This window comes from Mesorhizobium sp. 113-3-3 (assembly GCF_016756495.1).
GTDB lineage: Bacteria > Pseudomonadota > Alphaproteobacteria > Rhizobiales > Rhizobiaceae > Mesorhizobium.
In genome coordinates, this window is record NZ_AP023243.1 from 2,027,627 (window position 1) to 2,085,297 (window position 57,671).

Below are 57,671 nucleotides of genomic sequence, written 5' to 3' on the forward strand. Positions count from 1 at the left end.
AGCGTACGTATCGCCGGCGACTGCAGCTGCGCGGCCAATTCGTCCTGCAGGCTCGACTGGAACTCCGGATAGTTCTGGAAGCCGAGCCGGGCCACGAAACGCAGGATCGTCGGCGAGGAGACGCCGGCGGCGGTCGAGAATTCGGCGACCGTCTTCAGGCCGATCATAGGATAGCTGGCGATCAGCGTCTGGGCCGCGCGCCGTTCGCCGGCCGGCATCGTGCCGATGCGGTCGGCGATCAGTTCGGCAATGCTGGAAATCATCTTTTCCCCACCCCTTGGCCTGGCCCATGAGATCGCATTTGACAAAGCCGGGTAAACTGTATGAAATCATCCATAGGGACGCAATGAGGTAAAATACGTAACATACGATACAGCGCTCCCCGGGGACCGCAGACTATGGAGAAAGCACGGCCCGCCAGCCTTGCATCGTCCGATACCGTAGGGGTGATCAACCCGGGCGGATCGAGCCCTTTCGTGCTGACCTGCGACCACGCCTCCAATTTCCTGCCCGCCGAATTCGGCACGCTCGGTCTTGCCGCCGAAGACCTGTCCCGGCACATCGCCTGGGATCCCGGCGCTCTGCCGGTGGCAACGCGCATGGCGCAAGCACTCGATGCGACGCTGATCGAAACCCGCATTTCGCGTCTGGTCATCGATTGCAACCGGCCGCTCGACGCGCCGGACCTCGTGCCGCCGGTCAGCGAGACGACAGCCATACCGGGCAATGCCGGCCTGTCGGAAAAACAGCGCGCGGCGCGGGTCGCCCTGTCATGGCAGCCGTTCCACAACACCATCGAACGCATCGTCGAGGAACGGCTGGCGCGCGGCCAGGAGACCCGGCTGGTGTCGGTGCATTCCTTCACGCCCGTCTACAAGGGCCACGACCGGCCTTGGCATATCGGCATCATCCATGACGACGATCGCCGGCTGGCGTCGCCGCTGATATCGGCGCTCAAGCGGCTCGCCGGCATCACCGTCGGCGTCAACGAACCCTATTCGCCTGCCGATCGCGTCTATTTTACGCTGGAACGGCATGCGCGCTCGCGCGGGCTGCCCTGCGCGATGATCGAAATCCGCAACGATGAAATCTCCGGTGACACCGGGCAGCGGAAATGGGCGGATCTGCTCACAGGCATTTTTTCGGATCTGGAACCAGAGGAGGCCACGCGGCCCAGATCGCATTCAGTCAGAAAGTCAGTCCAATCGGCCAGCTGAGAAACAAACAGGGGACTTCCAATGGCAGCACCGGGTTATACAGACGTTGACAAGGCGGAGGACGTAAAGCACCTCCACAGCATGGGCTACGCCCAGGAACTGGAGCGGCGTCTCAGCCGCTTTTCGAATTTCGCGGTTTCCTTCTCCATCATCTGCATCCTGTCGGGCGGCATCAATTCGCTGGCGCAAGGCACATCCGGAGCCGGTGGCATCGGCATCGGCGTCGGCTGGCTGGTCGGCTGCTTCGTCTCGCTGACCTTCGCGGTCGCCATGTCGCAGATCAGCTCGGCCTATCCGACGGCCGGCGGCCTCTATCACTGGGGGTCGATCCTCGGCAATCGCGGCACCGGCTGGGTCACGGCCTGGCTCAACCTGCTCGGCCTGATCACCGTTCTCGGCGCCATCAATGTCGGCACCTGGACGTTCTTCATCGGCGCGTTCGGGCCGGCGCTCGGCATCGAGGGCACGCTGACCAACCAGATGATCTTCCTGGTCGTCATCACCGGTCTTCAGGCGCTGATCAACCATCTCGGCATCAAGCTGACTGCGAAGCTGACCGATTTCTCGGGTTATCTGATCTTCTTCGGGGCTATCCTCATCGCGGTGGTCTGCCTGATTTTCGCCGAGCATTGGGACGTCAGCCGTCTCTTCACCTTCCACAATTATTCCGGTGACGCCGGCGGCGGTGTCTGGCCGTCGGTTTCGAATGCCTGGGTGTTCGCGCTCGGCCTGTTGCTGCCGATCTATACGATCACCGGCTACGACGCTTCCGCGCACACCTCGGAAGAAACCATCAAGGCGGCCTCTTCCGTGCCGCGCGCCATGGTGATGTCGGTCGTCTGGTCGGCTCTCTTCGGCTATCTGTTCCTCGCGGCTTTCGTGCTGATGATCCCGAACATGGACGACGCCGCCAAGCAGGGTTGGAACGTGTTCTTCTGGGCCTTCGACCAGCGCGTTCCCTCCGGCCTCAAGGAGTTCGTCTACCTCGTCGTGTTCGTCTCGCAGTTGCTGTGCGGCCTGGCCACGGTGACCTCCGCCTCGCGCATGATCTTTGCCTTCTCGCGTGATGGCGGCCTGCCCGGCTCGGCGGCACTCGCCAAGGTCAGCCCGACCTACCGCACGCCGGTGGCGGCGATCTGGACGGCATCGATCCTGTCGGTGCTGTTCGTCTGGGGTTCGACGCTGGTTTCGGTCGCCGGTACTTCGGCCTACACCATCGTGGTGTCCTGCACCGTCATCTTCCTGTTCCTGTCCTTCACCGTGCCGATCGTGCTCGGCATGCTGGCCTGGGGCACGCCGAAGTGGGACAAGATGGGTCCGTGGAACATGGGGCGCGGCGTGTTCATGCTGTTTGCCTTCCTGTCGATCGTGTCGATGATCCTGATCTTCATCATCGGCATCCAGCCGCCGAACGACTGGGCCCTCTACATCACCGTCGGCTTCTTCATCCTGACGGCGATCGTGTGGTTCGCCTTCGAGCGCAACCGCTTCCAGGGCCCGCCGCTCGGCGACATCATCGCGGCGCGTCAGGCCGCGATCAAGGCAGCGGAACAGGCGGTCGGCGAAACCGGCCACTGACATCTCCCATCAAGGCCATGGCCGGGATCGTGCCGGCCATGGTTTCGTCTATCCCTTTCAAACGCCAAGCGCTGGAGTGCCACAGGAATGGCCGGAAATTTCTCGTTCGATCAGTTGAAGAAAGCGGTCTCCAGCGGTGAGATCGACACGGTGCTGGCCTGCATCGTCGACATGCAGGGGCGGCTGGCGGGAAAGCGTTTCCTGGCACAGTACTTCGTCGATTCCGCGCATGACGAAACGCATGGCTGCAACTATCTGCTGGCCGCCGACATCGATATGGAGCCGGTGCCCGGCTACAAGGCGGCAAGCTGGTCGAAGGGCTATGGCGATTTCGTCATGAAGCCGGACTTGGCCACGCTGCGGCGCATTCCATGGCTGGAAAAGACAGCGCTCGTGATCTGCGACGTGCTCGACCATCACACCCATGACGACCTGCCGCATTCGCCGCGTGCCATCCTGAAGAAACAGGTCAAGCGGCTCTCCGAGCGCGGCTATATCGGCTATTTTGCCTCCGAACTCGAATTCTATCTGTTCAACGAGACCTATGATTCCGCCCGCAAGAAGCATTGGCAGGGCCTCGATACCGCTTCGCCCTATATCGGCGACTACCAGATCGGCATCACCACCAAGGAAGAAGGCGTCATGCGCCGGCTTCGCAACGAGATGGAAGCGGCCGGCATCCCGATCGAGAATTCCAAGGGTGAGTGGGGCCCGGGCCAGGAAGAAATCAATGTGCGTTACGCCGAGGCGCTCGACATGGCCGACCGCCACGTCATCCTGAAGAACGGCGCCAAGGAGATCGCCGAGTCCGAGGGCAAGGCAATCTCCTTCATGTCCAAGTACAATTACGGCCTCGCGGGCAATTCCAGCCACATCCACAATTCGCTGTGGAGCGCCGACGGCAAGACTCCTCTGTTCTACGACAAGAAAGCCGACTGGACGCTGTCGACGCTCGGCCAGCAATGGGCCGCGGGGCAGTTGAAATATGCCAAGGAATTCACCTGGTTCCTGGCGCCCTACATCAATTCCTACAAGCGCTTCCAGGCCGGCACCTTCGCGCCGACCAAGATCATGTGGAGCGAGGACAACCGCACCGCCGGCTTCCGCCTGTGCGGTGAGGGCACCAAGGGCATCCGCATGGAATGCCGCATCGGCGGCGCCGACCTCAACCCCTATCTCGCCTTCGCGGCGCTGATCGCGGCCGGCCTCGCCGGCATAGACGAGAAGCTCGAACTGCAGAAACCCTTCGTTGGCGATGCCTACCAGGCGTCGCGCCTGCCGGAGATCCCTAAGACGCTGCGCGACGCCACCGAGACGCTGGCCAAGTCGAAGATGCTGAAGCAGGCGCTCGGCGAGGACGTGCTCGAACATTATGTCCACACCGCTAAGTGGGAACAGTTCGAATACGACCGCCGCATTACGGATTGGGAACTGCACAGGGGGTTCGAGCGGTATTGAATATGGACTGGAACAAGCGCCATCGCGGCTACGACATGTCGGCGGCGGAATGGGTTGCGCGTGTTCCAAACGAACTGGATGTCGATGCGGTCGGTCTGTGGCAGATTATTCCTGTCGGGCGGCATGAATTCGGTCTCGACGGCCAGGACTTGGAAACGTTCACCAGGGCGGTTCTGAAGGGCCTCCTGGCAAAGGGAGCGATCCCGATTACCGGTCGGGGCGAGACCTGGGTCGCGGAACACAAGTATGGGTCAGGACCGGAAGAGATAATCGAGACTGTCGTGAAAGTTTGGCTGTCGAAAAATATGCGCGAACCAGACGTTGAAGACGTCTGGTTCGGCACGTCAACCGTGTTGGAAGAATGAAGTTCAGGAGCGTTTAATTGGAAACCGTAAAACTCAAATCCCCCATCGATGGCTCGATCTATGCCGAGCGGCCGGTGGCAACGGACCAGGCGATCAACGCCGCTGTCGAGCGCGCCAAGGCGGCGCAGGAGAAGTGGGCTGAGACGCCGATCGTCGAGCGCGGCAAGTACATGCTGGCGATGCTCGAAGCGCTGGTGGCGATGACCGACGAGATCGTGCCGGAGATCGCCTGGCAGATGGGGCGTCCGGTGCGCTATGGCGGCGAGTTCGGCGGCGTCAAGGAACGCACCAACTACATGGTCGAGATCGCAGAAGCCGCGCTCAGATCCGTACCGGCTTCCAATCCCAAGGACGGCTTCCGCCGTTACGTGAAAAAAGATCCGCTGGGCGTGGTCATGGTGATCGCGCCGTGGAACTATCCGTATCTGACCGCCGTCAACACCATCGTGCCGGCGCTGATGGCCGGCAACGCCGTCATCCTCAAGCACGCGGCACAGACGCTGCTGGTCGGCGAGCGGTTTCAACAGGCTTTCGACAAGGCCGGCCTGCCCAAGGGCATGTTCCAGAACATCGTGCTCAACCATGCGCAGACCGAGAAGCTGCTCGGCTCCGGCAAGATCGATCATGTCAATTTCACCGGTTCGGTCGGTGGCGGCCGTGCCATCGAAAAGGCGGCGGCCGGCACCTTCATGACACTTGGCCTGGAGCTTGGCGGCAAGGATCCGGCCTATGTGCTGCCCGACGCCAAGATGGACCATGCGGTCGCCAATCTGGTCGACGGCGCCTTCTACAATTCCGGCCAGTGCTGCTGCGGCATCGAGCGCGTCTATGTGCATGAGAAGGTCTATGACGAATTCGTCGAGGGCTTCATCGCCGAGACGAAAAACTATGTCGTCGGCAATCCGCTGGAACAGGCGACGACGATGGGGCCGATGGCGCAGGCGCGTTTCGCCGACCTGATCCGCGAGCAGAAAGCCGAAGCGCTGCGCAAGGGCGCCAAGGCGCACATCAACATGAAGGTGGCTGACGACAAGGCCGGCTCGCCCTATCTGGCGCCGGAAGTGCTGACCGAGGTCGACCATCAGATGAGCGTCATGCGCGAGGAAAGCTTTGGCCCGATCGTCGGCATCATGAAGGTGCGCAACGACGAAGAGGCGATCGCGCTGATGAACGACAGCGCCTACGGGCTGACGGCCTCGATCTGGACCCGCGACACCGAGCATGCGGTGGCGATCGGCAATCGCATCGAAACCGGCACGGTGTTCATGAACCGCTGCGACTATCTCGATCCGGCGCTGGTCTGGACCGGCGTCAAGGACACCGGCAAGGGCGCGGGACTGTCGGCCATCGGCTACGACAATCTGACCCGCCCGAAATCCTTCCACCTGCGCGAAGCCATCTGATTTTTCGAAAGACAAAAAATGTCCAAGCTGATCTCCAAATGGAACTACCCCACCACCGTCCGCTTCGGCGCCGGGCGCATCAAGGAACTGCCTGAGGTGCTTGAAGCCACCGGCATCAAGCGGCCGCTCTTCGTCACCGATCCGGGCCTGGCCAAACTGCCGGTCGTCGCTTCGACGCTGAAGATCCTCGACGACGCCAAGGTGCCTTACGGCGTGTTTTCCGAGGTGAAGCCGAACCCTGTCGATTCCAACCTCACCGCTGGCATTGCCGTGTTCAAGAAGGGCAAGCATGACGGCGTCATCGCCTTCGGCGGCGGCTCGGCGCTCGATCTCGGCAAGCTGATCGCCTTCCAGGCCGGTCAGACGCGGCCGGTGTGGGATTTCGAGGATGTCGGAGACTGGTGGACGCGCGCCAATTCGGACGCCATCGCCCCGATCATCGCCGTGCCGACCACCGCCGGCACCGGCTCGGAAGTCGGCCGCGCCGGTGTCATCACCAATGAAGAAACGCACACCAAGAAGGTCATCTTCCATCCGAAGCTTTTGCCGGCAATCGTCATTGCCGATCCGGAGCTTTCGGTCGGCATGCCGGCTTTCATCACCGCCGGCACCGGCATGGATGCGCTCGCCCACTGCCTCGAAGCCTATTGCGCACCGGGCTATCACCCGATGGCCGACGGTATTGCGGTGGAAGGTATCCGGCTGGTGTTCGAGAACCTGCCGAAGGCCTATGCCAACGGCAAGGACCTCGTCGCGCGCGCCCATATGATGAGTGCGGCGGCCATGGGCGCTGCCGCCTTCCAGAAGGGACTGGGCGCCATCCATTCGCTGTCGCACCCGGTCGGCGCGCTCTACGACACCCATCACGGCATGACCAACGCGGTGTTCATGCCCTATGTGCTCGCCTTCAACCGTGACTCCATCGAGGAGCGTATCGCCCGGCTTGGGGCCTATTGCGGCATCAAGGGCGGCTTCGACGGCTTCGCCAAGGCGATCATCAAGCTGCGCAAGGAGCTGAAGGTGCCGCACGCGCTGCCTGGCCTGATCAAGGGGCTCGATATGGACAAGAAGCGCAAGGCGCTGATCGCCGACATGGCGGTGGTCGATCCTACCGCCGGCGGCAACCCGGTCAAGCTAACCAAGAAGGCGGCGCTGACGCTGCTGGAAAACGCCATTGCCGGTACGATCTGAGACGTTTTCGGCATAGGAAATTGATCTGAAAAAGGGGTACAAAAACAAGGGGAGGGGATGAAGGGCAAGGCACAAACTAATTAGCCGGAAAAAGAATTGCGAGGCGATTGCTACAACCGGTTAAAAAGAGTTTACTTTTCGCACTGCGAGCAGCCGGTTTCATAAAGCTTTCATCTGGCTGTCACATGAAAACGATACCGCATCGCAGGCGTCCAACGGCGTCAGTTCAACGGAGAGAACACATGTTCAAATTCACGGGGAAGGTGCTTTCCCTTTCGGCCGCGACCCTTATGGTGTCGTCGGTGATTTCGTCCGCGGCTTCGCTGGACGATCTCGTCAAGGCCGCGAAGGCCGAGGGCCAGCTCACCACCATCGCCCTGCCGCACGACTGGTGCGGTTACGGCGACGTCATCGCCGGCTTCAAGGCGAAGTATCCCGAAATCACCATCAACGAACTCAACCCCGATGCCGGTTCCGGCGACGAGGTCGAGGCGATCAAGGCCAACAAGGACAACAAGGGCCCGCAGGCGCCCGACGTTATCGACGTCGGCCTGTCCTTCGGTCCGTCCGCCAAGAAGGACGGTCTGATCCAGGCCTACAAGGTATCGACCTGGGACTCGATCCCCGACAGCGCCAAGGATGCAGACGGCTTCTGGACGGGCGACTACTACGGCGTGCTTTCCTTCCAGGTGAACAAGGACCTGGTGAAGACGTCGCCGACGGACTGGGCAGATCTCCTGAAGCCGGAATTCGCCAACTCGGTTGCTCTTGCCGGTGATCCGCGCGCCTCGAACCAGGCCATCCAGGCGGTGTATGCCGCTGGCTTGTCGACGGGTGCGGCTGCTGGTGAAGCCGCCGGCACCGCTGGCCTCGACTTCTTCAAGAAGCTCAACGCCGCCGGCAATTTCGTGCCGGTCATCGGTAAGGCCGCGACGCTGGCCCAGGGCCAGACCCCGATCCTGGTCACCTGGGACTACAACGCGCTCGCCGGCCGCGACACGCTGAAGGGCAACCCGCCCGTCGACGTCGTCGTGCCGAAGACCGGTGTCGTCGCCGGTGTCTACGTGCAGGCGATCAGTGCCTACGCACCGCATCCCAATGCGGCCAAGCTCTGGCTGGAATACCTTTATTCCGACGAAGGCCAGATCGCCTGGCTGAAGGGCTATTGCCACCCGATCCGTTTCAACGATCTCGCCAAGAACGGCAAGATCCCTGCGGACGTGCTGGCCAAGCTGCCGCCGGCTGAGTCCTATGCGGCCGCGGTGTTCCCGACGCTTGACGAGCAGGGCAAGGCCAAGGAAGCCATCACCAAGAACTGGGACGCCGTTGTCGGCGCCAACGTCAAGTAACAGTTGAGATCCACCGGGCGGCTTCACGGCCGCCCGGTTCTTTCTCTCGAAGACGGTAGCCGGCGCATGACCGATATCTCAATGTCCGACCACGCTGTTTCCGGGAAGACCGCGCCTCCCGCCGAGGCGCGCAGCATGAGGCTGCCGACCCAGTGGCTCGGTGTCGCGCCCTTCTTCATCTTCGCCATAATGTTCCTGATCCTGCCCACGCTCTATCTGATGCTGGGCGCATTCCAGAACGATGCTGGTGAATTCACACTCGAAAACATAGTTGCATTGGCGCAGCCGTCGATCGTTGCCGCCTACTTGATTTCGATCAAGGTCAGCCTTGCTTCATCGCTGATTGGCGCCTTTGCGGGTCTGGCGATTGCCATTGCCATCGTGCGTGGCGGCCTGCCAGACTGGATACGCTCGGCGACCCTGACGTTTTCCGGCGTCGCCTCGAATTTTGCCGGCGTGCCGCTGGCCTTCGCCTTCCTTGCCACACTCGGCCGGCTCGGCCTTGCGACAGTGATTCTGAACACGCTGTTCGGTCTCAACATCTACGCGCATGGCTTCAACATCCTGTCGTTCTGGGGACTGACGCTGACCTATGTCTACTTCCAGATTCCGCTGATGGTGGTCATCATCGTGCCGGCCATCGACGGGCTGAAGAAGGAGTGGGGCGAGGCCGCCGCAACGCTGGGTGCGACCATGTCCCAGTATTGGCGCATGGTGGTCATCCCGGTGATTTGGCCGAGCTTCCTCGGCACCGTGATCCTGTTGTTCGCCAATGCCTTCGGCGCCATCGCCACCGCCTATGCGCTGACCGGCTCGTCGCTCAACATCGTGCCGATCCTGCTCTATGCCCAGATCCGTGGCGACGTGCTGCACAATGCCCATCTCGGCTATGCCATAGCCTTCGGCATGATCGTCATCACCGGTCTTGCCAATGTCTTCTACATCTGGTTCCGCACCCGTTCTGAGAGGTGGCTCAAATGAAGGCTGGCAGGTTCTGGGCCTGGGTCGTCTTCGCGCTGGGCGCGGCCTATTTCTTCATTCCGCTGATCGCGACGGTGGAGTTCTCCATGCGCATGCGGCGCGGTGTCTACTCCTTTGACGCCTATAAGGTCGTGCTGGGCGACGCACGCTTCCAGGCGACCTTCGGCTATTCGGTGCTTGCCGCCGTTTTCACCATCATTCTCGGCGTGCTGATCGTGGTGCCCGCAGCCTACTGGATCCGGCTGCGGCTGCCGCAGCTGCGCCCCATCGTCGAGTTCATCACCTTGCTGCCGCTGGTCATCCCGGCCATCGTCATCGTCTTCGGATACATCAGAATGTATGGCTCGAATTCGCCGTTGCCGTTCCTGGCGACCGACACGGGCACCAATGCCTTGTTGGTTATCGGCTATGCCACACTGTCGTTGCCCTATATGTACCGCGCGGTGGATACAGGACTTCGCACCATCGACGTGCGCACGCTGACGGAAGCGGCGCAGATTCTCGGCGCCGGCTGGGGGACGATCGTCACCCGTGTTATCCTGCCCAACGTGTTGATCGCGGTGTTGTCGGGTGCGTTCCTGACCTTCGCGATTGTCATCGGTGAATTCACTATGGCAAGCCTGCTCAACCGGCCGGCCTTCGGCCCGTATCTGCAGAACATCGGCGCCAACCGCGCCTATGAACCGGCAGCGCTTGCAATCATTGCCTTCGCCATAACCTGGGGTTGCATGTCGCTGATCCAGATCCTGTCTCGCTTCGCGCCGAAATCGGCGAACCGCCCGAACTGATCGAAAGAACAACACCATGGCCGACCCGTTCCTCTCCATCCAGCACGTTCGAAAATCCTTCGGCGCCACCACGGTGGTGGAGGATTTCAACCTCGACGTTGAACGTGGTGAATTCGTCTCTTTCCTCGGACCGTCCGGCTGCGGCAAGACAACGGTGCTGCGCATGGTCGCGGGCTTCGAGGAGCCGAGCGCCGGCAAGATCGTCGTTGGCGGCAAGGACATTACGAGGCTGAAGCCCAATCAGCGCAATGTCGGGATGGTGTTCCAGGCGTATGCGCTGTTTCCGAACCTGACCGTGGCGCAGAACATCGGTTTCGGCCTGAAGGTCGCCGGCATGCCCCGGGCGGATATCGATGCCCGTGTCGCCGAGATGCTGGGCATCATCAAGCTGCCGCAGATGGCGGATCGCTATCCCTACCAGCTTTCCGGCGGCCAGCAGCAGCGTATCGCGCTGGCGCGCGCCATCGCGCCGAAGCCGAAGCTGCTTCTGCTCGACGAGCCGCTCTCGGCGCTGGATGCCAAGGTGCGTGTCTCGCTGCGTGAAGAAATCCGGTCCATTCAGAAGAAGCTCGGCATCACCACCATCTTCGTCACCCACGACCAGGAAGAGGCGCTGTCGATCTCCGACCGTATCGCCGTCATGTATGGCGGCAAGGCCGAGCAGGTCGGCACGCCGTTCGAGATCTACAACCGGCCGGCGACCAAATTCGTCGCCAACTTCGTCGGCACATTGAATGTGCTGGAAGGCACCGTCACCGACGCGGCGGCTGGCACGGTGCGGGTCAATTCCGAACAGGTCTCGCTGAAGGGCAAGCTCAACGGATCCAAGTCCGGCGACACGCTGTCGCTGGCGCTGCGGCCGGAAGCCATTTCGCTCGGCCGTCAGCCCGGTCGCGATTCCAGCCTGTCCGGGGAGATCTCCGAAGTGCATTTCCTCGGCTCGGTGATCCGCGTTCGCGTCGGCATCGGCGGCAACACGGTGTCGCTCGACACGTTCAACAGCCCGGCCACGCCGCCGCCCGCCGTCGGCGAGAAGGCCGAGATTTCGTTCTCATCGGACGATATGCTGGTCCTGCACTAGGCTGTGCCGATATTCAGGTGATACCGGCCTGCGGCCCGACCTGAATCTCAGCACACCCCGGAGCTTGTCCCAAAAAAGTGGGTACCTCAAGCCGGTGCGATGAACGGCTGTGAAATCTCCTGGAAGACCGCCAGGGCCTCCATTCGCTCGGCGTGCGAGCCGAGCGCCGGGAAGTCAGCCAGCGAAACGAGGCCAGGATGCGCCTCGCCAATGAAACGCAGCACGGCGGCAACCGCGATGTCGGCATGACCGATGCGCTCGCCGAACCAGTAAGGTGTCGACCGGCCGGCCCGTTCGGTTTCCAGCGCGGCGAGCACGGTCTCGATCTGCGTGCGGCAGCGGCTGGCCCAGGCATCGGAGACCTTCTCATGCAGCCGTTTCTCGTAAAACAGGCTGACCGCCTTGTCGCCGAGCCCGGTGGCCAAGGCCGACACTTTCAGCGCCTGATGGCGGGCCGGTTCGCTCACCGGGAACATCCTGTGATCAGCCGGAACAAGACCGTCCAGATAATCGAGCATCAAATGGCTTTCGATAAGCACCTCGCCGTTGTCCAGCACCAATGTCGGCACCCGCGTCAGCGGATTGTAGGGCCGAATCTCATCGGCATCGCCGAAGGCGGACCACGGACGGTGCTCGAAGGATATGCCATATAAGGTCAGTGCGATGCCGACGCGGCGCACGAAAGGCGAGTCGTATTGGCCAATGAGGATCATGCCGGTCTTGTACGGCAAGAGACTGTTGGTCGCCTACGGCCAGAGGGCTTGAGTTTGATGGCCAATCCACCGCATCCTGCATGCATATCCCCGCCTTACTGAAGTAACCGCCCATGGCCCTTTTTGAACTCACCCTTGTCCTGCTTTTGACGGCTGTCGCGCTGACCGCGCTGTCGCGGCGGCTGGAGATACCCTATCCGTCCCTGCTGGCCCTGGCCGGGGTCGGCATCGCCTTCGTGCCTGGCGCGCCGATGATCGAGATCGATCCGGAACTGGCGCTTGCGCTGTTCATCGCGCCGGTGCTTCTCGATGCCGCCTATGACACGTCGCTGCGCGACCTGAAACGCTACCGGCTGTCGCTGTTGCTGCTGGCACTTGGCGCCGTTGTCTTCACCACTGTCGTCGTCGCCTTCGTCGGCTGGAAGATGGCCGGCCTGCCCATCGCAGCGGCAATCGCGCTCGGCGCCATCGTCGCGCCGCCGGATGCGGTGGCGGCGTCCGCCGTTCTGGGGCAGTTCAAGGTACCGCACCGCATCACCGCCATCCTGCAGGGCGAAAGCCTGCTCAACGATGCCACCGCGCTGTTGATCTACCGGCTGGCGGTCTCGGCGGCAGTCGGCTCGATCATGCTGAGCAACGCCATTCCGACGATCCTGCTGTCGACGATCGGCAGCCTGATCGCCGGCTATGTGCTTGGCCGCTTCTCGCTCTTGACGCTCACCCGTATCGAGGATGCGGCAAGCAGCACCGTGGTGCAGTTCGCCGGCACGTTCGGCGTGTGGATCCTGGCCGACAAGCTCGGCCTTTCCGCCATCATCACCATCGTCGTCTACGCCATCACCATTGCGCGCAGGGCGCCGCGCCGGATGTCGGCCAGACGCCGCGTCAGCACCTATTCGGTCTGGGAATCGGCGGTGTTCGTTCTCAACGTGCTCGCCTTCGTGCTGATGGGCCTGCAGGCACGGTCGATCGTCGGCCGGCTTTCCGGCGAAGGGCAGGGCGAAGCCTTTCTCTTTGCCGCAACGGTGCTGGTTGTCGTCATCGTGGCACGCCTTGTCTGGGTGGCGAGCTATGTCGCGATCATCCGGTGGTTTGCCCGTTTCGGCAGCAAAGACAGAAAGCGGGACTTGCCGACATTTGGCGGCGCCGTGCTGGTCGGCTGGTGCGGCATGCGCGGGCTGGTGACGCTGGTGGTGGCCATTGCCCTGCCGGCCGGCTTTCCCGGGCGTGACCCGATCGTGCTTGCCGCCTTCGCGGTGGTTCTGGGCACGCTGGTGCTGCAGGGAATGACGCTGAAGCCTCTGCTGCGGATACTCGACTTCGATCCGGACAGAACGGTCGACAATGAGGTGGCCCAGGCGCGCGTCGCCGTCATGCAGGCGGCACTCGACGTGCTGAGCCGCAAGACCTCGGCCGCGGCGGCTGTCGTGCGCGAGCAGTACGAGGCGCAGCGCGTGATTGCGGAAAATCCGGAGGACGCACAGGCGGCAACCGAATACGACCGGCTGCGCCTCTACGCCATCAACCGCCAACGCGATACGCTGGAGGAATTGCGCAGCAACGGCACGATCGGCGATGAAGCCTATCACCGGCTGGAGGAAGAGATCGACTGGGCGGAACTGGCGGCGTCGCCGGCGGGCCGGTTCCAGCCATTGACGACGGATTAGAAGGTCGTGCAGGGGGAGGCTTCTGGCACAAGCCGCTGCCGTTCCCCTGCACATTGCACTCAATCACTCGAGCCGCTACTGCCATCACCGAAGGTGAGCCGGATAAGCAATGAAGCTGGTCAGCTACAACATCCAGTACGGGTTCGGCAGCGACGGCCGTTACGATCTTTCGCGCGTGGTGCGCATCGTTGACGGCGCCGACATCATTGCCTTGCAGGAGGTGGAGCGGCACTGGCAGCGCAGCCATTTCGACGACCAGCCGGAACTGCTGTCGCGCCTGCTGCCCGGGTATCACTGGGTCTACGGCCCGGCCTTCGACATGGATGCCAGCGAGCTGCGGGACGGCCGCCTGATCAGCCGGCGCCGGCAGTTCGGTACCATGGTTCTGTCGAAGCTGCCGATCGTTTGGTCGCGGCTCCATGCACTGCCGATGCGCCGCACGCTCAGGCCGCTCAACACGCGCAACGCCGCCCTCGAATGCATGATCCGCACGCAGGCCGGCCCGGTGCGGGTGCTGTCGCTGCATCTTGCCCATATCGCCGCCGAGGAGCGGCTGGAGCAGATCGACTATCTGCTGGCCGAACACCGCCGGGCGCCGTCCGAAGGCGGGCCATGGAGCGGCATCGACGACGAGCCCTCGCGCAACTGGACCAGCGGCGAGACCGAGCCGGAAAACCCGCTTGCGGCGATCTGGATGGGCGATTTCAACATGGAGCCGGGCAGCGCCGAATACCGCCGCATCGTCGGCAGCACACCCTATCATCGGGGTGCCGCCTATCTCGACGGCTTCGTCGATGCCGCCGCCGTGGCGATCGAACCGGCCGACGACTTCCACACGCATGAGAAGATCATCGACGGCAGGCTGGCAAAGCGCCGGCTCGACCACTGTTTCGTCGGCGGGATGTTCGCGGGGCGGGTGCGCTCGGTCGCATCAGATATAGGCGAAGTGGCGTCCGACCATTTCCCGGTCCGGATCGACATCGATCTCGAGACGCCGCTCGGCTAGGGAGGTCGATAGACCCGCAATGACGCTTTTCGTCTTCTTCGCGGTGCTTGCCGCGGCCGCCATGCACGCGATCTGGAACGCGTTGGTCAAAATCCATCTCGACCGCTTCCTGTCGATCACGCTGATGACATTGGGCATGGGCGCCGCCGCGCTCGTGGTGCTGCCTTTCGTCGAGGTCCCGAAGGCCGAGGTCTGGCCCTACATCATCGCCTCCGTCATTTTCCATATGGGCTACCGCACCTTCCTGATCGGCGCCTACCAGGCCGGCGATTTTGCCCAGACCTATCCGCTGGCGCGCGGCACCGCACCCTTGCTGGCGGCGATTGGCGGCATGTTCGTCGTCGCCGAAGTGCCGGCGCCGCTTGCCATAGTCGGCATCCTGCTTTTGTCGGCCGGCACGCTGGTGATGTCGTTTCGCGGCGGCGCGCATCTGGAGAAGCTCAACCTGCGCGCCGTTGGCTTTGCCTTCGGCACATCTGTCTTCATCGCCAGCTATACGCTGTCCGACGGCAGCGGCGCACGGCTGGCGGCAACGGCGCAGAGCTATGCCGCATGGCTGTTCATCTGCGATGCCTTTGGCGCGCTGGTGCTGTGCCTCGCCGTCCGCGGGCCCAAGGCGCTTCCCGTGCTGGCGCGCGACTGGAAGACCGGGCTGTTCACCGGCGTGCTCAGCGGGGCGGCCTACTGGATCGTGATGTGGGCGATGACCAAGGCGCCGATCGCCTCGGTGGCGTCGCTGCGCGAGACCTCGATCCTGTTCGCCATGCTGATCTCGGTCTACGCGCTCGGCGAGAAGATGACGGGCTGGCGCGGCGCCGCCGCGCTCAGCATCGTCGCCGGGGTCATCGCGCTCCGGCTGGGTTAGGCTGCGCTCAGCCCAGAACGGTCATCACCTGGCCGCGCCGTTCCGGACTGAAGCGGATGACGACGATGATGCAGACGGCGACCACGCCGGCGAAGAGCGCCAGCGCGTAGCCGTAGCTGCCTCCGGCGCTTTCGGCGATTCCGGCCTGATACGGACCGCCATAGGACGCCGCGAGATTGCCGGCCTGATAGATGAAGCCGGGTAAGGTTGCCCGCACCGAGCCGGGCGAGAGTTCATTCAGGTGCACAGGGATGACGCCCCAGGCGCCCTGGACCGCGACCTGCATGACGAAGGCGCCGATGGCCAGCATGAAGGGCGTGGTCGAGTAGGCCCAGAGCGGGATCGACGGCAACGCGATCAGGCAGGCGAGGGTGATGGCGTTGACGCGGCCGATCTTCTCCGACAGCGCGCCGAAGGCCAGGCCGCCGACGATGGCGCCGAGATTGGCGACGATGGTGATCCAGCTCACCGTGTGTGGATCGAAGCCGTGCTGCTTCTTCAGGAAGGTCGGGTAGAGATCCTGCGTGCCGTGGCTGAAGAAGTTGAAGAACATCATCAGCACGACGGCATAGAGCGCCACGCCCCAGTGCTTCTGCAGCGTTTCCAGGAGCCCCGGCTTGACGGACTTCTGCGCCTCGACGAAGGCCGGCGATTCCGGCACATGCGAGCGGATGAACAGCACGATCAGCGCCGGCACGAAGGAGAGCAGGAACATGGCGCGCCAGCCGATCGTGTAGCCGCCGATCGTCTGCTGGTAGAGCAGGCCATAGACCACCGCCGCCAAGAGGTAACCGGCCGGATAACCGCATTGCAGGATGCCGGAGACGAAGCCGCGGGCGCTCGGTGGAACGGATTCCATGGCGAGCGAACTGCCAAGGCCCCATTCGCCGCCCATGGCGATGCCGAACAGCGCGCGCAAGGCGAGGAAAATGCCGAGATTGGGCGAGAAGGCGGCGAGCGCGCCGATCACCGAATAGCTGACGATGTTGAGCATCAGAATGGGCTTGCGCCCATATTTGTCGGCGAGCATGCCAAAGAAAAACGCGCCGATGAAGCGCGTCGCCAAGGTCAGGAACAGTGCCTTCGAGACCGCCGGGACATCAGTGTGGAATTCACTCGCAATATCGGTGAGCAGGAACGTCAGAAGGAAGAAATCAAAAGCATCGAGCGTCCAGCCCAGGAATGAGGCCAGAACGGTTTTCTTCTGCTCGGCAGTGAGATTCAAGGCGTCCTCCTTTGGTGCCCCCAAAGGAACGATATGTCGCCCTGCTCGCAAAAGAGAACAGCGATCAGCCGGCTTTCGAAGAACCGCCGGTCACTTTTTCGTAAGGTCGAGATCGAAGACTATCAGTCCATCCGTGCCGCCTTCGAGCGCGGCGACCAGGCGGGCGCCGGCTCGCTGATGGGCTTCATGGACCAGATAGGCGTCGCGCGCGGCGGCATCGCGGAAATCGATGGTGAAGCCATGGCCAAAGCCGCGCGCGAAGGGTTCCGGGCTGACATTGGCGCTGAAGTGGACGGCATCCATGCCGTCGATCACCTGCCGCAGCGCTTCGAGGTCGGCATGGATCGCCGCGCGCTCGCTGTCGGGGGCGTCGCTACGAAACCTGACGAAGACACAGTGCCTGATCATTTTCTTTCCCTTCAAGCGGCTCGGTTGCCGGAAAACACCGCCGGCGGCAGCGGCTCGCGGCCGAGGATCAGGTCGGCACCCTTTTCGCCGACCATGATGGTCGGTGCATTGGTGTTGGAGGAGGGCACGCGCGGCATTACCGAGGCGTCGCAGACGCGCAGGCCTTCGATGCCGCGCAACCGCAAATCCGGCGTCACCACGGCCATGTCGTCATGGCCCATGCGACAGGTGCCGACAGGATGATGGTCGGTCTTTGAGCTGCGGCAGGCGTAGTCGAACAACTCGTCATCGCTGGCGAGGGTCGGGCCGGGCAGCACCTCGCGCAGCACGTAGGGGGCAAGCGCCTTCTGCCGCATGATCTCACGCGCCAGCCGCAATCCCTTGATCGACATGGCGCGGTCATAGGGATCGGACCAGTAGTTGGGATCGATCAGCGGGTGGTCGGCCGGGTCGGCGCTCTTCAGCCGCACCGTGCCGCGCGAGCGCGGCCGCAGGAAGGCCGAATTCAAGGTGACGCCGGGGTTTTTCAGCTTCTCGACGCCGGCCTCGATGCCGGATCCCAGGCCAAGATGGAACTGGATGTCGGGCGAGGCGGCGGTCGGGTCGGCGTACCAGAAGCCGCCGGTCTCGAACAGGCTGGAGGCCACCGGCCCTTTCTTCAGCAGCAGGTATTGCAGGCCGGCCCAGGCCGTGCGGTGCAGCTTGGCATAATTGTCGTAGGTGTGGTCGCCGGTGCATTCGGCGATGACGAACAGGTCGAGATGGTCCTGCATGTTGGAGCCGACGCCGGGCAGGTCGTGAATGGGTGTGACCCCCACCGACTTCAGATGATCGGCCGGGCCGATGCCCGACTGCATCAACAGCTTCGGCGAGCCGATGGCGCCGGACGAGACGATCACCTCGCGCTCGGCACGCAGGATTTTCTTTTCGCCGCCCGGCCGGTCGACGATTTCAACGCCGACAGCGCGGCCCTTCTCGACGACGATGCGGGTCACCAGCACGTCGGTCTTGACCGTCAGGTTCTTGCGGGCGCGGATCGGCTTGAGATAGGCAACCGAGGCGGAGGAGCGCCGGGCGTCCTTCTGCGTCAGCTGGTAGTAGCCGACACCTTCCTGGGCAGCGCCGTTGAAGTCCGGATTGAAGGGAATGCCCATCTCCTGTCCGGCGCGGAAATAGGCCTCGCAGATCGGCAGCGGCGAGATCGGGTTCGACACGCCGAGCGGACCCTGGTCGCCGTGAAAATCGTTGGCGTAGCGCTGGTTGTTCTCGGCGCGTTTGAAATAGGGCAGCACGTCGCGGTAGCCCCAGCCGGTCAGCCCCTCTTCCTTCTCCCAGGCGTCGTAGTCGCGCGCATTGCCGCGCGTGTAGATCTGGGCGTTGATGGAGGAGCCGCCGCCGACGACCTTGGCCTGCGTGTACCAGAAGACGCGGTCCTTCATGTTTTTCTGCGGGACGGTCGACCAGCCCCAGGACGCAATACCCCTAGTCATCTTGGCGAAGCCCGCCGGCATATGGATGTAGGGGTGCCAGTCCTTGCCGCCGGCTTCGAGCAGTAGCACGGAATTCGAGGGATCCTCGCTCAGCCGGTTGGCCAGAACGCAGCCGGCCGGACCGGCGCCCACGATGATGTAGTCGGTCATTGTCTCATCCACTTACAGCCGCGGCACGGAAAGCGCGCCGTCGACATTGATGATAGAGCCGGTCGAAAAGCCGAGCTTGCCGGCGGCAAGCGTCGCCACGACCGCACCGATGTCCGAGGCTTCGCCCCAGCGTTTGGCCGGCACCAGGCCGCCATCGATCAAGGCATCGTATTTGGCGGTCACGCCTGCCGTCATGTCGGTGCGGATGATGCCCGGCCGGACCTCGAAGACGCCGATGTTTTCGGAGGCGAGCCTGAGCGCCAGGTTCTTCACCCACATGGAAAGCCCGGCCTTGGAGATGCAGTAGTCGGAGCGTTCCGGTGAGGCCATCTCGGCGCTGATCGAGGTAATGGTGATGATCGATCTTGCGTGGCCGCCGGGTGTGGCCAGCATTGCCTTGGCGACGGCCTGGCTGAGGAACACGGTGCCGCGCAGGTTGATATCAAGCGTGCGGTCGAAATTCTCCGGCTTCAGCTCCAGAAGATCACCACGCACCACCGCGCCGACGCCGGCATTGTTGACGAGGCAGTCGATGCGGCCGAAGGCGCGCATGGCGGCATCGACAAGTGGGGCGTGGTTGGCGAGATCGGCGATGTCGCATCGGGCGTAGGCAAACTTCGCGCCGCGTGCGGCAATATTGGAGGCGACGCTATCGTCGTGCTTCTCCGCGAGGTCGGCGACCAGAATGTCGAAGCCGGCATCGGCCAGCGCCTCGGCGCAGGCCAGCCCGATGCCGCGCGCGGCGCCGGTGACGATGGCCGCGGGGCGGGTCATGCGGCAAGCTCCACCTTGCGGATGTGGTCCGCCACCCGCAACGCCTGAGCGGCGATAGACAGGGCCGGGTTGACCGCAGCCGAGTTCGGCAAAAAACTGGCATCGACGACGAACAGGTTCTGGTGGTCGAAGGCGCGGCAGAAGGGATCGAGCGGGGAGGTTGCCGGATCGTCGCCCATTTTCACCGTGCCGCACTGGTGCGAGGGCGTGCGCTTGTCGAAGGGACGAGACAGCACGATGGGATAACCGCAGGCGCGGAAGTTTTCGCGCATCACCTTGGTCAGCCCGTCCAGCGATTGCATGTTGGAGCGCCGCCACTGCATGACGATGTCCTTGCCGTCGACCATGATGCGGCTTTCGGGATCGGGCAGGTCCTCGCACATCAGGTACCAGTCGACGGCATGTCCGGCCATGTAATCCAGCGCGAATTTCGGCATCGTCTTCACATTGGCCTTGAGCATGTTGCCGTCGATCTTGCCGAGCAGCTGGACATTGCCGAGCGGCTTGCCGCCCTTGCCGTCCGTGAGATAATAGTCGTTCAACATCAGCGTCTTCTGGTAGACGGCATCGTTCCTGCGGCGCGGGTCGATGGCCAGCATGGCGCTGGAATTGTGGTTCATGAAATTGCGCCCGACCTGGTCGGAGCGGTTGGCGAGGCCCTTGCCATCGGACGAAGGCGAGCGCAGCAGGATGACGGCGGAATTGACCGCGCCGGCGGACAGGATGACCAGTTTTGGCGACACTTTCTTCGCCTCGCCATTCTGCCGGTAGTGGATCGCGGCGATGTTTTTGCCGTCGGGCGCCGCCTCGAGATACTCGACGTGGCAGCCGGTCTCGAGGCGGATGTTGCCATCCTTGAGCGCCGCCGCCAGCGGCGCTGTCTGGGCGTCCATCTTGCCCTGGCCGGTGTTGGGAAAGGCGTCCCAGCCGGTCCGGCCTTCCCTGAGCCAGGTGTCGATGTCGACGCCGAGCGGCAGCGAGGCCGGGTGCAGGCCGAGGCCTTTGAGCTCAGCGCGGGCGCGGGCGATCGGCGCTTCGTCGGGTACAGGCTTGAAGGCGTAAGGGATCGAGTGGAACGGTTCGGTCGGGTCCTCGCCCAGCGCGCCGCGCACGCGAAACAGCTGCTCGGCTTGGGAATACCAGGGCTCGAACTCTTCATAGGAAAACGGCCAGGCCGGCGAGACGCCGCCAAAGTGCTCCATCGCGGAGAAATCTTCCTTGCGGTAGCGGATCAGCACCGCGCCGTAGAATTTGGAATTGCCACCGTCGTGTGTCGCGGGCATGCGGGGTTGCCGGCAAAGGCTCGCCGCGCTCCAGCATCAGGATCGAGGCGCCGCTGCCGGCCAGACCGGAGGCGATCGTGGCGCCGCCAATGCCGGAGCCGATGATGACGATGTCCGGATTTGTCATGGCCTAAATCGCGTCCTGACGCGCTTCAGGTTTTTGTTTTGATGCATGTCGTTGCCCCAAAACCGAGTCCACTTTTGGGCGACATACATCAGCGGATGCGGTTTTCGGTCGCCGGATCGAAGAACACCGCCTTGGTCAGGTTGAAGGCGAGCGGCGTGCTGGTGCCCGGCTGGATGTTGGCGTCGGCGCGCAGCCGCGCCACCACGCCCTTGCCGCCGAGATTGGTCACCGCAAAGGTGTCCGAGCCCGCCGGCTCGACGACTTCGATGTGCAGGTCGGCGGTGGCGATGTTGGAGGCATTGCGCTCGGCGCCCTCCGGATCGGTCAGCGCTTCCGGCCGCACGCCGAAGATGATCTGTTTGCCCTGGAATGCCGAGAGACCCGCCGGCGCATTGGCCATCGGCAGCGTGATCGGTTCGCGCGCCTCGCGTTGCAGCACGACGGACAGCGCATTGCCCGAGGTGGCGATGGTCGCCGGGATCAGGTTCATGGCCGGCGAGCCCATGAAGTCGGCGACGAACAAATTGGTGGGGTTGTTGTAGATCTCGGCCGGGGTACCGAACTGCTGCACCTCGCCGTCGCGCATGACCGCGATCTTGGTCGCCAGCGTCATCGCCTCGATCTGGTCGTGGGTGACGTAGACAATGGTGGTGCCTGTGGTGGCGTGCAGGCGCTTGATCTCGATGCGCATGTCGACGCGCAGCTTGGCGTCGAGGTTGGAGAGCGGCTCGTCGAACAGGAACAGCTTGGGGTCGCGCACCAGCGCCCGGCCCATGGCGACGCGCTGGCGTTGGCCGCCGGAGAGCTGGCTCGGCTTGCGTTGCAGGAGATGACCGATCTGGAGGACCTTCGCCACCTTGTCGATCGCCTTCTGGCGCTCGTCGGCCGGGACGCCGCGCATCTCCATGCCAAACGAGATGTTCCCGGCCACCGTCATGTTCGGATAGAGCGCATAGCTCTGGAACACCATGGCGATGTCGCGCTTGGACGGATGCAGATCGTTGATGGCGCGGCCGTCGACGCGGATCTCGCCCTCGGTGATCTGCTCCAGGCCGGCGATGGTGTTGAGCAGTGTGGACTTGCCGCAGCCGGACGGGCCGACCAGCACCAGGAAGCCGCCTTTTTCGAGCTCGACATCGATGCCCTTCAGGATCTCAACATTCCCGAAGCGCTTCTTCAGCCCATCAATTTCCAGAAAAGCCATGGTCGTTCCTTCTGAATTGGTCAGCCTTTGACCGCGCCCGCCATCAGCCCGCGCACGAAATAGCGGCCGGCGACGACATAGACGATCAGGGTGGGCAGAGCCGCGATCATCGCGGCCGCCATGTTGACGTTGTATTCGACGACGCCGGTCGAGGTGTTGACGACGTTGTTGAGCGCCACCGTCATCGGCATGGCGTCGCCGGTGCCGGCATAGGCGGACGCGAACAGGAAGTCGTTCCAGATGTTGGTGAACTGGTAGATCACGGTGACGACGAAGATCGGCATCGAGTTCGGCAGCATGATGCGGCGGAAGATCTGGAAGAAGGAGGCGCCATCGACCTGCGCGGCCTTGATCAGCTCGTTCGGGAACGCCTCGTAATAGTTGCGGAAGAACAAGGTGGTGAAGCCGATGCCGTAGACGACGTGGACGAAGACCAGATTGACCGTCGGGTTGCCGAGACCGAAGCTGGTGCCGACCGAGTTCTGCAGCGACACGCCGAAACGTCCGAGACTGCCGAGAATCGTCGCCATCGGCAAAAGCACCGACTGGAACGGAATGAAGCAAGCAAACAGCATCAGGCCGAAGACCAGCGTCGCGCCGCGGAAACGCCATTTGGTCAGCACGTAGCCGTTGAGCGCGCCGAGCATTGTCGAGATCAGCACGGCGGGAACCACCATCTTGATCGAGTTCCAGAAATAGCCCTTGATGCCGGCGCAGGTGAGGCCGACGCAGGTCTCGCCCCAGGCCTTCAGCCACGGGTCGAAGGTCGGCGCCTTGGGCAGCGCCAGCATGTTGCCGTTCTGGATCTCGTCCATGGTCTTGAACGAGGTGACCAGCATGACGAAGAGCGGCATCAGGTAGAACAGCGCGAACAGCGCCAGGAGCCCATAGATGACGATGCGGTTGACGATCTTGGTGTTGATGCCGCCTGTGGCCTGGCGGGCAGGGGTGGCGACGGCGCTCATCGCGGCTTCTCCCTGAGTTCCGAATAGAGATAGGGCACGATGATGGCGACGATGGTCATCAGCATGATCACCGCACTGGCCGAACCGACGGCCATCTCGTTGCGCTTGAAGGTGTATTCGTACATGAAGTTGGACGGCAGCCAGGCCGAGCCGCCGGGGCCGCCTGAGGTCAGCGCCACAACCAGATCGTACGACTTGATGGCGAGGTGCGCGAGCACAATGAAGGCCGACAGGAAGATTGGCCGCAGCAGCGGGATGACGATGCGGCGGTAGAGCTGGAAGGTGGTGGCGCCGTCGATCTGCGCCGCCTTCATGATCTCGCCGTCAATGCCGCGCAGGCCGGCCAGGAACATCGCCATGATGAAGCCGGAGGCCTGCCAGACGCCGGCGATGACCACCGTGTAGATGACGAAATCCTTGTTCTTGATCCAGTCGAAATGGAAGCTCGTCCAGCCCCATTGATGCAGCGTCTGCTCGAGGCCGAGACCGGGATCGAGGAACCATTTCCAGGCGACGCCGGTGACGATGAAGGACAGCGCCATCGGGTAGAGATAGATCGGCCTCAGCACGCCTTCGCCGCGGATCTTCTGGTCGAGCAGGATGGCCAGGAACAGGCCGAGCGCCAGGCAGATCAGGATGTAGAGAAAGCCGAAAATGCCCATATTGGTGATCGACGTGTACCAGCTCGATGGCGGGTCGGTGTCGAAGGTCCAGCCCCACAGCCGCTGATAGGCGCGCGAACCGGTGATGACATAGGACGGGAAGGTCTTGGAATTAGTGAAGGACAGATAGATGGTCCACAGGATGAAGCCGTAGACGAAGACGATGGTGATGGCGAAGCTCGGCGCCAGCACGATCTTCGGCAAGGCGTCCTGCAGGCGCGAGCGCACAGAGGGGCGCGACCGCTCCGGCGTCAGCTTGATCTGGCTTGTTGCTACCGTGCTCATGAGCTCCTCCCGTTTCGGGTCGTCCGTGCTCTGCCGTCAGGCGGCAAGGCGGCCCGTGCATACGGGTCTTCGGTCGGCATGGTGTCGAGCCGGCCAATCGTTGAGATGAAACCTTCCCCGCCGAAGCGGGGAAGGCGTCTTCAGGTGTTGCGCTTACTTGGCGTCGTCGATCGCCTTGACCAGTTCGGTCACGGCCTCGTCCGAGGTCTTGATCTGACCATGGACGAACTTCGAGACGACGTCCTTGTAGGCATTGGCGACCGCCGGAGGCGCGCCATAGCCCTGGGCCAGCGAGCCGAACAGCGTGCCGCCTTCATTGGCCGCCTTCAGGTCGGCGATGCCCTTCTTGCCGCAAGCGTCGAAGTCGGTGTCCGGAACGTCGGTACGGGCCGGAACCGAGCCCTTGACGACGTTGAAGGCCGACTGGAAGCTCTTCGACAGAGTGGCGGTGGCCAGCGCGACCTGGGCGGCCTTGCGGTCGTCCGGAACGTTGAACATGCCGAACATGTCGGAGTTGTAGATCACGGAGCCGTCGGTGCCCGGGAAGCGATAGCACAGGAAGTCCGTGCCCGGGGTCTTCTTGGCGGCGTGGAACTCGCCCTTGGCCCAGTCGCCCATGACCTGCACCAGGGCGTCGCCCTTGATGACCATGGCGGTGGCAAGGTTCCAGTCGCGGCCCGAGAAGTTCGGGTCGACATAGGTGACGAGCTTGGCCAAATTGTCGAACGACTTCTTCATCGTGTCCGACTTGAGCGAAGCGTCGTCGAGGTCGTTGAAGGCCTTCTTGTAGAACTCAGGTCCACCGGTCGACAGCACGACCGAATCGAACATGGTGGCTTCCTGCCAGTTCTGGCCGCCGAGAGCGAGCGGGATCACGCCTGCCGCCTTGGCCTTGTCGAGCAGGGCGACGAAGTCGTCGAAGGTCTTCGGCTCGGTGCCGCCGATCTTGTCCATGACGGCCTTGTTGATCCACAGCCAGTTGACCGAGTGGACGTTGACCGGAGCCGCGACCCACTTGCCTTCATAGACCGAGAACTTCTGCAGGGCCGCCGGAACCGACTTGTCCCAGCCTTCCTTCTTCGCCGTCTCGGTCAGGTCGCCCATCACGCCGGCAGCGGCATAGTCGAGCACGGTGTAGCCGAGCATCTGCGAGGCGGTCGGGTAATTGCCGGCCGCGACCATCGCCTTCAGCGCGGTCATGGCTGCGTCACCGCCGCCGCCGGCCACCGGCACGTCCTTCCAGGCATAGCCTTCCTTGGCCAGATCACCCTTCAGCACGTTGAGGGCAGCCGCTTCACCGCCCGACGTCCACCAATGCAGCATCTGCACTTCCTTGACGTCCGCGGCATGCGCCGAGAAGGCAAAGCTCGTCGCAAGAGCCGTTCCGATAAGCAGTTTGCGCAACATGTACTTCCTCCCTTGTTGCATTACACGACCGGTGGAAGCCCACCGGGTTCTTCCCAACTCAGCCGACCCACCATCCGGTGCGCTGGCCGCGATGAAACTGGATTGTCTTTTCCTCGGTATAGTCCTCTACCGCGCGTTTCCCGAGTTCGCGTCCGAGACCGGACTGCTTGTAGCCTCCGAAAGGCAGCTCGGGATAACCTTCCATGAATGTGTTCACCCAAACCGTCCCCGAACGCACCCCACGCGCCACCGACATGCACGTGTCGATGCTGGCGCTCCACACGCCCGCAGACAGACCATAGGGCGTGTTGTTGGCGATGTGCAACGCCTTTTCAATCGATTCAAAAGTCAGCACGGAGAGCACCGGTCCGAAGACTTCCTCGCGTGCGATGGCCATGTCCTCGGTGACGCCACGCATGATGGTGGGGTCGAGATATTGGCCGGCGTTGGAGGCCAATTGCTTGCCGCCGCTGAAGACATTGCTGCCTTCGCCCGCCGCTGCCGCCACGTAACCCGTCACCTTGGCCAGATGGTCCGATGAGATCATCGCGCCGACCTTGGTTTGATCGTCGAGCGGGTCGCCGACCTTCACTTTGGCGGTGAGTGCCTTGACGGCGCCGAGAAAATCGTCGGCGATCGCCTCGTGCACGATCAGCCGGCTGCCGGCATTGCAGCATTCGCCGGCGTTGAAGAAGCCGCCGAACACCGCCGCGTCGGCGGCGGCTTCGAGGTCGGCATCGGGGAAGACAATCTGGCCGTTCTTGCCGCCGAGTTCCATCGAGACTTTCTTCAGCGACTGCGCGGCGGAGGCCATGGTCATCTTGCCGACGCGCGTGGAGCCGGTGAAGGATACCATCTCGACCAGGGGATGGCTGACCATAGGCGCGCCGACATCGGCTCCCAGACCGGCGAGGATGTTGACGACGCCGGCAGGAAGGCCGGCCTCCATCAAGATGTCGCCGAGAACGAAGGTCGAGGCCGAGGTCATTTCGCTCGGCTTGACCACCGCCGTGCAGCCGGCGGCGAGCGCGAAAGGCAGTTTCTGGCTGACGATCAGGAACGGGAAATTCCATGGCGTGATGATCGAGACGACGCCGATCGGCTCGCGAACGACCACGCCCAGCATGGCATCGCCGAGATTGGCATAGCTCTCGCCATGCAGCGTGCGGGCGAGCGAGGCGGCATAGCGCCAGATATCGACGGCGCCGCCGATCTCGCCGCGTGCCTGGGCGATCGGCTTGCCGGATTCCAGCGCGTCGAGCCGGGCAATGTCTTCCAGCCGCGTCTCGATCAGGGCGGCCGCCCTGAAGAGGATCGCGGCGCGTTCCGAGGCTTTCATGCGCGGCCATGGCCCGGTCTCGAACGCTTTGTGCGCAGCCTGCACGGCCGCTTCCACTTCAGCTTGGCCGGCCTGCGCATAAAGCGAAACGGTGAAGCCGTGGCCGGGGCTCTTGCGCTCTAATGTGTGGCCGTCGCGGGCATCGACATGCTTGCCGTCGATCAGCAGCCGATAGGTCTTTGGCGCGGCTGACGCTTCGGCGGGCATGGCGATGTTGAGAGGTGCGTTCATCAGGATTGTTTTCTCTAGCTTCTTGAAAATGCCGGCTTCTGCCTGGTCTTGAAGGCATCGACGCCAGCCTTGAGGTCGCCGGTGAGTGCGATGAAGCCGCTGGCCAGTGCTTCGGTGGCGGCGGCACTTTCCTCGCCTTCGGCGACCGCGATCATCAGCTTGGCCGCTTCCGTCGCCAGCGGACCGCGCTCGGCGATTTTTTCGGCCCAGGCCTTGGCCTCGCCGAACGCCCTGTCGGTGTCGACGACGCGGTCGACGATTCCCAAAGCCAGCGCATCGGCCGCCAGGAAAACCTCGCCGCCCAGCGCCATGCGCCGCACGGTCTGCGCGCCGAAGCGGCGCACGGCGCGCTGCGTGCCGGACCAGCCGGGCACGACGCCGATCGAGGTTTCGGGGAAGCCCAGTTTCACATGCGCCTCGGCGACGCGGAAATCACAGGCGACCGCCAGCTCCAGCCCGCCGCCCAGCGCATGGCCGGACAGCACGGCGATGGTCGGTTGCCGGAGTCTGGCCAGCCGGTCAAAGACGCGGTGGCCGTAGCGCACCCATTGCACCTGGAAATCGGCGGCGCTCATCTGCGCCCAGGCTTCAACGTCGCCACCAGCGCAAAAGCCCTTGCCTTCGCCGCGCAAGAGCACGATGCGGACGCCCTCGGCCATTTCCGCCTCGTCAAGCGCGGCTTCCAGCGTACGCAGCATCGGAATGTCCAGGGCGTTGAACTTTTCCGGGCGGCGGAGCGTGACGACGCCGATAGCGCCATCCCTTTCGAAGGTGACGAGGCGCTCAGCCATGCGCGCCTCCGAGCGTGGCGCCGCCATTAAGCGACAGGCCGATCGGCCGGTCCTGATAGAGCGCTTCCGGCGTCACCTTGAGGTCGTTGGCGACGCCGAGCGGCATCTCGGCCTGCGCCAAGACATCGCGCTCGAGGTCGATGCCCGGCGCCAACTCGGTGACCATCAGCCCATCCGGCGTCAGCTTCATCACGCAGCGTTCGGTGACATAGGTGATGTCCTGCCCCTGCGCGACCGCGCGCTTGCCGGAGAAGGAGATGTGTTCGACCTCGCTGACCACCTTCTTGACCTTGCCCTCCTGGTCGATGCGGATGCCGCCATCGGCCAGCGAAAGCTTGGCGCCGGCATTGAAGAAGCCGGAGAAGACGATCTTCTTTGCCCGCGCGGTGATGTCGACGAATCCGCCGGCGCCGGCGGTGACATGCGGCCGCGCCGACAGTTTCGACACGTTGACCGAGCCGTGGCGGTCGATCTGCAGGAAAGACAGCAGCGAGGCGTCGAAGCCGCCGGCCTGGAAATAGATGAACTGGTGCGGCGAGGGCATGATCGCCTCGGCGTTGGACGCACAGCCGAATTTGAAGTCGAGCAGCGGCACGCCGCCGACCGCACCCTGCTCGATCACCCAGGTGACCTTGCCGTGCTGGCCCTCTTCCAGAAGGATGCGCGGAACGTTGGCCGAGATGCCGAAGCCGATATTGACGGCCATGCCGTCACGAAGCTCCATGGCGACGCGCCGGGCGATCACCTTCTGGACGTTCATCTCGGCATTGCGGAAGGTCGACAGCGGCCGGAAGATCTCGCCCGAAATCGCCGGGTCGTAAGGCGTCAGCGTCGTCTGCAACTGGTCGGGCGCGACAACGATATGGTCGACCAGCACGCCGGGCACGCGCACATCATGCGGCTTCAGCGTGCCGTTCTCGACGATGCGCTTGACCTGCGCGATGACGATGCCGCCATTGTTGCGGGCGGCGAGCGCCTGTTCGAGGCCGCCGAGATAGGCGCCTTCATGCTCATAGGTAAGGTTGCCGCGCTCGTCGGCCGTGGTGGCGCGGATGATCGAAATGTTGGGCACGATCGAGCGGAAATAGAGCCATTCCTCGCCGTCGAACTGCTGCACCGACACGATCGGCTCGCTGGCCGCCGCGTTCATGGCGCAGCCCTGGTGGCGCGGGTCGGCGAAGGTGTCGAGGCCGACCTTGGTCAGCACGCCCGGTCGTTTGGCTGCGGCCTCGCGATGCATGTCGAACAGGATGCCAGACGGCACATTGTAGGCGGCAACCGAATTGTCGCCGATCATCTTCCAGATCTGCGGCGGCTCTGACGAGGAGGGGCCGGACGGATAGGAGCCGCACAAAGTACGCTTCAAGAGGCCGGGCTTGGCCAGATGATCGATGCCCTTGATGCCGTACATGTCGCCGGCGGCAATCGGATGCAGCGTGGTGATGTTTTTTGGATTGCCCTCGGCATCGAAGCGCTCGCCGATGGCGGCAAGCACGGTGTCCGGACAGCCGAGGCCGCTCGACGACGACACGGATACCGTCATGCCGTCCTTGATCAGGCTGGCTGCCTGTCCCGCTGAAACGACCTTGCTCACTTCATGCTCCCGAGTTTCGGGTCGATCTTGATGGCCTTGCCGGAGCTTGCCGATTGCAATGCCGCCTCGGCTGATGCCAGCGACCAGATGCCGTCCTCGCCGGTGGCGGCAGGCTGGCCGTTGCCCAGGATCGCGGCGTGGAACTGGCGCACGGACCTGACGTAGAGATTCTCGCGGTCGAAGCTCAATTGCTCATCGCCCTTGTCCGTGCGCAACAGCACCGAGCCGTCCGGCTTCTGGGTCATCACATTGCTGGCGATCAGCGAGCCTTCCGAGCCATGCACCTCGAAGCCGGTGCCAGCGAACTTGGTGGTGAAGCCTTCATGCGACTGGGCGATGAGGCCCGACTTGAAACGCCAGATGCACATGGCGCCGTCTTCCAGACCGCGGCCGGCCATGCCGGCGGCTTGCGTGAAGGCCGAGACCTCGACCGGATCGTCGCCAAGCACAAAGCGCAGCGTGTCGGCGTCGTGCACGGTGATATCGAGCACCACACCACCGCCCGCTTCCGGCCGGGTAATGCGCCAGCCCTGCAGATTCTCCGGCAGATAGACGGAATGGAAAACGCGCGCGGCGATCGGCTTGCCGATGCGCCCGGTCGCGATGGCGTCACGCATGGCGCGATGCGCGCCGGCATTGCGCAGATGGTGGTTGGTGCCGAGCGCGATGCCGGCCGCCCTGGCGGCCGCGACCATCTTGCGCGCATCGGCGCTGGTCAGCGCCAGCGGCTTCTCGCACAGCACATGCTTTCCCGCCGCGATGGCGGCCAGCGCCTGTTCGAGATGCAGTTCGTTGGTGGTGGAGATGTAGACCGCGTCTATGTCGGACGTCAGCAAGACATCCAGGGCCGACACGGCGAGCGGAATGCCGTTTTCCCTGGCATAGGCCGTGGCGCGTTCCGGGTTGGAACTCATCACCGCCGCGACCTCGCCATCCTCTTGCGCGCGGATGGCATCGATCATGAATTGCCCGGCGATCGTGCTGGCGCCGATCAGCCCCCATTTGACACTCACGGGGCGCCTCCCGTTCCCACAGGCCTGTTTCGCGTACGGAGATCTGGACCGCAGCTTTCCCTGACCACGAGATTGACCGCGCCGATATGGTCTTCGGCGCGCGTGGTGCGCGACTGGATCAGCTTGAGCATGACGTGGGCGGCGCGCTCGCCGAGGCCGGCTGTGTCCACCGCGACGCTGGTGAGCGCCGGCATGTAGTGTTCGGCCTCGACCACGTCGTCGAAGCCGACGACGGCGAAATCCGGTCCCGGCTCAAGCCGACGCTTGCGCAATGCCAGCATCACGCCGAAGGCGACGGCATCGTTGAAGCAGAGGGCCGCGGTCGGCGGCTCAGCCATTGTAAGGGCGGTTTCCAGGCAGGCGAGGCCGCCTCTGCGGTTGGTTTCGCCCTCGACGACCAGCACGTCGCGGGCAGCGATGCCCAGCGTCTCGCAAGCTTCGCGAAAACCGCCCAGCCGTTCCTGATAGACCACCAGATCCGAAGTGCCGCCGAAGAAGGCGAGCCGGCGATGCCCTTTTGCGATCAGGTGAGCGGCAGCAAGATAGGCGCCACGATGATTGTCAGGCGCGATCACCGGGATGCGGCTTTCAGGCAGCCGGCGCATGGCGAAGACCACCGGTACGCCCGCCAACTCCAGCCGCCGGAACGCCCCTGGCGTGGTGCCGCGCGCCGGGGACACGATGAGACCGGCGACGCCCTGTTCCATCAGCGACTTCAGCACCTCTTCCTGGCGCACCGGATTCTCCGCCGTGTTGGCGATGAAGGGCACGATGCCGGCCGACTGGAAGACGCGTTCCATGCCGACCGCCAGTTCGGCGAAGAACGGATTGGTGAGGTCGTTGATGACCATGCCGATGACGTTTGAGTGGGCCTTGCGCAGGTTGGCGGCGCCGCGGTTGTAGACATAGCCGACATCCTCGATCGCCTTGCGCACCTTGATCGCGGTTTCAGGCCGGATCAGCCCGCTGCCCTGGAGCACGAGCGATACCGTCGATTTGGACACGCCCGCCTCGCGGGCAATGTCGAATATCGTGGCCTTGGCCCGGCTGGCCATCTCGATGCGTCCTCCCCGTTTTCTCAATCGAATTTATTGGAACGTTCTAATCACTGGTTCAATCTCGAGTCAACCGCGATTTTTTTGCAGCCAGAAAAACCGATTGTGTGTACTCACATGTCCTAATCGGCAAGGCCTTCCGTGTTGCAACGCAACATTTGCGCTCATGTTCGCTTCGAATCTTAAAGGTTCTTGATTTATTGGAACGTTCCATTTAATAGGCGCTGCGAAGGGAGAGGTCGATGGATATTGTCTTGCCTGGTGAAGGTGGCCGCAGCGCCCGTTACGCGCTTGTCGGGCAGCCGGTGCAGCCGGCGGCCGGCGCACGGTTTTCGCGCATCGCCTATGCCGCCGCGCATGTCGTTGCCGATCCCCTCGAAATGACCGATCCATGGTCGCGACCTGCGATCGACTGGGACAGGACGATGGCGTTTCGCCATCATTTGTGGCGGCTCGGCTTCCGCATTGCCGAGGCGATGGACACGTCGCAGCGCGGCATGGGTTTCGACTGGGCCAGCGCGAGGGAATTGATCCGCCGGTCGATCGCCGAGGCCCGTACTTTCGAAGGCGCCGATCTTGCCTCGGGCGCCGGCACTGACCATCTGGCGCCGGCCGCCGCCAGGACGCTCGACGATGTGATCGCGGCCTATGACGAGCAGTTCGCTTTCATCGAAGGGCAGGGCGGCAAGGCGATCATGATGGCCAGCCGCGCATTGGCGGCTGTCGCCAAAGGGCCGGACGATTATGCGCGCGTCTACGACCGCATCCTGAGCCAGGCCTCCGGCAAGGTCGTCCTGCACTGGCTGGGGGACATGTTCGATCCGGCCTTGAAGGGCTATTGGGGCAGCGGTGATTTCGAGACCGCGCTCGATACGGTGGTCGCCATCATCGAACGCCACGCGGACAAGGTCGAAGGCATAAAGATATCGCTGCTCGATGCCGGCAAGGAGGTCGCGCTGCGCAACCGGCTGCCGGAGGGCGTCGTGATGTTCACCGGCGACGACTTCAATTACCCCGAATTGATCGCCGGCGACGGCAACAGGCATTCGCACGCGCTGCTCGGCATTTTCGACGCCATCGCGCCGGTCGCCAACGCCGCCCTGGCAAGGCTCGCCGAGGGCGACCGCGCCGGCTATGACGCGCTGATGGCGCCGACAGTGCCGCTATCGCGAAAAATCTTCGAGGCGCCGACTGAATATTACAAGGCCGGCATCGTCTTCATGGCCTGGCTGAACGGCCACCAGGACCATTTCACCATGGTCGGCGGCATGCAGTCGGCGCGCGGCATCCGCCACTATGCCGAAATCTTTCGCCTTGCCGATCAGGCATGCCTGCTGGCCGATCCTGATCTGGCCATCTCGCGGATGAAGAGCCTGTGCGCCGTCGCAGGCGTTTGAGCACGGTTTTGCGCCTTCGCGATGCGGATCGCCGCAAAGGACTCCTGTGTGTATCATTTTAATACAATCCTCAATTGGTGGACTCGCGCCACATACCGGCAGTTAATTCCTCGGTCAGGCTAAGGGAGGAAAGGCCGCAGACCGGGAGGAAACGATGTCTGTGCAAAAAGAGGATTATCGAACGAACAAAGCCGACTATGTGATTGCTGCGACGTATGGCCGAACGACTGCGGATGATGGCGACCGCGATGAGCTCCTGGAAAAAGGAAAGTTCTTGAGGCTGAAAGATCGGCGATTCGCCAAATTGGCGGCAAACCCGGCGGAAAGCTCGACAGGGCCGAAAGTTAGACCGCGCCGTTAGCGCCGGCCATTCATTTCAGCGAGTTGAACGCATGGAAAGCCCCGCCGACCGGGAGTCAAGCGGGGCTTTCTGGACAGGCTTTTGGGATGTCCAGCGATCCGCGAGGATCGGTTTCAATGTGGAGTCCTCTTCGATCCAGCACATCGATCGAATAGATGACGGCTGACCGATTGTTTCGTGACGGACGTTCGCCCGAAACAACGACATTGGTTGCTCGAACCGGTCACTATCGGCGTACAGCCGACGCGACCGGCAAAAAGGCTCGGCACAGCTATCGCCTATGTCTTTGAAAGGATGGTGGGCGTGACAGGGATTGAACCTGTGACCCCTGCAATGTCAATGCAGTGCTCTCCCGCTGAGCTACACGCCCATCCGAAGCCGCGCATACACCATTTTTGGTCCGGCGCGTCAATAGCGAGAAAAAGGAAAGAAGGCGTCGTCTCGCCGCACCGGCGATGCCTCTGCGGAAGGCGGCTCAGGCCGCCTGCAGCATCTTCTCGACCTCGTTGACGAGATCGCGCAGATGGAAGGGCTTCGACAGCACCTTGGCGTCTTTCGGCGCCTTGGAATCCGGGTTCAGCGCAACGGCGGCGAAACCGGTGATGAACATGACCTTGAGGTCGGGATCGATCTCGGTGGCACGTCGCGCCAGTTCGATGCCGTCCATCTCCGGCATGACGATATCGGTCAACAGCAGCGAGAACGGCTCCTCGCGCAGCCGCTCATAGGCGCTGGCGCCATTGTCGAAATCGCTGACCTGGTAGCCGGCGCGTTCCAGCGCCTTGACGAGGAACCGACGCATATCGTCGTCGTCTTCCGCCAGAAGAATGCGTGCCATGATATCCCGTCCGAATCACCCGCCCGAGACTGCCGCCCAGGCAGCCCGTTAACCATCCTGTATATGAGGAGGTGACGGTAAACATCAAGTGAACGCGGCGAAGCATTATCCGCATTCGGCAAGGCGAGGCGCGTGGCGAAATGCTGGACATGCGGCCAGCAAGGTGGCACTTTCATGCGATGATGCATCGGTGTTTTCGGGTTCGTGCAAATTGAAGACGGCAGCCGAGGATTTTTCGGTCGTTCAACCCTTCGAAATCCGATCGGGCGTCGAACAGCGCGTCCCCTTCCTGTTCAATTCACCGCATAGCGGCCGCTACTATCCCGAACGCTTCCTCGCCATGGCGCGGCTCGACCGCAACGCTATCCGCCGCTCGGAGGATTGCTACGTCGACGAGCTGTTCGGCGGCGCGGTGGCGCTCGGCGCGCCGATGCTGGCGGCGAATTTCCCGCGCGCCTATCTCGACGTCAATCGCGAGCCATGGGAACTCGACCCGCGCATGTTCGCCGAGCCGGTGCCGTCCTTCTGCAACATCCGCTCGGCGCGGGTGGCCGGCGGACTTGGCACCGTGCCGAAGCTGGTCGGCGAGGGGCTCGACATCTATTCCGGCCGCCTGCCGCTCGCCGAAGCCGTCGCCCGCATCGAGGCCGTCTACAAGCCCTATCATGAAACGCTGAAGCGGCTTTTGACCAGGACGCACGCCCGTTTCGGCTTTGCCGTGCTGATCGACTGCCATTCGATGCCGGCAAGCATCCGCGTCGGCGACAGCGGCCTGCGGCCGGACTTCATCATCGGCGACCGTTTCGGCATCTCGGCCACCGCTGCCTTGACCGAGACCGCGATCGGCCTGCTGACCGCAATGGGCTATACCGTCGCCCACAACAAGCCCTATGCCGGCGGCTTCATCACCGAACATTATGGCCGTCCGGCACGCCATCTGCATGCGCTGCAGATCGAGGTCAATCGCGGGCTCTACATGAATGAGCGGACGTTCGAGAAGACTGCCGGTTTCGACGCGCTGGCCGACGATCTGACGCGATTTTCGGCGGATCTGATGTCGATGCCCGACCATCACTTCATCGACCTGCCGCTGGCCGCGGAGTGAAATAGCCGGCCCGGGGCGCAGGGGGTAAAAAAAGACCGCATCGTTTGCACGATACGGTCGAAGTCTAGGGAGGAAACGCCCAAGGAGGGCATGGACAGGAAACCCTGTCCGAGGTCGAGGGTATTGTGCGGTGCACAAATGTCAAGCGACGTTCAGGCTTTTTTAATTCAGAGTGATGTGGAAATTGCGTTTCGATGACGCAGATGTGACATTTGGGCAACAAGTGTCGCTGCGAATAAATCGATAAACAGGCTTGTTTTGGCGGGAAAGTGTCGGCAGAGCCCGGTTGGGCACTCGGCAACGCGGGAGAATCAGTTGGACATCAGCATCGATTTCATGCGCCGCATCGCGCAGGCGGCAGCGGCCGAGACCTTGCCGCGCTTTCGTGCCCAGGGTGCCGTCGCCAACAAGGAAAAGGGCAGTTTCGACCCGGTCACGGAAGCCGACCGTGAGACCGAACGCGCCATCCGGGCGCTGATATCGGGTGAGTATCCCGACCATGGCATTCTCGGCGAGGAGCATGGCAGCGAAAACATCTCCAGCCGGCATGTCTGGGTGATCGATCCGATCGACGGTACGCGCGCCTTCATCTCCGGCCTGCCGGTGTGGGGGACGCTGGTCGGGCTGACGGTCGACGGCGACGCGGTTGCCGGCATGATGGCGCAGCCTTTCACCGGCGAGCTGTTCTACGCCAATGCCTCGGGCTCGCACTATGAGGGGCCGGGCGGACCGCGCAAGCTTTCTACCCGCAAGACAACCAGCCTTGCTGACGCAACGCTGTTCACCACCACGCCGGCGCTGTACAAGGGCGAGGCGCGCACGCGCTATGATGCGTTCGAGAAACAAGTGCAGCTCGCCCGCTACGGCGCCGATTGCTATGCCTTCGCCATGATCGCCTCGGGAAGCGTCGACATCGTCGCCGATCCCGGCCTGAAACCTTACGACATCGTCGCGCTGATCCCGATCATCGAGAAGGCGGGCGGCGTCGTCACCACCTTCGATGGCGGACCGGCCGAGAAGGGCGGCGACGTGTTGGCGGCGGCGACGCCGGAGCTTCACGCCGCCGCCATGGCTGCCCTGCGCGGCTGATATTTTCGCAGGCTCCTCGAAGCCGTTGCTTCAGCGCGATCGGATCGAGCGCTGGAACTCTGCTGGCGTGCGGCCGTAGGCCTGTCTGAAAGACGCGCTGAAATGGCTGTGGCTGGAAAAGCCCAGATCCATGCCCAAAGTCGTCAGATTGTCGTAGCGGCCAAGCAGGTCGAGCGCGCGCGCCAGCCGCAGGCGAAGGTGATAGCGATAGAGCGGCATGGCCTCGACCTGCTGGAACATCTGCGTCAAGTAGACCGGCGAGACGCCGACCTCGGCGGCGATCTCGGCCAGCGTCCAGCGCCGCGACAGGTCCGACGCAAGCACCAGCTTGGCGCGGTCGACCAGCTTTTGCCGCCCGGGGCTGGCGCCCGCGACATGCGAAGTGCGCTCGCCGAGCGAGCGCCGTACCAAGGTTAGCGCCAGCGTCTCGGCCTCCAGCGTTTCGGCGACGCCGCGGCTCAGGCTGTGGCGCAGCAGCGCCACCAGCGCCTGCGCACGGGGATCGATGCGCCGGCGCTGGCGACGAAACCCCAGGAGGCCACCGGCGCGCAACTGCTCTTTCGGCGCCAGCTCGCGCAACTGGCCTTCCTCAATGACGAGGTCGAGGCAGGCGTCGCCACCCTCGATGGGATGGCTGACCTGGTAAGGCTCGGCCTCGTTGAAGAACAGCAGCTGGTTGGCTTCAGCGACCGCGTCATTGCGGCCGACATGACGCACGAAGACGCCGCGGTAGGGAAACACCAGATGCGTCGCCGACGTGCATTCCTCATCGCTCCTGTGCCGACATTCGCCGCTGCAGACCACATCCCGCACCTTGACGATGCCGGTGTCCAGAAGGAGCTGAACCTTGAATTGCGACATGGCCATTGTGCTCATCCCTCAAACCGGAAAATGATCCCGGCATTGCGATGGGCATTTTACGCACGCAGCCTGTCCAATCCTGTCAGGAGACTTTCTCCGTGAGCTGCTCAGTCCCACGAACGGCGCCTGAATTCCGAATAGGCCTGGCCGCGCGACAGACCGATGTCCTTGAGCTGTTCATCTGTCATTTCCTGCAAGGCAAGCCGGCTTCGGCGCTTCTCCATCTGGCGGGCGATCCATCTCGCTGCCGCGATACACCGGGCGTGCAAGGCCCGCAGGCTCGTTTCGGTGCGGGCTGGCGGCGCCGGGGCCTGGCCAGCCAGGCGTTGTGCCGCTGCGTGATCGGTGCGCATGGCTCAACCCTCGCTCACGCTGGCCGCCGAGGCCCCGGCCTCGTTCAGCGCGGTCGCGCATTCCTCGCAGCAGACTTCGACGGACTTGCCGCCGACCTTGACGCGGATCGGGTTGGCATCGAGCTGGCAATCGCAGGCGGCGCAGGTTTTCTCGGTCATGATCTCATCTCCATGGCGTTCAATTCGACGCATTGAGATGAGCATTTCGGAGCCGGCACGGGCTGTCAGAATCTTTAGCGGTTTGCGTGCCGCGAGGAGCGGCCGGTCGATCATCCTGACAACGGTGTGTCAGCTATGCCGATCCGTGAAGGAGCCGCGGCGCCGGTCAGGCCGTCGGGTCGTCCGAGCCGGGGATGAAGGCATCGAAGGCAGCGAGGAATTGTTCGCGGTAAAGGTCGACCTCCTGCAGGATTTCGTGCTTGGAGCCGTCGATCATCAGCAGCGAACCGAGCCTCAGGCTTCTGGCGTAGGCCTCGACCGCCCTGGTCGAGACGACCTTGTCGGCGCCGGCGGCGAAGATCAGCACAGGCACCTGGATCCTTGCCATGAAGTCTGGGTCGCTGACCACTTCCGACGCCTTCGCAGCCGCCTGCAGCCAGCGGATCGTCGGACCGCCGAGCGCCATTCGCGGATACTCTTCGTAGATGCGGGTGTTGCGGCGATAGCGCTGCGGATCCGACGTCACCTTGTTGGCTTCGAAAGGCAGCGTGTGTCTGGGCCGAGGACCCCAGGCGGCATAGAGCCGGCCCAGCCCCAAAGCGCAGAGAACCGAACAGACACGGCGGACGGTTCGGATCGAGACCGGCAGGTCAGGCAACGTCAGGAAAGGCGCGATCAGCACCATGCGCCGCACGCGGTTCACCATGGATGGCGCGGCAAGCAGCGCGATCACGGCTCCGGCTGAATGGGCGAGTATGTAATAAGGCCCGCGGCAATCGGGCAGCACGATCTCCTCGAAAAACTGCTCCAGATCGGCCGTGTAGTCGCGGAAGGAGCGGACATAGCCGCGCTGGCGATCGCGGATCAGCCGGTCGGAATCACCCTGGCCGCGCCAGTCGAGCGTGGCGACGCCAAAGCCCCGGGCCGCAAGGTCGCGGATGGTCTCGAAATATTTTTCGATGCACTCGTTGCGGCCGGACAGCAGTACCACGGTGCCCCGCAGCGGACGTGTCGCCGCCGCGAACAGGCCATAGCGGATCTTCTTGCGGTCGCGCGTGATGAAAAAGCCGCCGGTGGAGTTTTCCGGTCGCGGATTGCCCTCGGTTTCGTGGAAAAGCGGCGTGTCGTGGAGAAGGTCCGTCATGCGGCGCTTTGTGCTCGGCGTCTTCGGGTGCCAGTCTGTCGCGGCTGGCCTCGTCAAGGTGATAGACGCCAACGCACCAAAAGCAAAGCAAATCCGGCTTATGCCGGGACTGTAACGGGGAAGGCCGGAAGCCGCTCGAAGGCGTGCTTCCGGCCCCTGTCGATCCGGGAGGAAGGGACGTTAACACCCGGTTCGGCCTCGTTGCGGCGCCTGTGCAAGATCCAGCGCCGCCAATCCTTGATCTTGGGGTCACTGTAGCGGCACCCGTCTGAACGGGCGCCGAAGGTCCGGTTCATCTGCCGTTCATCAAGGGGAAGGCGGCGCGGTTTTTTGCCACCCGGCGAAATCTTGAAATGCATTCGGGCGCTCCCCAAATGTGGAATGCGGTCGCCAATGTCGGGACCGCTGGTCTTCCCGAAACGCCGCTTACGGGTTTCGCACCGGCCATACGCAAACCATGTTGCTCAACAGGAGAACACCTCATGCGTCACGTTGATTTTTCCCCGCTTTACCGTTCGACCGTCGGCTTCGACCGTCTCTTCACCATGCTGGATTCGCTTGCGCAGCCCGATGGCGCGCAGACCTATCCGCCCTACAATATCGAGCGCACCGGTGAGGATTCGTACCGGATCTCCATGGCGGTCGCCGGCTTCTCGGACGAGGAAATCTCGATCGAAGCCCACCGCAACGTGCTGACCGTGAAGGGCGAGCGCAAGGACGAGGGTACTGGCGAAGGCTCCGAGCTGCTCTATCGCGGCATTGCCTCCAGGGCTTTCGAGCGCCGCTTCCAGCTTGCCGACCACGTTGAAGTCGTCGGCGCCGCGCTGAAGAACGGCCTGCTCTTCGTCGACCTCAAGCGCAACATTCCCGAGGAACTGAAGCCGCGCAAGATCGCGATCACCTCGGCTCCGGCCAAGGCCAAGCAGATCGAGGCCAAGACCGCTGCGTAATGTAGCCCAGGAATAGAAGTGTCTCCTCCCGAGACGAAAGCGGCGCCGAAAGGCGCCGCTTTTTTGTTGTTCGGGGACCGATTACCCGGCGATCAATTGGCCGAAGCGGTCGACTTCCTCGGCTGACGTGGCGAAGCTGGTGACGAAGCGGTAGAGGAGTTCGTCCTCGCCCACATGGCCGTCAAAGCCATGCGGCTTGTGCCAGTCGTAGAAGGCGGCGCCCGTCGCCTGCAGCCTCTCGGCTTCGGTCTTCTTGATCACCGCGAACACCTCGTTGGCCTGCGGCAGCCAGGCCAGCTTGGCGTGGGCCGAATCCTCGATCGCCGCGGCGAGGCGCGCGGCCATGGCGTTGGCGTGGCGCGCGGTGTCGAGCCACTGGCCGTCCTTGAAATAGGCTTCGAATTGCGCCGCGACGAAGCGCGACTTCGAAAACAGCTGGGCGGCACGCTTGCGCAGGAAGGCCAATTCCCTGGCGCGGTCGAGGTCGAACAGCACGATCGCCTCGGCGCACCAGCAGCCATTCTTGGTGCCGCCGAAGGACAGGATGTCGACACCACGCTTCCAGGTCATTTCGGCCGGCGTCGTGTCGAGCGCGACCAGCGCATTGGCAAAGCGGGCGCCATCCATGTGCAGCGGCACGGAATGCCGTTTGGCGATGGCCGAAATCGTCTCGATCTCATTCAGGCCGTAGATGGTGCCAACCTCCGTCGACTGGGTGATCGAGACCGCCATTGGCCGTCCCCAGTGGACGATTTCGGGCGCGAAGCGGCCAATGGTCCGCTCCAGATTGTGCGCGTCGATCTTGCCCAGGGCGCCGTCGATGGCATGCAAGCGCGCGCCGCCGGAAAAATACTCGGGTGCGCCGCACTCGTCTTCGATGACATGCGATTCGCGGTGCGCGAATGAGATGCCGCCGGGCTTGTTGAAGGCGGTCAGCGACAGCGCGTTGGCGGCGGTGCCGGTCGCCACGAAGAACACCGCGACCTCACGCTCGAAAATCTCATTGAAGCGCTGGTAGACCGTCTGGTCGAGTGCGCTGTCGCCATAGGCGGTGGCAAAGCCGCCGGCCGCGGCCGACAGGCCGGCAACGATATTGGGATGGGCGCCTGCCCAATTGTCGGAAGCGAAGAACATGCAACTGCCTATGTCTGGGGAAGATCGGGGTTTTGGGGAAATCAGCGCGGAGTTGAACGGTTCCACGCGCCAACCGCAAGGGCCAGGCGCCGGAAAACCGTTAAAGCCAGCCAAGCCGAAGGGGTGGGGATCGGCGACTTAAGCTTACGTTTCCCCTCAACTTCACGTAATTTTATGTCGCGGAAAGCCCAAGTTTTTTGTGAATCGGTCTTGTGTGCGTCGGGGAATTCTGCCATAAAAATTTAGGACAGTAGTGCTGTCTTATTTTGTCGCACAAAACAGGCTGGATTGGCGTAACATATTGGCCTCTCCGGCTGTTGCTGCGAGCGACAGGTGGACGGCCAGACTCTGGCCTGTACGATACCAGATGCGAACCATGCGGAAAGCCGCCTGGTTCGGCAAGGATTTCGCAAGACGTGCCGCAAGGATCAGGGTGAGCCAAGCGCTTGCCGAGGCAAATTAGCGACCGAAGAACTGGCCAGCGCCTGAAGGGCTGGGAATGGAGGATAGGACAATGACGGACATGACGCTCTCTGCGACGAACGGCCAGGCCGCGCAGACGAAAGCGGCTGCCGTCAAAAATACGTCCCGAACCAACACTGGGCGAACCGAGACTGGCCGAACCGACATCGGCCAAACCGCTTTTGCCCCTCGGGGCCTCTACGATCCGCGCAACGAACATGATGCCTGCGGCGTCGGCTTCATCGTCAACATGAAGGGCGTGAAGTCGCACCAGATCGTCAAGGACGGCCTTGCCGTGCTTGAAAACCTGACGCATCGCGGCGCCGTCGGCGCCGACCCGCTGGTCGGCGACGGCGCCGGCGTGCTGGTGCAGCTTCCCGACCAGTTCTTCCGTGAGGAGATGGCCGCCCAGGGCGTCGAACTGCCGCCCGCGGGCCAATATGGCGTCGGACACTGGTTCATGCCGCAGGACGCGGCACTTCGCGCCCATATCGAGGACATCATCGCCGAATCGGCGCAGTCCGAAGGCCTGCCGCTCATCGGCTTCCGCGACGTGCCCGTCGACAATTCGTCGCTGTCGAAGGCGCCCGACATCGTCGCGTCCGAGCCGTTCCACCGCCAGGTGTTCATCGGCCGTACGGCTGACATTCCCGATGACGAGGAATACGAGGCCCGGCTCTATCTGCTTCGCAAGGTCATCTCGGGCCGCATCTATGCCGAGAACGACAACAAGGACATCGGCGCCTATTGCGTGTCGCTGTCGGCGCGCACCATCGTCTACAAGGGCATGTTCCTGGCCTATCAGGTCGGCGCCTACTACAAGGACCTCAAGGATTCGCGCTTCGAGACCGCGCTGATTCTTGTCCACCAGCGTTTCTCGACCAACACCTTCCCGTCTTGGAAGCTGGCGCATCCCTACCGCATGGTCGCCCACAATGGCGAGATCAACACGGTGCGCGGCAACAACAACTGGATGGCGGCGCGCCAGGCATCAGTCGATTCCGAACTGTTCGGCAACAACATCTCGAAGCTCTGGCCGATCTCCTATGACGGCCAGTCCGACACGGCGTGCTTCGACAACGCGCTCGAGTTCTTGTTCCAGGGCGGCTACAGCCTCAGCCACGCCATGATGATGCTGATTCCGGAAGCCTGGGCCGGCAACAAGCTCATGGATGCCGACCGCAAGGCTTTCTACGAATACCATGCCGCGCTGATGGAACCGTGGGACGGGCCGGCCGCGGTCGCCTTCACCGATGGCCGCCAGATCGGCGCCACGCTCGACCGCAACGGCCTGCGCCCGGCACGCTACATCGTCACCGACGATGACCGCGTCATCATGGCTTCCGAGGCCGGTGTGCTGCCGGTGCCGGAGGAGAGGATCGTCAAGAAGTGGCGGCTGCAGCCTGGCCGCATGCTGTTGATCGATCTTGCCAAGGGCCGCATCGTGCCCGACGAGGAGATCAAGTCGGAGATCGCCACCAGGCACCCTTACAAGACCTGGCTCGCCAACACGCAGCTCATCCTGGAAGATCTGAAGCCGGTCGAACCGCGCGCGCTGCGCAAGGATGTCAGCCTGCTCGATCGCCAGCAGGCGTTCGGCTACACCCAGGAAGACACCAAGCTGTTGATGTCGCCGATGGCGACCACCGGCCAGGAAGCCGTGGGTTCGATGGGCACCGACACGCCGATCTCGGCGATGTCGGACAAGTCGAAGCTGCTCTACACCTATTTCAAGCAGAACTTCGCCCAGGTCACCAACCCGCCGATCGACCCGATCCGCGAGGAACTGGTGATGAGCCTGGTGTCCTTCATCGGTCCCAGGCCGAACATCTTCGACCTGGTCGGTAATTCGCGCCGCAAGCGGCTCGAAGTGCGCCAGCCGATCCTGACCAATGGCGATCTGGAAAAGATCCGTTCCATCGGCCACACCGAGGACCGTTTCGACACCAAGACGATCGACATCACCTATGGCTCGAATGAGGGCGCTGCCGGCATGCAGGGCGCCATCGATCGCCTGTGCGAGCGGGCGGAGGCGGCGGTCGCCGGCGGCTACAACATCATCATTCTGTCCGATCGCCAGCTCGGCCCGGACCGCATCGCCATTCCCGCACTGCTGGCGACGGCGGCGGTGCATCATCACTTGATCCGCAAGGGGCTGCGCACCTCGGTCGGCCTGGTCGTGGAATCCGGCGAGCCGCGCGAAGTGCACCATTTCTGCTGCCTTGCCGGCTATGGCGCCGAAGCGATCAACCCCTATCTCGCCTTCGATACGTTGCTCGACATGCACAAGCGCGGCGAGCTGCCGGAAGAGGTCGACGCCTACGAGGTGGTGTCGCGCTACATCAAGTCGATCGGCAAGGGCATCCTCAAGGTGATGTCCAAGATGGGCATCTCGACCTACCAGTCCTATTGCGGCGCGCAGATCTTCGACGCCATCGGGCTGAAGACCGATTTCGTCGAGAAGTATTTCACCGGCACGGCGACGCTCATCGAAGGCGTCGGGCTGGACGAGGTCGCCGGCGAAACCGTCAGCCGCCACACGGACGGTTTCGGCAACGATCCGGTGCTGCGCAACAGCCTCGAAGTCGGCGGCGAATATCTCTTCCGCATGCGCGGCGAGGCGCATATGTGGTCGCCCGACGCGGTCGCCACCTTGCAGCACGCCGTGCGCCAGGGTTCGTGGGAGACGTTCAAGGACTATTCGGCGCAGATCGACAGCGAGACGGCGCGCGCGCAGACCATCCGCGGCCTGTTCAAGATCAGGCTGGCTGAGGACACCGGCCGCAAGAAGGTCGCGCTCGACGACGTCATGCCGGCGGCCGAGATCGTCAAGCGCTTCTCGACCGGGGCGATGTCGTTCGGTTCGATCTCCAGGGAGGCGCACACCACGCTGGCGCGCGCCATGAACCAGATCGGCGGCAAGTCGAACACCGGCGAGGGCGGCGAAGAGGCCGACCGCTATCTGCCGCTGCCCGGCGGCGGCAAGAACCCGGAACGCTCGGCGATCAAGCAGGTCGCTTCCGGGCGGTTCGGCGTGACGGCCGAATACCTCGTCAATTCCGACGTCATGCAGATCAAGGTCGCGCAGGGTGCGAAGCCCGGCGAGGGCGGCCAGTTGCCCGGCCACAAGGTCGACGCGACCATCGCCAAGGTCCGGCATTCGACGCCGGGCGTCGGCCTGATCTCGCCGCCGCCGCATCACGACATCTATTCGATCGAGGATCTGGCGCAGCTGATCTACGATCTGAAGAACGTCAACCCGGCGGCCGACGTGTCGGTCAAGCTGGTGTCGGAAGTCGGTGTCGGCACCGTCGCGGCCGGTGTCGCCAAGGCGCGCGCCGACCACATCACCATCTCGGGCTATGATGGCGGCACCGGCGCCTCGCCGCTGACCTCGCTCAAGCATGCCGGCAGCCCGTGGGAAATGGGCCTGGCCGAGACGCACCAGACGCTGGTGCTGAACGGCCTGCGTTCGCGCGTTGCGCTGCAGGTCGATGGCGGCCTGCGCACCGGGCGCGACGTCATCATCGGCGCGCTGCTCGGCGCCGACGAGTTCGGCTTCTCGACCGCGCCGCTGATCGCGGCCGGGTGCATCATGATGCGCAAGTGCCACCTCAACACCTGTCCGGTTGGCGTCGCCACGCAGGACCCGGTGCTGCGCAAGCGCTTCAAGGGCACGCCCGAGCACGTCATCAACTTCTTCTTCTACGTGGCGGAAGAGGTGAGGGGGCTGCTCGCCGAAATGGGTTACACCCATATCGACCAGATCATCGGCGACAGCGATCTGCTGGAAAAGCGCGACGTGATCCAGCACTGGAAGGCGCGGGGCCTCGACTTCTCCAAGATGTTCTACAAGCCCGATGCGCCGCATGAGGCAGTACACTGGACCGAACGGCAGAAGCATCCGATCGACGACGTGCTCGACCGCAAGCTGATCGAGCTGGCCAAGCCGGCGCTTGAGGCCAAGCAGCCGGTCAAGATCGAGGTCGACATCCGCAATGTCGACCGTTCGACCGGCGCCATGCTGTCGGGCGAAGTGGCCAAGCGCTTCAAGCACAAGGGCCTGCGCGAGGACACCATCCAGGTGAAGCTGACCGGTACCGCCGGCCAGTCCTTCGGCGCCTTCCTGGCGCGCGGCATCTCGTTCGAACTCGTCGGCGCCGGCAATGACTATGTCGGCAAGGGCCTGTCGGGCGGGCGCATCGTCATCCGGCCGCCGGAAGAGGCCAGGATCGTCGCGGCCGACTCCATCATCGTCGGCAATACGGTGCTCTATGGCGCGACCGAGGGCGAAGCCTATTTCGCCGGTGTTGCCGGCGAGCGTTTCGCGGTGCGCAATTCGGGCGTTGCTGCCGTCGTCGAAGGCGTCGGCGACCATGGCTGCGAATACATGACCGGCGGTGTCGTCGTCGTCATCGGCAAGACCGGCCGCAACTTCGCCGCCGGCATGTCGGGCGGCGTCGCCTATGTGCTGGACGAGGCGGGCGATTTCGCCGAGCGCTGCAACATGGCCATGGTCGAGCTGGAGCCGGTACCGGAAGAAGACGATCTGATGGAAAGGCTGCTGCACCATGGCGGCGATCTCGACCACAAGGGCCGCGTCGACGTGTCCGGCGACATGACCAGCCATGACGAGGAACGGCTCTACCAGCTGATCTCGAACCACGTGCACTATACGGGTTCGGTGCGCGGCCGCGAGATCCTCGACGACTGGGCTACGTTCCGGCCGAAATTCCGCAAGATCATGCCGGTCGAATACCGCCGCGCGCTGATCGAGATGGAACGCATGCGCATGGGCGTCGCGGCCGAATAGATTTTAAGAGAATTGCCGGGGAGCCCAGGCTTCCCGGCCCCCTTCATCGACAGTTTGACCTCGGGCGCAAGGTTGCCATGGCTGCCTCAAGAGGTTAACGGGTGCGGCGAAAACCGCACCATCTGGACAGCAGGAACTGGACTATGGGCAAGGTAACAGGCTTTCTCGAAATCGACCGGCAGGTGCACAAGTACCAGCCGGCCTCCGATCGCATCCGGCACTTCCGCGAGTTCACGCTGCCGATGTCGGACAAGGAGGTCGAGAAACAGGCCGCGCGCTGCATGGATTGCGGCATTCCATTCTGTCACGGGCCGACGGGCTGCCCGATCCACAACCAGATTCCGGACTGGAACGACCTCGTCTATAACAGGGACTGGGACAACGCGATCCGCAACCTGCATTCGACCAACAATTTCCCGGAGTTCACCGGCCGCATCTGCCCCGCGCCTTGCGAGGAAGCCTGCACGCTGAACCTCGAAGACATTCCGGTCGCCATCAAGACGGTGGAACAGGCAATCGCCGACAAGGCTTACGAGACCGGGCATATCAGGCCCTATCCACCGGAGAAGAAGACCGGCAAGCGGGTCGCGATCATCGGCTCCGGCCCCGCCGGCATGGCCGCTGCCCAGCAGCTTGGCCGCGCCGGTCATGACGTGCATGTCTATGAGCGCGAGAGCCGCCCGGGCGGGCTGATGCGCTACGGCATTCCCGACTTCAAGATCGAGAAGCACTATATCGATCGGCGCATCGAACAGATGCAGGGCGAGGGCGTGACCTTCCATTGCGGCGTCAATGTCGGCGTCGACAAGCCCGTCGCCGAACTGCTCGCCGAGCATGATGCCGTGCTCTATTGCGGCGGCTCGGAAGCACCGCGCGCGGCCAACATTCCGGGCGACGATCTCGGCGGCGTGCATGACGCCATGCCCTATCTGGTGCAGCAGAACCGCCGCGTCGGCGGCGAGCCGATCCAGTCGGTGGCGTGGCCGTCACATCCAATCATCGCCGGCGGACAGCATGTCGTCGTCGTCGGCGGCGGCGATACCGCGTCCGACTGCGTCGGCACCGCTTTCCGCCAGGGCGCGGTGCGCGTCACCCAGCTCGACATCCGCCCGCAGCCGCCGGAAAAGGAAGACAAGCTCGCCGTCTGGCCCTATTGGGCGACCAAGATGCGCACTTCGTCCTCGCAGGCGGAGGGTGCGGAGCGCGAGTTCCAGGTGGCGACGCTCGAATTCATCGGCGAGGACGGCCAGCTGACCGGCGTCAAGTGCTGCGAGGTCGACGAGAAGCGCAAGCCGATCGCCGGCACCGAATTCGTCATCCGCGCCGATCTCGCCTTCATCGCCATCGGCTTTGCGGGACCAGCCGCCGCCGGCGTGGCGAAGGAACTCGAGGGTGAGATGAAAATAACCACCGACAGCCGCCGCTCCCGGAATGTCGAGGCCAATGACCGCGACTACAAGACCAGCGTCGACCGGCTCTATGCGGCGGGCGATGTGCGCCGCGGCCAGTCGCTGGTCGTCTGGGCGATCCGCGAAGGCCGCCAGGCGGCGCGCTCGATCGACGAGGCGCTGATGGGCTCAAGCGTCCTTCCCCGCTGAGCCCGTTTGGAAACTCTACTCCTGCGGCCATCTGAAGGCGTTTTCTGCGCTTCCGGTGCTCACGTACTCAAAAGTACGCTCCGCTCCGGTTCTCGACGCCATCATATGACTCACAGGAGCGAGTTTCGAAACAGTCTCAATAGTTCCGCGTGATTAAGGGTTGATCGCCGTCGTCGTGTCGGCCGCCGGGGCCGCCGCGGCTGTCGCCGGCGGCTCGGCCTTTGGCGGCCAGGAGAAATCGTCGGCGCGGCCGGGGGAGGCCTCCGGCGCCTTGCCTTCGATCACCAGTTTTTCACCGGGAAGAGCCGGATTGGCCTCTGCCGGGGGCGCGGCGCCGAGCAGTTCGGTGCCGCCGTCGAGCGCCGGGTCGCTAAGCAGCATCGGTGCGGTGCGGTCAATGACGATCGGTGCCGCTGCCGGCGCCGGCGCCTCGACCGGCGCGCCCGCCGGAGCCGCCGCCGGGGCCACGCTGCCGGGCGCGGCCAGGCCCAGGATCTTGGCCAGCGGCTTTTCGGTGTAGAAGGCGAGCTTGCGCTTGCCGGCCTTGGAAACGTTGATGCCGTCATCGGCGCGCAGCCGCACCGGCTGGCCGTTCATGTCGGGGCCGGTGGTGACGAAGGCGCCGTTCTCATCGACGAAGCCGTCCCAGACGTCGACGAATTCGCCACCATGGTTTTCGGCCGCCTGATGGTAGATGTCGTTGAAGGCCAGCATGTCGGAGGTCATCTTCGGCACCCGGAAGGCCGGCATGCCGACCCACAGGAAAGGCACCTTTGCTGTGGCGATGGCCTTGCCGAGTTCGTCGGTGCGGCGCTCATATTCCTTGGTCCAGTTCTCGGACCGGGGTTGCTCGCGCACGTCGCCGACCTTCATCTGCTGGCGGTCGTTGGAACCCAGCATGACGACCACCGCTGCCGGTTTCTCGGTCTCGATCAGCGATTTGATCTGTTCGGGCCAGTTGTAGAAGTCATCGCGCACGAAGCCCGACGAGCCGTTGCTGCGCACGACGATCCTGACGCCGGGATTGTCGGCGAAGGCGGTGTCCAGGCCCTCGGCAAGGCCTGTGGCCATGAAGTCGCCGACCACCAGCACGGTGCGGGCGTCCGGCGTCTTTTCGACCACAGGGATTTCAGGCTGCTCCGGCGGACGCGGGGCGCGTTTTTTCGCCTTGGCCTTCGGTCTTGCCTTCTGGATGTCGAGCGGCGGTTCGACCCGCTCGCTGCGCCGTGGAAACAAGAGGTCGCGCAACGACCAGCCGCGATTTTGCTGCGGCTGCTCCTGCGCCATGGCCGGTGCATGGAAGGCATCGGCGGCGGCGATCGCCAGCAGGACTATCGCCAGAAAAAGGATCGGCGTGCGACGAACAAGGATCGCGATACGCGCGGCCGAAACCAATCACTCCTCCATCCCCTTGCGCCTGGTTCCGCAAACCGGAGCCGGTTTTGCGGCCGGGCGCAAGTTCAAAGTGCCAAGGCGCCGGATATGTGCGCCAAAAAAGCGCCCGGCGCTATTTCTGCCTGAGCCATTTGAGCACTTCCATGCTCGGGTAGCCGTCTTGGGTCAAGCCGACCTTCGCCTGATAGGCCATGATGGCGGTCTTGGAGCCGTCGCCGATCTTGCCGTCGAACTTGCCGTCGTAAAGCCCGTGCTGCGAAAGCCGCTTCTGCAGCTCCTGCCTTTCCTCGAAGGTGAGCTTGGTGAAGGGCCGCTTCCAGTCCTGGACCAGACCGTTGCCACCGGCGATCTCGTCGGCGAGGAGGCCAACAGCCAGGGCATATTTGTCGGCATTGTTGTAGGCCTTGATGACCGAGAAATTCCTGATCATCAGGAAGGCCGGCCCGCCACGGCCGTCCGGCACTTTCAGCGTCGCCTTGTCGGTGAGGTTCTTGAACGGCTTGCCGCTGGCCCTGACGACGCCAAGCGCCTGCCACTGCGCCAGTGTCTTCGATCCGCCCGGCAGCTTGCCAGCCGGTATCGCGACTTCGTAGCCCCAGGTCTTGCCGGCCTGCCAGCCATTCTTCTTCAGCAGATTGGCCGATGTCGCCAGCGCATCGGGGATGGAATTCCAGATGTCGCGCTTGCCGTTGCCGTCCATGTCGACGGCATAGTGCTGGTAACTGGTGGGGATGAACTGGGTCTGGCCCATGGCGCCGGCCCAGGAGCCCATCAGATGGCTTTCGTCGATGTCGCCGGTCTGCAGGATCTTCAGGGCCGCGACCAGCTGGGTGCGGGCATATTTCGACCGCTTCGGGTCGCCATAGCCCAAAGTCGCCAGCGACCGGATGACGTTGCGCATGATGTCGTCGCGCTTGAGGATCTCGCCATAGTTCGATTCCATCGACCAGATGGCCAGCAGAATGTAGCGGTCGACGCCGAACCTCGACTCGATCCTGTCCAGCCACGGCTTCCACTTCTTCGCCATCTGCTGCCCGACGGCGACCGACTGGTCATGCACGCGGTTGTCGAAATAATCCCAGGCGGGCGCGGTGAATTCGGGCTGGGTGCGCGCCTTTTCCAGCACCACCGGATCAGGCTCCTTGATATCCCTGAAAGCCTGGTCGTAGACAGCGCCGGAAACACCGCCGGCGACGGCGGTGGCGCGGAAGCTGGCGACCCATTGCCGGAAACCGGCGTCGGCGAAGGCGGGACCGGCAGGCATCAGCAGAGCGAGCGAGAGGCTGGCGGCCGTCATGACGCTGGTGAAACGTTTTGCGGCATTGCGAACGGACATGTTTTCCTCCTTCTCTGTCTCAGGAAAGACCATTCATCGCCGAACCGGGTTAGGAATTAGTTTACCATAGGCGTCGCCTGGAACGAAAAGACACCTCGATGCTTTAACCGGTGGAAGTTTCCCCTCACCCGCCCCCAGTAATCTTCAATTCCGGCGTGAAAATGTCGCCAGACGGGGATTGCGGAGCCGGGCAGCAAACGGATAATTGAAAGCATGAAGAGAGTTCGCAAGGCAGTTTTCCCGGTCGCCGGTCTCGGCACGCGGTTCCTCCCGGCCACCAAGGCTGTTCCCAAGGAGATGCTGACCGTCGTCGACCGGCCGGTCATCCAGTATGTGGTCGACGAGGCGCGCGAGGCGGGCATCGAGCATTTCATCTTCGTGACCGGCCGCAACAAGGCTGTCATCGAGGATCATTTCGATATCCAGTTCGAGCTCTATGACACGCTCGCCCAGCGCGGCAAGGACGAGCAGCTGGCCCGCCTGCAGCGGCTCCAGCCGGCGCCCGGCCAGACCAGCTTCACCCGCCAGCAGGTGCCGATGGGGCTCGGCCATGCCGTCTGGTGCGCGCGTGAACTGGTCGGCGACGAGCCGTTCGCGCTGCTCTTGCCCGACATGATCATGCAGTCGGAAAAGAGCTGCATGAAGTCGATGGTCGAACTCTACCAGGAAACCGGCAACAACATCATCGCCGTGCAGGAATGCGACCCGGCGGAGGCCCATAAATACGGCATCGTCGGCCGTGGCGAGGATACGCATCACGGCTTCCGCATCACCGAGATGGTGGAGAAGCCGAAGACCGGCACCGCACCCTCGAACCTCTACATCAACGGCCGCTACATCCTGCAGCCCGAGATTTTCAAGATCCTCGAAGACCAGGAAAAGGGCGCCGGCAACGAAATCCAGCTGACCGATGCGATGCTGAAGCTGGAGAAGCAGCAGGCCTTCTACGGCTACCACTATCAGGGCCGTACCTTCGATTGCGGTTCGCCGGAAGGTTTCGTCGAGGCCAATGTCGCCTTCGCGCTGTGGCGCAGCGACATGAAGGAGAACATGGCCGGCGTCATCCGCACGCTTCTCGACGAAATGACGCCGTCAGAGCGGCGAGTCGCGGCATCTTAGCTGGATGGGGCATGCCACCGCGGCTGACCACCCTTCCTGCGCAGACAAGTTTCAGCGCTGCACTTTCAGGCCGAGATAGATGCTGTTGGCGGTGTAGTCGCGGCCGGGCAGGTTGCTGGTCAGCCTTTCGGTTCTCACCCTTGTGGTGAGGCCAGCATAACGGTTCAGCCACCAAGTCAGCCCGGTCTCGGCGCTCAAGATCTGGTCATGGCCATCGATGCCGACATAGTCGCGCCAGTCGAGGCCGAGCGCCGCATTCGCGGTAAGGTTGGCGCGGATCTGCCGTTCACCGGTCAAGCGGCCGGAATAGAGGATGTCGCCGCTTTCACCCGCAGTGGTCGTGGTCTCGACGGTGGTCTTGCCAGTCAGGCCGATCGTGGTCCCGCGCTCCGGCGACCATTTGAGGTCGGCGTTGACGGTGGCGCCCGAAATCGCCCCCAGGCTCTTGTCGTCGATCGCTTCCCGCAGCCAGCCGGCCGAGAATTCGCCCGACAGCTTCTCGCCCATGTCGAGCTGCAGGCCGGCGCGAGCGCCGAGGCGCGTCGAGGAACGCTCGAAGCCCTCATTGTCGATGCGCTGATCATAGGCCCTGCGGCCGACCTCGATTTCGGTGAACGGGGTGAGGGCCGGGGAGATTTCGTAACCGGTGCGCAGGGTCGCCGTGTAGAGCGTGTTGTCCTGATCCTTCTGCGACAGCGTGGTGCCGTCCGAAAGCTCGGCGTCGCCATAGAAGTCGTGCGAGACCGCGCCGGTCAGCGTGTACTGCATCTTGCCGATGTGCTTTTCGATGCCGAGGCTGCCGTCGATCGTCTGCCGCAGCGGCTGGGTGCTGACGCCGGCAATGGCGTTGGGCGAGGACGCCGTTTCGGGCACGGCTTCATAGCCGAGCTTGGCGATGGCGCGCAGCTCATTGTCGAGGTCGACATTGAGCTGGCCTTCGATGCGGCCTTGCGCATTGTGAACCCGGTAGCCCGAAACGCTCTCGCGGAACAGGCCATAGCCGTCGATGGTGGCGGAGTTTTCGCGCCAGTCGGAAACCGCGGAAAAGCGCAATGCCGTCTCCGACAGCAGCGCTGATGTGCCGGCGCTGCTCGAATCGCCGTTCGTGGTGGCGGTCATGCCCTGTTCGATCGACGGGCGGATGACGAAGGACCCCCATTTGACGCCGGTGGGCGCGAACGGATCCTCCTCGGCCTTCTTGTTCTGGCCCTCGATGGCGGCGGTGCGCTCGGCGCCGGGGTCAAGCTTCTGCCTGTCGGCGCTGTCGACGGTGAGGGCGCGGCGGTTGGCCGTCTCCTCATCTATGCCGGTCGTGCCGGCAGCGTCCGTCGTGGAGGCGGTCGTTGAAGCGGTGGTGTCAGCGGTTGCAGCCGTCGTCTTTTTCTTCTTTTTCGACTTGTCGGCCGTCTTGGTGCCCGCTTTGGTCTTGTCCTGATCAGTAGCTTTCTGCGCGGCCGTCGACGGACGGCGGCGCGGCTTGGGTGGCGTCGCATTGTCGGTGGACGTGTCGTCGGTCGCCTGCGGCGGATCGAAAATGCCGCCGGTGGCGGCATCCGTGCCGGTGTCGTCGGGGACGGCGCCGGCACTGGCCGGCAAATAGGTGCGCGGCGGCGTATCGTCCTGCGCGGTGTTGGCCGACTGTTGCTTGCCCTGGGCGGCAAGGGCGAGCTGCCTTGCCTTGCGCTGCTGGTCGGTCAGGATCGCCGATTCGGAAACCTCGCCGCGCAACTCCGTTTCCTGGGCATGGAGAGGTGCCGGGCGCAGCAAAGCGAACACACTGGTCGCCAGCAGCAGGGCGCACACCGCCTTGCCTCGTCGTCCTCTTGATTTTTCTGGCTGGGCCCCGGACATCGCCACCACTGCTTGCGCGGCGCTGTGCGCGCCATACTTACCGAACCGTAAATGGGGATGGTTAACGGAGGGTTGAGGTGGCGCTCATTCGTCCAGTCAAAGTGCCGCTGTTTGCAGGATCGCGTGGCCTGCCCGGGGCCTCCGCCATCCGGGCGCCAGCGCCATTTCTGTTGGACAGGCGGGCGGCAACGCGCTAATCGCATCATCCATGCATGCTAGATCCCTCGATAAGAAGCCCCTGGACAGGCAAGCGTCGATTGATTCGGCACTGAGAACGGTGACAACCGAACAGGCCGGGATCGCCGCCCTTGCCGAAGCGCTCGAGAACGGACTGGCCGCGCCTTTCGCGCAGGCCGTCGACATGATCTCGAAGATCGAAGGCCGGCTGATCGTCACCGGCGTCGGCAAAAGCGGCCATATCGGCTCGAAGATCGCAGCGACGCTGGCCTCCACAGGCACGCCGGCCTTCTTCGTCCATCCCGTCGAGGCCAACCATGGCGATCTCGGCATGATCGCCAAGGACGATGCCATCATCGCCATGTCGTGGTCGGGCGAAAGCCTCGAGCTCAAGGGCATCATTGCCTATTCCAGGCGCTTCTCCATTCCGCTTATCGCCATAACCGCCGGAGAGACATCGGCGCTGGCGCGTGCGGCCGACGTCGTGCTGCTTTTGCCGCGCACCCCGGAGGCCTGCCCGCACGGCCTGGCGCCGACGACATCGACATTGCTGCAACTGGTCATCGGCGATGCGCTGGCGATCGCGTTGCTCGAGGCGCGCGGCTTCACGCCGGACCATTTCCGCACCTTCCATCCCGGCGGCCAGCTTGGCGCCAACCTGACGCTGGTCTCCGAGATCATGCGGGTCGGCGACCAGATTCCGCTGGCGCTTCTCGGCACCAAGATGCCGGAAGCGGTGATGACGCTGTCGCAGAAGAAGGTCGGCTGCGTCCTCATCGTCGACACCAATGGCGAATTGGCCGGGATCATCACCGACGGCGATGTCGCGCGCAACCTGCACCGCCACCTGGCCGACGTCATCGTCGACGAGGTGATGACCCGTAAGCCCAAGACGGTCGATCCGCAGACGCTTGCCGGCACCGCGATCGCGCTGCTCAACGAGCACAATATCGGCGCGCTGGTGGTGACCAAGAACAACGTGCCGCTCGGCGTGGTGCACTTCCATGACCTGCTGCGCATCGGCGCTGCCTAGGTGTGCTGATATTCAGGTGAGGCCGGCCTGCAAATTGCTGATACCTGCGCCTCCCCGCTCTACTGCGATGCAGTAGAGCGGAGCTCACGTACGAAAAGTACGCTCCGCTCCAGTTCTCGTATCAGGCATTTTCGACTCGGCCTGACCTGAATCTCAACACACCTTGTGTGTCGGCGCCCAGGCTGAAAATTCAGACCCGTTCGACCGTCAGTTCCAGGTCGGTATCCGCGGCACTTGTCACCCGCACCTGCGTGCCGGCGGGCAGGTCCGGTCCGGAGACGCGCCATAGCGTATCGCCGAGCTTGATGCGGCCGCGGCCGTCCTTGATCGGCTCGGAAAGCGTCGCCATGCGGCCGATCATCTGGGCGCCGCGCCGGTTGAGCAGCGGCTGGTCGGTCGGCTGGTCGCGTCCGCCCATGAGTTTCTTGCCGACGAAGGCTGAAACCAGCGACAGCGCCAGGAAGGCGAGGACCTGAACCTGCCAGGTCCAGATCGCCGCATCCCAGATCAGCAGCGACACCGCCCCAATGATGAGCGCAGCGATGCCGATCCAAAGCATGAAGAAGCCCGGCGCGATGACTTCCACGACCAGCAGCACGAAGCCCAGAACCATCCAGGACCAAGGGCCGAGTTCGGAAATGATGCGATCGATCATAAGAGTGACCCCCTATGGACCTAGTTGTCGCTCGGCCGCACGACCGGCGGGCGGGCGGCCTGGCGCTGCGCACCGGCCGTGCCTTCGTTGCGGAAGACTTCCTTGGCAATTTCCCCAATGCCGCCGAGCGAGCCGATCAGCGACGACGCCTCGAAAGGCATCAGCACGATCTTGCTGTTGGTGGCCGTGCCGATCTTGCCCAACGCCTCGGTGTATTTCTGGGCGACGAAGTAGTTGAGCGCCTGCACGTCGCCCTTGGAAATCGCTTCCGACACCACCTGGGTCGCGCGGGCCTCGGCCTCGGCCGAACGCTCGCGCGCCTCGGCGTCGCGGAAGGCGGCTTCCTTGCGGCCCTCGGCTTCGAGAATCTGCGACTGCTTGAGGCCCTCGGCGGCCAGGATCTGCGCGCGCTTGTTACGTTCGGCGGTCATCTGGCGGCCCATCGATTCGATGAGGTTGGCCGGCGGGTTGATGTCCTTGATCTCGACGCGGGTGATCTTGATGCCCCACGGATGCGCCGCCTCGTCGACGACGCGCAGCAGGCGCTCGTTGATGGCGTCGCGATTCGACAGGAGCTCGTCGAGGTCCATTGAACCCATGACGGTACGGATGTTGGTCATCGTCAGGTTGAGGATGGCATTCTGCAGGCCGGCAACCTGGTAGGCTGCCTGTGCCGCATTGAGAATCTGGTAGAAAGCGATGCCGTCGACGCCAACGATGGCGTTGTCGCGGGTGATGATCTCCTGGCTCGGAACGTCGAGCACCTGCTCCATCATGTTCATCTTTGCGCCGATGCGGTCGACGAAAGGCGTGATGATGTTGAGGCCGGGGCTCAGTGTCCTGGTGTAACGGCCAAAACGTTCGACGGTATAGTTGTAGCCTTGCGGAACTGTCTTGATGCCTTTGAACAGCACCAGCACGACAAGCGCGACAAGAACAATGACCGCAATATCGAAACCACTGAAATCCATTTGGCTCTCCCTCAGAAGCTGGCCCTGCGAGCCATTCCCGCGCAGCCGACTTCACCAAAGACTTAAGTGTGTTTCAGGAGCGTTACAATCAGGTGATGAAGGATTGTTTGTGGGTTTGCACTCACCGGTTGAAGGCGAACAGCTCTGCATCCGTGTCGGCGAGCCCCTTGATCGAAGCCGAAATAATTTCGGAAGCGATGCGCGAGAAGGTGATGCCGTTGCCGCCGTAACCCATGACCGCATGGATCCGCGGGTGCCTGGGGATGGCGCCGATATAGGGCAGGCCGGTGCTGGTCGTGCCGAAGGAACCAGTCCAGGCGAATTCAGGCCTGACGTCGAGTTGCGGAAATATCAGGCCGAGTTTTTCAGAGATGCGCGCAGCCTTGTCGGGAATCAATTCATCGCGCCGCGTCTCATCGGCAAAATCCTCGTCCTCGCCGCCGCAGATGACCCTGCCGTCGGCCGTCGCCCTGAGGTAGAGATACGGGTCCGACGCTTCCCAGATGAACGCCGGACCCGGCCAGAGCTTTCGCGGCTGCGGGCGCGTCGCGATCGCCCAGGTCGAGATGATCCGGTGGGCGGCCGCCGGCACGATGTCCATCAGTTCATAGCCGGTGGCCAGCACAACATGCCGTGCCATGATGGTCGGGCCGTCCTTCGTGGCCACGACCGCCTCGTCGGCGCTGTCCTCGATCGCCGTCGCTTCGACGGGCGCGTAAAGACGTGCCTTGCGTTGCAGCGCCTTGAGCAGCAGCCCGGCCGTCAGCTTGCGCGGGTCGAGCGCGATGTTGCCGTGGCTGAGGATGGCGCCGCCGCGGTCGATGCCGAATGTGTCGCCCAGGGGCTGCGGCGTCAGATAGGCGGCGGCGATGCCCGCTTGCCGGCGCGCTTCGGCTTCCTCACGCAGTTCCGACGGGCCGAGCAGCGTACCGGCCAGATAGAGCGACTGGATGCGGCGCAGGCGACAGTCGATCGCGAGATCCTCGATGCGGCCGGCGAGATTGGACACAGCGAGCCGCGAGCGGCGCCATGCCTGCTGCGCCTTCGTCTTGTCGATCATTTTCGAGAGCGTTGAAAGCGGCTGGTCGATTTCGAACTGGACCAGCGCCGTGGTTGCGGCGGTCGAGCCTTTCAATGGCCCGCGCCGATCGATGCAGATCACGGAATGGCCGTCCGCCGTCAACGCCTCGGCCATCATGGCGCCG

Annotated in this window: 50 protein-coding genes, 1 tRNA gene and 1 pseudogene (2 of these 52 running past the window's edge); 22 read left to right on the plus strand and 30 right to left on the minus strand. The window is 63.5% G+C overall.

Features of this window, described 5'->3' with window-relative positions:
- Positions 1-263: the 5' portion of a MurR/RpiR family transcriptional regulator gene (locus JG746_RS09880; RefSeq protein ID WP_202357963.1), read on the minus strand. Its footprint begins 565 nt before the window's first position; the window shows 263 of its 828 coding nt (coding positions 1-263); it begins with the start codon at positions 261-263; the stop codon falls past the left edge of the window.
- 135 nt (positions 264-398) lie between these two features.
- On the opposite strand from JG746_RS09880, the gene JG746_RS09885 reads away from it, so the two are divergent.
- The 10 genes from JG746_RS09885 (at position 399) to JG746_RS09930 (ending at position 11,411) form a co-directional block, all read left to right on the plus strand.
- Positions 399-1,217 carry an N-formylglutamate amidohydrolase gene (locus JG746_RS09885; protein WP_202357964.1) on the plus strand — a complete coding sequence of 273 codons (819 nt, stop codon included), beginning with the start codon at positions 399-401 and terminating at the stop codon, positions 1,215-1,217.
- Between the two features lie 21 nt (positions 1,218-1,238).
- Entirely contained in the window at positions 1,239-2,795 is a 1,557-nt protein-coding gene (locus tag JG746_RS09890) for an amino acid permease (protein WP_202357965.1), read from the plus strand.
- Positions 2,796-2,882: 87 nt separating this feature from the next.
- Positions 2,883-4,253 carry a glutamine synthetase family protein gene (locus JG746_RS09895; protein ID WP_202357966.1) on the plus strand — a complete coding sequence of 457 codons (1,371 nt, stop codon included), beginning with the start codon at positions 2,883-2,885 and terminating at the stop codon, positions 4,251-4,253.
- 2 nt (positions 4,254-4,255) lie between these two features.
- A complete protein-coding gene (locus JG746_RS09900; RefSeq protein WP_202357967.1) occupies positions 4,256-4,618 on the plus strand; it encodes a hypothetical protein in 363 nt (120 codons plus the stop codon).
- Positions 4,619-4,635: 17 nt separating this feature from the next.
- Positions 4,636-6,021 carry an aldehyde dehydrogenase family protein gene (locus JG746_RS09905; protein ID WP_202357968.1) on the plus strand — a complete coding sequence of 462 codons (1,386 nt, stop codon included), beginning with the start codon at positions 4,636-4,638 and terminating at the stop codon, positions 6,019-6,021.
- Between the two features lie 18 nt (positions 6,022-6,039).
- Positions 6,040-7,212 (plus strand): iron-containing alcohol dehydrogenase, encoded by a 1,173-nt coding sequence (locus JG746_RS09910; RefSeq protein ID WP_202357969.1) that lies wholly within the window; start codon positions 6,040-6,042, stop codon positions 7,210-7,212.
- A gap of 242 nt (positions 7,213-7,454) precedes the next feature.
- Positions 7,455-8,561, plus strand: coding sequence for an ABC transporter substrate-binding protein (locus tag JG746_RS09915; protein ID WP_096450001.1), 1,107 nt, complete (start codon positions 7,455-7,457; stop codon positions 8,559-8,561).
- 66 nt (positions 8,562-8,627) lie between these two features.
- Positions 8,628-9,542, plus strand: coding sequence for an ABC transporter permease (locus JG746_RS09920; RefSeq protein ID WP_096449999.1), 915 nt, complete (start codon positions 8,628-8,630; stop codon positions 9,540-9,542).
- Positions 9,539-10,330 (plus strand): ABC transporter permease, encoded by a 792-nt coding sequence (locus JG746_RS09925; RefSeq protein ID WP_202352760.1) that lies wholly within the window; start codon positions 9,539-9,541, stop codon positions 10,328-10,330. Before JG746_RS09920 ends, JG746_RS09925 begins: the two co-directional genes overlap by 4 nt.
- Positions 10,331-10,346: 16 nt before the next feature.
- Positions 10,347-11,411: an ABC transporter ATP-binding protein gene (locus JG746_RS09930; protein WP_027056719.1), complete on the plus strand. Its 1,065-nt coding sequence runs from the start codon at positions 10,347-10,349 to the stop codon at positions 11,409-11,411.
- 86 nt (positions 11,412-11,497) lie between these two features.
- On the opposite strand, the gene JG746_RS09935 is transcribed toward JG746_RS09930, so the two are convergent.
- Positions 11,498-12,124, minus strand: a complete 627-nt coding sequence (locus JG746_RS09935) for a glutathione S-transferase family protein (RefSeq protein ID WP_202357970.1) — start codon at positions 12,122-12,124, stop codon at positions 11,498-11,500.
- A 113-nt stretch (positions 12,125-12,237) separates the two neighbouring features.
- Between JG746_RS09935 and JG746_RS09940 the strand changes: the two genes are divergently transcribed.
- From JG746_RS09940 to JG746_RS09950, 3 genes are all read left to right on the plus strand, one after another.
- Complete coding sequence (locus tag JG746_RS09940; protein ID WP_202357971.1) at positions 12,238-13,791, plus strand: cation:proton antiporter; 1,554 nt, start codon at positions 12,238-12,240, stop codon at positions 13,789-13,791.
- A gap of 109 nt (positions 13,792-13,900) precedes the next feature.
- Positions 13,901-14,797 (plus strand): endonuclease/exonuclease/phosphatase family protein, encoded by an 897-nt coding sequence (locus JG746_RS09945; protein WP_202357972.1) that lies wholly within the window; start codon positions 13,901-13,903, stop codon positions 14,795-14,797.
- Positions 14,798-14,816: 19 nt separating this feature from the next.
- Positions 14,817-15,662 (plus strand): EamA family transporter, encoded by an 846-nt coding sequence (locus JG746_RS09950; protein WP_202357973.1) that lies wholly within the window; start codon positions 14,817-14,819, stop codon positions 15,660-15,662.
- Between the two features lie 7 nt (positions 15,663-15,669).
- Here the strand turns inward: JG746_RS09950 and JG746_RS09955 are convergent, their stop codons facing one another.
- From JG746_RS09955 to JG746_RS10020, 14 genes and pseudogenes are all read right to left on the minus strand, one after another.
- On the minus strand, positions 15,670-16,887 hold the full coding sequence (locus JG746_RS09955; RefSeq protein ID WP_202357974.1) for an MFS transporter: 1,218 nt from the start codon (positions 16,885-16,887) through the stop codon (positions 15,670-15,672).
- 90 nt (positions 16,888-16,977) lie between these two features.
- Positions 16,978-17,295 (minus strand): Dabb family protein, encoded by a 318-nt coding sequence (locus tag JG746_RS09960; RefSeq protein WP_202357975.1) that lies wholly within the window; start codon positions 17,293-17,295, stop codon positions 16,978-16,980.
- Between the two features lie 11 nt (positions 17,296-17,306).
- Positions 17,307-18,935 carry a GMC family oxidoreductase gene (locus JG746_RS09965; RefSeq protein WP_202357976.1) on the minus strand — a complete coding sequence of 543 codons (1,629 nt, stop codon included), beginning with the start codon at positions 18,933-18,935 and terminating at the stop codon, positions 17,307-17,309.
- Between the two features lie 12 nt (positions 18,936-18,947).
- The gene (locus tag JG746_RS09970; protein ID WP_202357977.1) at positions 18,948-19,709 is read right to left on the minus strand and encodes a 3-ketoacyl-ACP reductase; all 762 of its coding nucleotides are present in this window, start codon (positions 19,707-19,709) and stop codon (positions 18,948-18,950) included.
- Positions 19,706-21,119: pseudogene (locus JG746_RS09975) on the minus strand (FAD-dependent oxidoreductase). Before JG746_RS09975 ends, JG746_RS09970 begins: the two are co-directional and overlap by 4 nt.
- An 88-nt stretch (positions 21,120-21,207) precedes the next feature.
- On the minus strand, positions 21,208-22,323 hold the full coding sequence (locus tag JG746_RS09980) for an ABC transporter ATP-binding protein (RefSeq protein ID WP_202357978.1): 1,116 nt from the start codon (positions 22,321-22,323) through the stop codon (positions 21,208-21,210).
- Positions 22,324-22,343: 20 nt separating this feature from the next.
- A complete protein-coding gene (locus JG746_RS09985; protein ID WP_202357979.1) occupies positions 22,344-23,288 on the minus strand; it encodes a carbohydrate ABC transporter permease in 945 nt (314 codons plus the stop codon).
- Positions 23,285-24,235, minus strand: coding sequence for a carbohydrate ABC transporter permease (locus tag JG746_RS09990; protein ID WP_095199413.1), 951 nt, complete (start codon positions 24,233-24,235; stop codon positions 23,285-23,287). The genes JG746_RS09985 and JG746_RS09990 overlap by 4 nt, the downstream gene beginning before the upstream one ends.
- Before the next feature lie 153 nt (positions 24,236-24,388).
- Positions 24,389-25,642: an ABC transporter substrate-binding protein gene (locus JG746_RS09995; protein WP_095772584.1), complete on the minus strand. Its 1,254-nt coding sequence runs from the start codon at positions 25,640-25,642 to the stop codon at positions 24,389-24,391.
- Between the two features lie 58 nt (positions 25,643-25,700).
- Positions 25,701-27,212, minus strand: coding sequence for an aldehyde dehydrogenase family protein (locus tag JG746_RS10000; RefSeq protein WP_202357980.1), 1,512 nt, complete (start codon positions 27,210-27,212; stop codon positions 25,701-25,703).
- 14 nt (positions 27,213-27,226) lie between these two features.
- Positions 27,227-28,003, minus strand: coding sequence for an enoyl-CoA hydratase/isomerase family protein (locus JG746_RS10005; protein WP_202357981.1), 777 nt, complete (start codon positions 28,001-28,003; stop codon positions 27,227-27,229).
- The gene (locus JG746_RS10010; protein WP_202357982.1) at positions 27,996-29,597 is read right to left on the minus strand and encodes an acyl CoA:acetate/3-ketoacid CoA transferase; all 1,602 of its coding nucleotides are present in this window, start codon (positions 29,595-29,597) and stop codon (positions 27,996-27,998) included. Before JG746_RS10010 ends, JG746_RS10005 begins: the two co-directional genes overlap by 8 nt.
- Positions 29,594-30,610 carry a Gfo/Idh/MocA family protein gene (locus tag JG746_RS10015; RefSeq protein ID WP_202357983.1) on the minus strand — a complete coding sequence of 339 codons (1,017 nt, stop codon included), beginning with the start codon at positions 30,608-30,610 and terminating at the stop codon, positions 29,594-29,596. The genes JG746_RS10010 and JG746_RS10015 overlap by 4 nt, the downstream gene beginning before the upstream one ends.
- Entirely contained in the window at positions 30,607-31,665 is a 1,059-nt protein-coding gene (locus JG746_RS10020) for a LacI family DNA-binding transcriptional regulator (RefSeq protein WP_202357984.1), read from the minus strand. Before JG746_RS10020 ends, JG746_RS10015 begins: the two co-directional genes overlap by 4 nt.
- 242 nt (positions 31,666-31,907) lie before the next feature.
- On the opposite strand from JG746_RS10020, the gene JG746_RS10025 reads away from it, so the two are divergent.
- Together JG746_RS10025 and JG746_RS10030 are read left to right on the plus strand one after the other, a co-directional pair.
- Entirely contained in the window at positions 31,908-33,062 is a 1,155-nt protein-coding gene (locus tag JG746_RS10025; protein WP_202357985.1) for a dihydrodipicolinate synthase family protein, read from the plus strand.
- Between the two features lie 154 nt (positions 33,063-33,216).
- Entirely contained in the window at positions 33,217-33,423 is a 207-nt protein-coding gene (locus tag JG746_RS10030; RefSeq protein ID WP_202357986.1) for a hypothetical protein, read from the plus strand.
- Between the two features lie 295 nt (positions 33,424-33,718).
- On the opposite strand, the gene JG746_RS10035 is transcribed toward JG746_RS10030, so the two are convergent.
- Together JG746_RS10035 and cpdR are read right to left on the minus strand one after the other, a co-directional pair.
- Positions 33,719-33,793: transfer RNA gene (locus JG746_RS10035), tRNA-Val, on the minus strand.
- A gap of 105 nt (positions 33,794-33,898) precedes the next feature.
- Positions 33,899-34,261, minus strand: coding sequence for a cell cycle two-component system response regulator CpdR (gene cpdR, locus JG746_RS10040; RefSeq protein ID WP_006199474.1), 363 nt, complete (start codon positions 34,259-34,261; stop codon positions 33,899-33,901).
- A gap of 163 nt (positions 34,262-34,424) precedes the next feature.
- Between cpdR and JG746_RS10045 the strand changes: the two genes are divergently transcribed.
- Both JG746_RS10045 and hisN read left to right on the plus strand, forming a co-directional pair.
- The gene (locus tag JG746_RS10045) at positions 34,425-35,366 is read left to right on the plus strand and encodes an N-formylglutamate amidohydrolase (RefSeq protein ID WP_202357987.1); all 942 of its coding nucleotides are present in this window, start codon (positions 34,425-34,427) and stop codon (positions 35,364-35,366) included.
- Positions 35,367-35,681: 315 nt separating this feature from the next.
- The gene (gene hisN / locus JG746_RS10050) at positions 35,682-36,455 is read left to right on the plus strand and encodes a histidinol-phosphatase (protein ID WP_202357988.1); all 774 of its coding nucleotides are present in this window, start codon (positions 35,682-35,684) and stop codon (positions 36,453-36,455) included.
- A 30-nt stretch (positions 36,456-36,485) separates the two neighbouring features.
- Here hisN and JG746_RS10055 read toward each other — a convergent pair whose 3' ends face one another.
- The 5 genes from JG746_RS10055 to JG746_RS10075 form a co-directional block, all read right to left on the minus strand.
- On the minus strand, positions 36,486-37,316 hold the full coding sequence (locus JG746_RS10055) for a helix-turn-helix transcriptional regulator (RefSeq protein WP_202359305.1): 831 nt from the start codon (positions 37,314-37,316) through the stop codon (positions 36,486-36,488).
- Between the two features lie 107 nt (positions 37,317-37,423).
- On the minus strand, positions 37,424-37,669 hold the full coding sequence (locus JG746_RS10060; RefSeq protein WP_202357989.1) for a DUF1127 domain-containing protein: 246 nt from the start codon (positions 37,667-37,669) through the stop codon (positions 37,424-37,426).
- A 3-nt stretch (positions 37,670-37,672) separates the two neighbouring features.
- The gene (locus JG746_RS10065) at positions 37,673-37,828 is read right to left on the minus strand and encodes a hypothetical protein (RefSeq protein WP_202357990.1); all 156 of its coding nucleotides are present in this window, start codon (positions 37,826-37,828) and stop codon (positions 37,673-37,675) included.
- A 166-nt stretch (positions 37,829-37,994) separates the two neighbouring features.
- Positions 37,995-38,972, minus strand: coding sequence for an alpha/beta fold hydrolase (locus JG746_RS10070; protein ID WP_202357991.1), 978 nt, complete (start codon positions 38,970-38,972; stop codon positions 37,995-37,997).
- A 98-nt stretch (positions 38,973-39,070) separates the two neighbouring features.
- Positions 39,071-39,331 carry a hypothetical protein gene (locus JG746_RS10075; RefSeq protein ID WP_202357992.1) on the minus strand — a complete coding sequence of 87 codons (261 nt, stop codon included), beginning with the start codon at positions 39,329-39,331 and terminating at the stop codon, positions 39,071-39,073.
- 123 nt (positions 39,332-39,454) lie between these two features.
- Here JG746_RS10075 and JG746_RS10080 point away from each other — a divergent pair, with 123 nt between their 5' ends.
- Positions 39,455-39,922, plus strand: coding sequence for an Hsp20 family protein (locus JG746_RS10080; protein WP_013893124.1), 468 nt, complete (start codon positions 39,455-39,457; stop codon positions 39,920-39,922).
- Between the two features lie 81 nt (positions 39,923-40,003).
- Here JG746_RS10080 and JG746_RS10085 read toward each other — a convergent pair whose 3' ends face one another.
- The gene (locus tag JG746_RS10085; protein ID WP_202357993.1) at positions 40,004-41,056 is read right to left on the minus strand and encodes a threonine aldolase family protein; all 1,053 of its coding nucleotides are present in this window, start codon (positions 41,054-41,056) and stop codon (positions 40,004-40,006) included.
- Between the two features lie 514 nt (positions 41,057-41,570).
- Here JG746_RS10085 and gltB point away from each other — a divergent pair.
- Complete coding sequence (gene gltB / locus JG746_RS10090; protein ID WP_202357994.1) at positions 41,571-46,331, plus strand: glutamate synthase large subunit; 4,761 nt, start codon at positions 41,571-41,573, stop codon at positions 46,329-46,331.
- A gap of 143 nt (positions 46,332-46,474) precedes the next feature.
- Complete coding sequence (locus tag JG746_RS10095; protein WP_202357995.1) at positions 46,475-47,929, plus strand: glutamate synthase subunit beta; 1,455 nt, start codon at positions 46,475-46,477, stop codon at positions 47,927-47,929.
- A 153-nt stretch (positions 47,930-48,082) separates the two neighbouring features.
- Here the strand turns inward: JG746_RS10095 and JG746_RS10100 are convergent, their stop codons facing one another.
- Positions 48,083-49,324, minus strand: a complete 1,242-nt coding sequence (locus JG746_RS10100) for an SGNH/GDSL hydrolase family protein (protein ID WP_202357996.1) — start codon at positions 49,322-49,324, stop codon at positions 48,083-48,085.
- 112 nt (positions 49,325-49,436) lie between these two features.
- Positions 49,437-50,660 (minus strand): lytic murein transglycosylase, encoded by a 1,224-nt coding sequence (locus JG746_RS10105; RefSeq protein WP_202357997.1) that lies wholly within the window; start codon positions 50,658-50,660, stop codon positions 49,437-49,439.
- Positions 50,661-50,873: 213 nt separating this feature from the next.
- Between JG746_RS10105 and galU the strand changes: the two genes are divergently transcribed.
- Positions 50,874-51,779 (plus strand): UTP--glucose-1-phosphate uridylyltransferase GalU, encoded by a 906-nt coding sequence (galU, locus tag JG746_RS10110; protein WP_446721194.1) that lies wholly within the window; start codon positions 50,874-50,876, stop codon positions 51,777-51,779.
- A gap of 51 nt (positions 51,780-51,830) precedes the next feature.
- Here the strand turns inward: galU and JG746_RS10115 are convergent, their stop codons facing one another.
- A complete protein-coding gene (locus JG746_RS10115) occupies positions 51,831-53,630 on the minus strand; it encodes an outer membrane beta-barrel protein (RefSeq protein WP_202357998.1) in 1,800 nt (599 codons plus the stop codon).
- 208 nt (positions 53,631-53,838) lie between these two features.
- On the opposite strand from JG746_RS10115, the gene JG746_RS10120 reads away from it, so the two are divergent.
- Complete coding sequence (locus JG746_RS10120) at positions 53,839-54,840, plus strand: KpsF/GutQ family sugar-phosphate isomerase (protein ID WP_202357999.1); 1,002 nt, start codon at positions 53,839-53,841, stop codon at positions 54,838-54,840.
- Positions 54,841-55,030: 190 nt separating this feature from the next.
- Here JG746_RS10120 and JG746_RS10125 read toward each other — a convergent pair whose 3' ends face one another.
- From JG746_RS10125 to JG746_RS10135, 3 genes are all read right to left on the minus strand, one after another.
- Entirely contained in the window at positions 55,031-55,495 is a 465-nt protein-coding gene (locus JG746_RS10125) for an NfeD family protein (protein WP_202358000.1), read from the minus strand.
- 20 nt (positions 55,496-55,515) lie between these two features.
- Entirely contained in the window at positions 55,516-56,466 is a 951-nt protein-coding gene (locus JG746_RS10130) for an SPFH domain-containing protein (RefSeq protein WP_202358001.1), read from the minus strand.
- 121 nt (positions 56,467-56,587) lie between these two features.
- On the minus strand, positions 56,588-57,671 hold the 3' portion of the coding sequence (locus tag JG746_RS10135; RefSeq protein WP_202358002.1) for an NAD(P)/FAD-dependent oxidoreductase. 128 nt of this gene lie beyond the right edge of the window; the window shows 1,084 of its 1,212 coding nt (coding positions 129-1,212); its start codon lies off the right edge, out of view; its stop codon occupies positions 56,588-56,590.

What these genes read in the sequence shown, in the direction of transcription:
- JG746_RS09980 (WP_202357978.1), bottom strand. Translation starts at nt 22,323, where the DNA reads ATGGCTTTTCTGGAAATTGATGGGCTGAAGAAGCGCTTCGGGAATGTT.
- JG746_RS10060 (WP_202357989.1), bottom strand. Translation starts at nt 37,669, where the DNA reads ATGCGCACCGATCACGCAGCGGCACAACGCCTGGCTGGCCAGGCCCCG.
- JG746_RS09930 (WP_027056719.1), top strand. Translation starts at nt 10,347, where the DNA reads ATGGCCGACCCGTTCCTCTCCATCCAGCACGTTCGAAAATCCTTCGGC.
- JG746_RS09935 (WP_202357970.1), bottom strand. Translation starts at nt 12,124, where the DNA reads ATGATCCTCATTGGCCAATACGACTCGCCTTTCGTGCGCCGCGTCGGC.
- JG746_RS09945 (WP_202357972.1), top strand. Translation starts at nt 13,901, where the DNA reads ATGAAGCTGGTCAGCTACAACATCCAGTACGGGTTCGGCAGCGACGGC.
- JG746_RS10080 (WP_013893124.1), top strand. Translation starts at nt 39,455, where the DNA reads ATGCGTCACGTTGATTTTTCCCCGCTTTACCGTTCGACCGTCGGCTTC.
- JG746_RS10120 (WP_202357999.1), top strand. Translation starts at nt 53,839, where the DNA reads ATGCATGCTAGATCCCTCGATAAGAAGCCCCTGGACAGGCAAGCGTCG.
- JG746_RS09925 (WP_202352760.1), top strand. Translation starts at nt 9,539, where the DNA reads ATGAAGGCTGGCAGGTTCTGGGCCTGGGTCGTCTTCGCGCTGGGCGCG.
- JG746_RS10070 (WP_202357991.1), bottom strand. Translation starts at nt 38,972, where the DNA reads ATGACGGACCTTCTCCACGACACGCCGCTTTTCCACGAAACCGAGGGC.
- JG746_RS09960 (WP_202357975.1), bottom strand. Translation starts at nt 17,295, where the DNA reads ATGATCAGGCACTGTGTCTTCGTCAGGTTTCGTAGCGACGCCCCCGAC.
- JG746_RS10095 (WP_202357995.1), top strand. Translation starts at nt 46,475, where the DNA reads ATGGGCAAGGTAACAGGCTTTCTCGAAATCGACCGGCAGGTGCACAAG.
- JG746_RS10055 (WP_202359305.1), bottom strand. Translation starts at nt 37,316, where the DNA reads ATGTCGCAATTCAAGGTTCAGCTCCTTCTGGACACCGGCATCGTCAAG.
- JG746_RS09920 (WP_096449999.1), top strand. Translation starts at nt 8,628, where the DNA reads ATGACCGATATCTCAATGTCCGACCACGCTGTTTCCGGGAAGACCGCG.
- JG746_RS09910 (WP_202357969.1), top strand. Translation starts at nt 6,040, where the DNA reads ATGTCCAAGCTGATCTCCAAATGGAACTACCCCACCACCGTCCGCTTC.
- JG746_RS09940 (WP_202357971.1), top strand. Translation starts at nt 12,238, where the DNA reads ATGGCCCTTTTTGAACTCACCCTTGTCCTGCTTTTGACGGCTGTCGCG.
- JG746_RS10115 (WP_202357998.1), bottom strand. Translation starts at nt 53,630, where the DNA reads ATGTCCGGGGCCCAGCCAGAAAAATCAAGAGGACGACGAGGCAAGGCG.
- galU (WP_446721194.1), top strand. Translation starts at nt 50,874, where the DNA reads ATGAAGAGAGTTCGCAAGGCAGTTTTCCCGGTCGCCGGTCTCGGCACG.
- JG746_RS10085 (WP_202357993.1), bottom strand. Translation starts at nt 41,056, where the DNA reads ATGTTCTTCGCTTCCGACAATTGGGCAGGCGCCCATCCCAATATCGTT.
- JG746_RS09995 (WP_095772584.1), bottom strand. Translation starts at nt 25,642, where the DNA reads ATGTTGCGCAAACTGCTTATCGGAACGGCTCTTGCGACGAGCTTTGCC.
- cpdR (WP_006199474.1), bottom strand. Translation starts at nt 34,261, where the DNA reads ATGGCACGCATTCTTCTGGCGGAAGACGACGACGATATGCGTCGGTTC.
- JG746_RS10130 (WP_202358001.1), bottom strand. Translation starts at nt 56,466, where the DNA reads ATGGATTTCAGTGGTTTCGATATTGCGGTCATTGTTCTTGTCGCGCTT.
- JG746_RS09965 (WP_202357976.1), bottom strand. Translation starts at nt 18,935, where the DNA reads ATGACCGACTACATCATCGTGGGCGCCGGTCCGGCCGGCTGCGTTCTG.
- JG746_RS10000 (WP_202357980.1), bottom strand. Translation starts at nt 27,212, where the DNA reads ATGAACGCACCTCTCAACATCGCCATGCCCGCCGAAGCGTCAGCCGCG.
- JG746_RS09985 (WP_202357979.1), bottom strand. Translation starts at nt 23,288, where the DNA reads ATGAGCGCCGTCGCCACCCCTGCCCGCCAGGCCACAGGCGGCATCAAC.
- JG746_RS09895 (WP_202357966.1), top strand. Translation starts at nt 2,883, where the DNA reads ATGGCCGGAAATTTCTCGTTCGATCAGTTGAAGAAAGCGGTCTCCAGC.
- JG746_RS09900 (WP_202357967.1), top strand. Translation starts at nt 4,256, where the DNA reads ATGGACTGGAACAAGCGCCATCGCGGCTACGACATGTCGGCGGCGGAA.
- JG746_RS09970 (WP_202357977.1), bottom strand. Translation starts at nt 19,709, where the DNA reads ATGACCCGCCCCGCGGCCATCGTCACCGGCGCCGCGCGCGGCATCGGG.
- JG746_RS10020 (WP_202357984.1), bottom strand. Translation starts at nt 31,665, where the DNA reads ATGGCCAGCCGGGCCAAGGCCACGATATTCGACATTGCCCGCGAGGCG.
- JG746_RS09915 (WP_096450001.1), top strand. Translation starts at nt 7,455, where the DNA reads ATGTTCAAATTCACGGGGAAGGTGCTTTCCCTTTCGGCCGCGACCCTT.
- JG746_RS10065 (WP_202357990.1), bottom strand. Translation starts at nt 37,828, where the DNA reads ATGACCGAGAAAACCTGCGCCGCCTGCGATTGCCAGCTCGATGCCAAC.
- JG746_RS10105 (WP_202357997.1), bottom strand. Translation starts at nt 50,660, where the DNA reads ATGTCCGTTCGCAATGCCGCAAAACGTTTCACCAGCGTCATGACGGCC.
- JG746_RS10125 (WP_202358000.1), bottom strand. Translation starts at nt 55,495, where the DNA reads ATGATCGATCGCATCATTTCCGAACTCGGCCCTTGGTCCTGGATGGTT.
- JG746_RS10030 (WP_202357986.1), top strand. Translation starts at nt 33,217, where the DNA reads ATGTCTGTGCAAAAAGAGGATTATCGAACGAACAAAGCCGACTATGTG.
- JG746_RS09950 (WP_202357973.1), top strand. Translation starts at nt 14,817, where the DNA reads ATGACGCTTTTCGTCTTCTTCGCGGTGCTTGCCGCGGCCGCCATGCAC.
- gltB (WP_202357994.1), top strand. Translation starts at nt 41,571, where the DNA reads ATGACGGACATGACGCTCTCTGCGACGAACGGCCAGGCCGCGCAGACG.
- JG746_RS10075 (WP_202357992.1), bottom strand. Translation starts at nt 39,331, where the DNA reads ATGCATTTCAAGATTTCGCCGGGTGGCAAAAAACCGCGCCGCCTTCCC.
- JG746_RS09885 (WP_202357964.1), top strand. Translation starts at nt 399, where the DNA reads ATGGAGAAAGCACGGCCCGCCAGCCTTGCATCGTCCGATACCGTAGGG.
- JG746_RS09990 (WP_095199413.1), bottom strand. Translation starts at nt 24,235, where the DNA reads ATGAGCACGGTAGCAACAAGCCAGATCAAGCTGACGCCGGAGCGGTCG.
- JG746_RS09890 (WP_202357965.1), top strand. Translation starts at nt 1,239, where the DNA reads ATGGCAGCACCGGGTTATACAGACGTTGACAAGGCGGAGGACGTAAAG.
- JG746_RS10005 (WP_202357981.1), bottom strand. Translation starts at nt 28,003, where the DNA reads ATGGCTGAGCGCCTCGTCACCTTCGAAAGGGATGGCGCTATCGGCGTC.
- JG746_RS10025 (WP_202357985.1), top strand. Translation starts at nt 31,908, where the DNA reads ATGGATATTGTCTTGCCTGGTGAAGGTGGCCGCAGCGCCCGTTACGCG.